The sequence below is a fragment of the Micromonospora sp. LA-10 genome (genome assembly GCF_051853095.1).
GTDB classification, from domain to species: domain Bacteria; phylum Actinomycetota; class Actinomycetes; order Mycobacteriales; family Micromonosporaceae; genus Micromonospora; species Micromonospora echinospora_A.
Genome location: NZ_CP195710.1, coordinates 6,432,842 through 6,488,519, shown reverse-complemented (window position 1 = coordinate 6,488,519; position 55,678 = coordinate 6,432,842). Strand labels below are relative to the sequence as shown.

Genomic DNA, 55,678 nt, shown 5'->3' with positions numbered 1-55,678 from the left:
TCGCCCACGACACCCGCCTGCTGTCCCGGTGGCAGCTCACCATCGACGGCGAGCGGCTCAGCACGCTGTCCATCGACGACATCCAGTACTTCGAGAACCGGTTCTACCTGGTCCCGGGCAGTCAGGACGTCTACGTCAACAGCACGCTCGAGGTGCGCCGCACCCACACGCTGGACACCGGGCTCCAGGAGGAGCTGCTCCTGGTCAACAACGACCGGCGGCCCGTCGACCTGACCGTACGGATCGAAGCGGACGCGGACTTCGCGGACCTCTTCGCGGTCAAGGAGGGCACGACGGACCGCGAGGGGCGGCACTACCGGCGGGTCGACGGCCCGCGACTCGTCCTCGGTTACCAGCGCGAACGCTACCGCCGCGAGACGATCGTGTCCGCGACTGCTCCGGCGGAGGTGGACGAGAACGGCCTGACGCTGCGCGTGCACATCGAACCGCACGGCCGGTGGCAGACCCGGCTGACCGCCGAGCCGGACCTCCCCCTGCCGCGAGGGCTGGAGCGGCTCAGCCTGCCCGGACGGGTCGAGGGCCACGCCCGGAACAAGCCCGCCGAGCTACGCGAGTGGCTGGACCGGGCGCCGCGCCTGGAGACCAGCTGGGGACCGTTGCAGAACACCTACCGGCAGAGCCTCATCGACCTGGCCGCGCTGCGGTTCAGTCCGTTCCTCGCCGGAGCCGGGTGCGTACTGGCCGCCGGGTTGCCGTGGTTCATGTGCCTGTTCGGCCGCGACAGCATCCTCACCAGCCTCCAGGCGCTGCCGTTCGCACCCGAGCTCGCCGCCACCACGCTCACCGTGCTCGCCTTCCGGCAGGGCAGCCGGATCGACGACTTCCGGGAGGAGGAGCCGGGCCGGATCCTGCACGAGATGCGCTACGGCGAGCTGACCGTCTTCGACGAGACACCGCACAGCCCCTACTTCGGCAGCGCGGACGCCACTCCCCTGTTCCTCGTGCTGCTCGACGAGTACGAACGGTGGACCGGCGACGCCGCCCTCGTACGCGCGGTGGAGCAGGAGGCACGGGCGGCCGTCGACTGGATCGACCACTACGCCGACCGGGCCGGCAACGGCTACGTCTCCTACGAGCGGCGCAACCCGGTGAACGGCCTGGAGAACCAGTGCTGGAAGGACTCCTGGGACAGCATCTGCTACCGCGACGGCCGGCTGCCGGGCTTCCCGCGCGCCACCTGCGAACTCCAGGGGTACGCGTACGACGCGAAGGTGCGTACCGCCCGGCTGGCCCGCGAGATCTGGCGCGACCCGGCGTACGCGGACCGCCTGGAGCGGGAGGCCGCCGACCTCAAGCGCCGCTTCAACCACGACTTCTGGATCGACGACGGCGAGTACATGGCGCTGGCGCTGGACGGCGACGGCCGCAAGGTGGACGCCCTGTCGTCGAACATCGGCCACCTGCTGTGGAGCGGCATCGTCGAGGAGCCGAAGGCCGGGGCCCTGGTGCGGCACCTGATGTCACCGGCGATGTTCAGCGGCTGGGGTGTCCGCACGCTGGCCGAGGGCGAGGCCCGCTACAACCCGGTCGGCTACCACGTCGGGACCATCTGGCCGTTCGACAACTCGTTCATCGCCTGGGGGCTGCGGCGCTACGGGTACGCCGAGGAGGCCGCCCGCGTCGCGGCCGGCATCCTGGACGCGGCGGCCTTCTACGACGGCCGGCTGCCGGAGGCGTTCGCCGGGCACGACCGGGCCGAGACCCGCTACCCGATCCGCTATCCGACCGCGTGCAGCCCGCAGGCGTGGTCCGCCGGGGCTCCGCTGCTGCTCCTGCGGACGATGCTCGGCCTCCGGCCGGTCGGCGACGATCTCGTGGCCCGGCCCGCCCTGCCTGCTAGCCTCGACTACGTGGCGTTGCTCGACGTCCCCGGTCGCTGGGGGCGACTGGACGCCTTCGGCAGGAGCACCGCTGCCGGCGGCCTGAGCCGCTACGAGCTGGCGCCGCAGCAGCTCTCCGCACCATGACGGGATCGACATGCAGCGCATCGACTGGGCGCACACCGCGGTCGTGGGCGTCCACTGGCAACACGAGGTCGTCAGCCCGGACGGCGTCTTCGGCCCGTTCTTCGCCGACCAGGTGGCCCGGCACGGCGTGGCGGCGAACGCGGCCCGGGTCGCCGCCGCCGCGCGGGCCGCGGGCGGCCTCGTGGTCTTCACCCGGGTCGCCTACCGGCCCGGCTATCCGGACCTGATCGCCAACACTCCGAGCTTCGCGATGATCGCCGAACGCGGGGCGTTCCTGGAGGGCGACCCGAAGACCCGGATCGTCGACGAGGTCGCCCGGCAGCCGGACGACGTGGTCGTCACCTCCACCCGGCTCGGCGGATTCCTCGGCACCGACCTGGACGTGATCCTGCGTGGCCGGGGCGTGCGGACCGTGGTGTTCACCGGTGTCGCGACGAACCTGGCCGTCGCCGCCACCGCCTACCAGGCGGTCGACTACGGGTACCGCATCGTCACCGTCTCCGACGCGTGCACGGCGGCCACCGACGAGCTGCACGACGCCTACCTGAGCACGCTGGGCCAGCTCGGCGAGGTCGCCGCCACCGGCGAATTCGCCTGACCGGGGGCCGGGCCCGTCAGCGCAGGCCGGCGGCGATCGCGTCGACCAGCAGCGCGCCGAGCGTACGGGCCATCACGGCGCGGGCGGCGTCGACGTCGAGGCCCATCGAGTCGCGCATCATCGACCAGGCCGACCAGGTGCCGGCCACCGTCAGCGCGTCCAGCAACTGCGACCGGTCCGGCCCGGCGTGCGCCAGCTCCGGGGCGAACACCGCCTCGATCTCCTGACGGACCCGGGCGACTGCGGCCTCCCGGTTGCGGCGCAGTTGCGGGGAGAACGGCTCCCGCAGCGCCGACGCGCGGGCCGAGGGCGCCAGCACCTCCAGCAGCCGGGCACGCTGGTCGCAGAACGCGGCGATCCGGGCGGTCAGCGGCAGCTCCGGCGAGACCGGCTGCCAGAGCGCGGCCTGCCGTTCGCCGACGCGCCGCCCGGTCGCGGCGAACAGCGTCTCCATGTCCTTGAAGTTGGTCCAGAGCGTGCGCAGCGACACCCCGGCCCGCTCGGCGATCCGTTCCCCGGTGGGCCGCAGGTCACCGGAGTCGATCAGGGCCAGGTGCGCCTCCACGATCGCGGCCCGGGTCCGCTCGGCCCGCGCCGCCCGCCCGTCCACCCGTTCCGGCGGGTCGGTCTCCAGCTCGATCATGGGTACGGTTTCTCCTGTGCTCGGGTACCGGCGGCCACTCTACGGTCGTGCCGCCGGGCAGCAGGCACCCGGCTGCCCGGCGGCGCGATCGTGGTCAGGCGGTCGGTACGGCGTCCGCCGGCGGGGCGGTCGGCGGGTCGGTGAACTCGGTGACCGCGCCGTCACCGTCGTCGGTGGTGTACGCGGGACCGAAGTACGACTGGGCGCCGTTGCTCACCTTGGTCAGGCGCACGCCGCCGTAGCCGGCGTGCACGCCGTCGGCGTACCGGAAGGGAACCAGGCCGGGCCCGCGGAAGCCGCCCTTGCGCACGGCCTCGACCAGCTTCTCCCGGGTGGGGTCCGGCCCGGCGGCGAGCATCGCCTGGACGAACGTGTACGCCATCGAGTAGCCGTAGATGGCGTTGCCGTCGACCGGGTTGCCGGCGTTGTACTTCTGATGGATCTTGGTGAACTCCTGGATCCACGGGTTCGCGGTGTCGCTCACGTTCGGCAGGTAGTTGTCGGCCACCATGCCCTCGAGGATCACCTTCTTGTCGCCGAGCTGGGCGGCCAGCGTGGTGTAGTCGGCGCCCACGTTGGAGACGACCCACTGCGCCTTGAAGCCCTGCCCGGCGGCCTGGCCCATGGCGAGCGCGGTGAAGCCGGGGATGGTCGCCGAGATGACCACCTGGCAGCCGGCCGCGCGCAGCGCCCCGATCGCCGGGCCGACCTGCTGGTTGGTGGTGGTGTACGTCTGCTTCGCCGCCACCGGGCCGAGGATCTGCTCGACGCCGGCGAGCGAGTCCCGCCCGAAGTCGTCGTTCTGCCCGAAGTGGCAGACCTTCGCGCCGGGGAACTCCCGCTTGACGTAGCTGGCCAGGATCTTGCCCTCGACCGTGTAGTCGGGCTGCCAGCCGAACGTCGTCGGGTACTTGTCCGGCTGGTTCCAGTTGCGGCTGCCGGAGGCGACGAACAGGTCCGGCACCTTCTGCGTCTTGACGAACTCCAGCACGTTCGTGTGCGTCGGCGTGCCGAGGCCGCCGAGCAGCGCGAAGACCTTCTCGTCGAGCACCAGCTTGCGGACCACGTTCTCGGTGTTTGCGGGGTTGTAGCCGTCGTCCATCACCTTGTAGACGATCTTCCGGCCGTGCACGCCGCCCTTGCTGTTGACGTGCTCGAAGTACGCCTTGGTGGCGGCGGAGATCTTCGAGTAGCCGGGCGCGGCCGGTCCGGTGAGTGGTTGGTGTGTGCCGATGACGACTTCGGAGTCGCTGACGCCGGGGACGTTCTCGGCGGCCTGCTTCTCGTCGTCGGCGCAGGCGGGCAACGCGGCCAGCAGGGCCAGGCCGGCGGCGGCCGCGAGAACGCGGCGGGTGGTGGGGCGCATGGTTCTCCATTCCGGTGCGACGGTGCGAACGGTGTGGGTGGAACCGGTGAGGTCAGCGGTCCGGTGACCGGCGGCCGGCGGGCCGGCGGCGGACGGCGGCGCGCAGGCGGGTGGTGAGGGCACGCACGCCGCCCTGGATGCCGCCCGGGGCGGCGAGCATGACGACGATGAGGACCAGGCCGAACACGGCCAGCGCGAGGTTGCCCTCCAGCCGCTGGGCCAGCCCGGCGGGCAGGCTGAGGTTCTCGGTGAGCAGGCCCGGCAGGTCCTGGAGCGCGACCAGCAGCACCGCGCCCCAGACCGCGCCGGCCAGGCTGCCGAGGCCGCCGATGACGATGGCCATGAGCAGGAACAGCGACAGGTCCAGCGGGAACTTGCCGGGCGCGACGGTGGCGGTGAGCATGGCGTACACGCCGCCGCCCAGCCCGGCGCAGGCGGCGCTGACCACGAACGCGAGCACCTGAGTGCGGGCCACCGGGATGCCGGCGAGCCGGGCCGCGATCTCGTCGTCGCGGACCGCCCGCAGCGACCGGCCGAAGCGGCTGCGCACCAGGTTGGCCAGCAGCAGCATGGTGAGCAGGGCGGCGGCCAGCGCGATCCACGCCAGCCAGCGTTCCGGCTGGAAGTAGGCGCCGAGCGCGGCCGGTGGCGTCTGCGCCGGGAACGGCAGCCCCTGTTCGCCGTTGAACACGCCGGTGAAGATCGTGGTGACGGCCGGGACGAGCGTCGCCACCGCCAGCGTGACGCCGGCCAGGTAGGGGCCGCGCAGCCGGGCCGCGGCCAGTCCGACGACGAGTCCGCCGAGCGCGGTCACCGCGACCCCCGCGAGCAGCGACGCGGGCAGCGTCCACCAGCCGGACACGGCCCGCTCGTCCAGGGCCCGCTGGGTGAGCGCCACCGTGTACGCGCCGGTGGCCATCAGCGCGCCGTGCCCGAGCGAGAGCTGGCCGTTGAGCCCGACCAGCACGGTGTGCCCGGCGGTGACGCAGAGGAACGCGCAGACGCGGGCCACCTGGAGGTTCTGGTACGGCGCGAGCTGGTTGGTGACCAGCACGACGAGCGTGCCGGCGAACACGGCCAGCGCCAGGTGGCGCAGCAGCGTGGAGCCGCGCGGCTCGCGTCCGGCCGGCGCGCCGGGGAGCAGGCGGCGCAGCGGGGACGGCGCCGCGGGCGCGATCTTGGCGGGGGTGGTCGTCACACGTGCCTCGCTCTCGCCGCGGAGAAGAGCCCGCCGGGGCGGACCAGCAGGACGGCCAGCAGCAGCACCAGGACGGCCAGCGGTGTGGTGTCCGGTCCCAGGTAGCCGGTGACGTAGGACAGGATCAGCCCGACGAGCAGGCCGCCGACCACCGCGCCGACCGGGCTGTCCAGGCCGCCGACCACGGCGGCGGTGAACGCGATCACGAAGACCAGGTCCATGGCGTGCGAGTGCAGGCCGAGTCCGGTGGGGACGACGAGCATCCCGGCGAGCGCGCCGACCGCGGCGGCGAGCGCCCAGCCGAGCGTGAGCATCCGGCCGACGCTGACGCCGAGCAGCCGGGACACCTCGGGGGCGAACGCGGCGGCCCGCATCCGCAATCCCACCGGGGTACGGGTGAACAGCACCGCGAGCAGCGCCACCACCGTCAACGCCGCGCCGAGCACCCAGAGGTCGTACGGGGACAGCGCGGCGACCCCGCCGATGGTGAGCGCGTCGGTGTCGAACGGCGCCGGGGCGGGACGGTACTCGTTGCCGAAGATCATGCCGAGCACCGCCTGGATGACGAGCACCAGCCCGAGCGCGACGATCACCTGGTTGAGCGGGCCGCCGGGCCCGGCGAACCGCATCAGCACCCGCTCCACCAGCGCGCCCAGCGCCAGCCCGGACAGGATCGCGGCGGCCAGCCCGAGCCAGTACGAGCCGGTGGCGGAGACGACCGCGTAGCCGACGTAGGCGGTGGCCACGGCCATCGCGCCCTGGGCGAAGTTGACCACCCGGGCGGCCCGCCAGATGAGCACCAGCGCGAGCGCGAACGCCGCGTAGACCGCCCCGCCGGCGAGCCCGTCGAAGGTGAGGAACCAGAACCGCTCCATCGGCGACCCCTTCCTAGAATCCGAGGTACGCGTGCCGGAGCTGGTCGTCGTCGCGCAGCCGGGCGGCCGGCGCGGCGGTCACCACGCGCCCGAGCGACATGACGATGCCCTGGTCGGCGACGGAGAGCGCGCTGCGCACGTTCTGCTCGACCAGCAGCACGGTGAGCCCTCGTTCGTCGCGCAGCCGCCGCAGCAGCGCCATGATCTGCGCGGTGACCTTGGGCGCCAGCCCGAGCGACGGCTCGTCGAGCAGCAGCAGCCGGGGCCGGGCGATCAGCGCGCGGCCGATCGCGAGCATCTGCCGTTCGCCGCCGGAGAGCTGGTGTCCGGCGTGGTCGCGGCGGCGGGCCAGCGCCGGGAACAGCTCGTACACCTCGTCCTGCGCGCGCCGGGCGTCGGCCCGGTCGCGCCGCCACAGCCCGCCCAGGCGCAGGTTCTCCGCCACTGTCAGCTCGGTCACCACGCCGCGGCCCTCGGGCACGTGCGCCAGTCCGCGCCGGACCAGGTGTTCCACCCGGACGCCGCGCAGGTCCTCCCCCGCGTACCGGATCCGGCCGCCGGTGGGCCGCAGCAGACCCGAGAGGGTACGCAGCAGCGTGGTCTTCCCGGCGCCGTTGGCGCCGAGCACCGCGGTGACGGTGCCGGCCGGGACGGTGAGCGCGACGTCGCGCAGCACCGGCACCGGGCCGTAGCCGCTGCTGAGCGCCTCCACCTCCAGCACGGCGGTCACGACGCGGTCTCCTCGGCCGGCACGTCGGCGCCCAGGTATGCCTCGGTTACCCGGGGGTCGTCGCGGATGCTCTCCGGCGGCCCGGCGGCGATCACCTTGCCGAAGTCGAGCACCACGAGGTCGTGGCAGACGGACATGACCAGGTCCATGTGGTGCTCGACGAGCAGCACCGCGCAGCCGTCGGCCCGGTCGGGCAGGGCGCGGACCAGGTCGGCCAGTTCGGCCACGTCGTCGGCGCCGAGCCCGCCGGCCGGCTCGTCGAGCAGCAGCAGCCGGGGGCGGGCGATCAGCGCGCGGGCCAGCGCGACCCGCTTGCGTACCGCGTAGGGCAGGGTGCCCGGCGCGGTGTCGGCGTACTTGTCGATGCCCAGCTCGGCGAGCAGGTCCAGGGCCCGGGCGCGCAGCCGCCGCTCGTCGCGGTCGCTGCGCGGCAGGCCGAACAGCGCGGCGGCGAACCCGGCCCGTGCGGTGTGGCTCGCGCCGGCCACCACGTTCTCCAGGACGGTGAGCCCGCCGAACAGGCCGACGCCCTGGAGCGTGCGGGCGATGCCGAGCCGGGTGAGGGCGTGCGGGCGGGGCCGGAACGGCTGACCGTCCAGCGTGAGCGAACCCTCGGTCGGGCGGACGAAGCCGCAGACCACGTTGAACAGCGTGGTCTTGCCGGCGCCGTTGGGCCCGATCACGCCGACGACCCGGCCGGGCGGCACGCGCAGCGAGACGTCGTCGAGGGCGACCAGGCCGCCGAAGCGGACGCCGACGTGGTGCAGCGCCAGTCCCTGGTCGTCGGCGGGGGTGGCCGGTGGGCTCATCGTCACCTCGTGCCGGTCGACGGAGCGCGGGAAAACTAATTACACCGGGAGTGTACTTTTCTCTGCCGCCGCGTCAATGGCCAGACGATCACGGTTCATCTACCGGGTTGACCGGCCTCCAACCTGCACAGTCGGTGCGATCATCCCGGCATCCGGTCGCGGGCGCGCCGCAGGAACGTCTGCTCCGCCGCGTTGCCGGTGCCGGCGATCGCCGCGTCGTACGCGATCCGCGCCTGCGCCGGGCGGTCCAGGCGGCGCAGCAGGTCGGCCCGGATCGCGTGCCACACGTGGTATCCGGTCAGGTCCAGCCGGTCCACTTCGGCCAGCGCGGCCGCCGGTCCGCGTACCTCGGCCAGCGCGACCGCCCGGTTCAGCGCCACCACCGGTCCGGGCGCGACGGCCGCGAGCCGGTCGTAGAGCGCGAGGATCTGCCGCCAGTCGGTGTCGGCGGCGGTGGGCGCGTCGGCGTGCACCGCGCCGATCGCGGCCTGGAGCTGGTACGGGCCGGGCCGGTCCCGCCGCAGACACCGGCGGACCAGATCCTGGCCCTCGGCGATCAGCTCCCGGTCCCACCGGCCACGGTCCTGCTCGGACAGCGACACCGGCGCGCCGTCCGGTCCGGTGCGGGCGTCCCGGCGCGCCTCGGTGAGCAGCATCAGCGCGAGCAGGCCGAGCGCCTCCGGCTCGTCCGGCATCAGCGTGACCAGCAGCCGGCCCAGCCGGATCGCCTCGGCGCCCAGCTCGGCGCGGCCCAGCCGCTCCCCCGCGCTGGCCGTGTGCCCCTCGTTGAAGATCAGATAGACCACCGCAAGCACGCCGCGCAGCCGGTCCGGCAGGTCGGCGTCGCGCGGCACCCGGTACGGGATGCCGGCGTCGCGGATCTTCGCCTTGGCCCGGACCAGGCGCTGCGCCATGGTCGGCTCGGGTACCAGGAAGGCCCGCGCGATCTCGGCGGTGCTCAGGCCGCCGAGCAGGCGCAGCGTCAACGCCACCCGGGCGGGCGCGGCGAGCGCGGGGTGGCAGCAGGTGAAGATCAGGCGCAGGCGGTCGTCGGGCACGGGCCCCTCCTCGGCGGGCGGGTCGGCGGCGTGCAGCAGGGCGGCCTCGGCGTGCCGGGCGGCCCGGGTGGCCTCGCGGCGCAACCTGTCGATCGCCCGGTTCCGGGCGGTGGTGATGATCCAGCCGGCCGGGCTGGGCGGCGGCCCGTCGGCGGCCCAGCGCGTCACCGCGATCGTGAACGCCTCCTGGACCGCCTCCTCGGCGAGGTCGATGTCGCCGAGGAGACGGACCAGGACGGCTACCGCGCGGCCGTACTCGGCCCGGAAGACCCGTTCGACCTCGGTCATCCCTCGCCCTGGAACGGGCGGACCTCGATCGGCAGCGTGGTCGCCAGGGCATACCGGCGGCCCCACTCCAGCGCGGCGTCCAGGTCGGGCGCCCGGATGATGGTGACGCCACCCAGGTACTCCTTGCCCTCGGCGAACGGCCCGTCGGTGACCAGCACCTCGTCACCGGCCGGGCGCAGCACGGTGGCGGTCTGCGGGTCGTGCAGGCCGTTACCGAACACCCAGCACCCGGCCTCCCGCAGGTCCCGGCCGATGGCCTCGACCTCGCGCATCACCCCGGCCAGGAACTCCGGGTCCGGGCGGCCCTCGCCGGCCGGCTGGTACATGCTGATCAGGTACTGCTTCATCGGTGTCTCCTCACCGCCGGGGACGGCCCCGCGCCGCCCTTCACCCTCCACACGAACGGCTGACGCCGGTTTCGACACGCCGGGCCGGGTGAATCCGGCCGGGAGCGGGGTACGCCGTCGCGTGCGCCGCCACCGGGTCGTCGTCGTGGGCGCCGGGTTCTCCGGGCTGGCCTGCGCGCTCGCGCTGGACGCCGCAGGCGCCGAGGTGCGGGTGCTGGAGGCCCGGGACCGGGTGGGCGGCCGGACGCTGAGCCGCCCGTTGCCCGGCGGCGGCTGGCTCGATCTGGGCGCGCAGTGGATCGGCCCGACCCAGGACCGGATGTACGCGCTCGTCGCCGCGTACGGCCTGACCACGTTTCCCTCCCCCGCGCACGGCGCGGCGACGCTGCTGCTCGGCGGACGCCCGGCCACCGGCGAGCCGCCCGGGCTGTCCGCGCTGCTGGGCACGCTCGACGAGATGGCGGCCGGGCTCGATCCGGCCGCGCCGTGGCGGGCCGACGAGGCGGCGCGGTGGGACCGGGTCACGTTCGGCGGCTGGCTCGACGCGAGCGGGGCCGACCCGGTCACCGCCGGGTACGCGGGCCGGATGCTCGCCGGTGGCCTGCTGGCCGCCTCGCCGGACGAGGTCTCGCTGCTGCACATGCTGTTCTACCTGCGCAGCGGCGGCGGCACCCGGTCGCTGCTGCGGATGGCCGGTGGCGCACAGCAGGACCGGATCGCCGGTGGCCCGGCTGCGCTGGCCGGGCGGATGGCCGCCGCGCTGCCGCCGGGAAGCCTGTGCCTGGACGCCCCGGTGGACGGCGTCGCGCAGGACGGCGACGGTGTGCGGGTGCGCTCCGGCGGCGAGACCCACCACGGCGACGCGGTGGTGGTCGCGCTGGCGCCGACGCTGGCCGGGCGCATCCGGTACGACCCGCCGCTGCCGCCGCTGCGCGACGGGCTGACCCAGCGGATGCCGATGGGCGTGGCGCTCAAGGTCCACGCGCTCTACCCGGAGCCGTTCTGGCGCGCCGACGGCCGCTCCGGGGTGTCCAGCACGGACACCTGCCCGATCACCGAGACGGTGGACAACTCGCTGCCGGACGCCCCGGGCGGGATCCTCACCGCGTTCAGCTACGGCGCGCAGGCCCGGGCGCTGCGCCGGCTGCCGCACGACGCGCGCCGGGACGCGCTGCGCGACGCGCTGGCAGCGATCTTCGGCCCGGCCGCCGCACGCCCCGACGACCTCGTCGAGTACGACTGGTCGGCCGACGAGTGGACGCGCGGCTGCTTCTGCGGCGTCCTGCCGCCCGGCGCGTGGTGCGGCTACGGCCCGGAGCTGCGGACGCCGGCCGGGCGGGTGCACTGGGCCGGCACCGAGACCGCGACCCGGTGGAGCGGCTACCTGGAGGGCGCGGTGACCGCCGGCGAGCGCGCCGCCACCGAGGTGCTCGCCCAGCTCGACTGAGCACCCGATCCAGTGAGATTCTTCGATACGCTCTATTGAAAAGTTTCTCCGCCCTGTGCACTAATGACGACAGTTCCTTTCGTCATACTCCCGCCGCCGGAGCGCGGCAACCCCCAGGGAGGACAGATGCACGAATCGATCCGATCGGCGCTGCGCGCGGCCGGAGCCGCACTGCTCGCCACCGTCACCGTCGCCGCCGCGACCCTGTCCGGGGTGGCACCCGCCTCCGCCGCCCCGGCCGGACTGCCCGGCATGGACGTCTCCAGCCACCAGGGCAACGTGAACTGGTCCGGGGCGTGGGCAAACGGCGCCCGGTTCGCCTACGTCAAGGCGACCGAGGGCACGTACTACACCAACCCGTACTTCGCCCAGCAGTACAACGGCTCGTACAACGTCGGGATGATCCGCGGCTCGTACCACTTCGCCCGCCCCGACACCACCAGCGGCGCCACCCAGGCCAACTACTTCGTCGACCACGGCGGCGGCTGGTCCAAGGACGGACGAACGCTGCCCGGCGCGCTGGACATCGAGTACAACCCGTACGGCGCGACCTGCTACGGGCTGAGCCAGGCGTCGATGCGCAGCTGGATCGCCTCGTTCGTCAGCCAGTACTACGCCCGTACCGGCCGGTGGGCCACCATCTACACCACCACCGACTGGTGGAGCACCTGCACCGGCAACACCTCGCAGTTTGCCGCCAACAACCCACTGTGGATCGCCAGGTACTCCAGCAGCGTCGGCACGCTGCCGGCGGGCTGGGGCACGTACTCGTTCTGGCAGTGGTCCTCCTCCGGCGTCTTCCCCGGCGACCAGAACGTGTGGAACGGCTCGCTCGACCGGCTGCGCGTGCTGGCCTGCAACGGACCCTGCTGACCCCGGCCCGGGCGTGGCGGGCGGTGCCGGTCCCGCCACGCCCGGCGTACCGGTCGATCCGGCGCTCCCCTTCCGCGAGGAGGTTGCGATGTCTCTTCCCGTTCCCCGGCGGACCGTGCTGCGCGGCGCGGTCCTGCTCGGCGCCGCCGGCGTCGGCGCGCTGACCCAGATCGGCTCGCGCCCCGACGCGCGGGCCGCCGCCACCCGTGTCGACCAGCCGACCATCGCCAACTGCGCGACCTGGGGCGCCCGCCCGCCCTCGTCGCCGGTGAGCGTGGTGGCCAGCCGGCCCAACAAGATCATCGTGCACCACACGGCGTTCCCGAACACGACCGACTACAGCCTCGCCCAGGCGTACCGCAACTCCCGCGACATCCAGAACCTGCACATGGACAGCAACGGCTGGCTCGACTCCGGGCAGCACTTCACAAACAGCCGCGGCGGCTACCTGACCGAGGGCCGGCACGGCAGCCTCTACGCGCTGCTGCACGGCCAGACCATGGTGCAGGGCGCGCACTGCGTCGGGCAGAACAGCCAGGCCATCGGCATCGAGAACGACGGCATCTACGTGGACGTGCAGCCGCCGCAGGCGCTCTGGAACAGCCTCGTCACGTTCTGCGCGTTCACCTGCCAGCAGTACGGCATCCCGCCCACCGAGATCTACGGACACAAGGACTTCAACAACACGCAGTGCCCGGGGCTGCTGCACGACCGCCTGCCGGAGCTGCGCCGTACCGTCGCCGCTCGTCTCGGCGGCTGACCACGGGGGTACGCGGGACGCCCGGGTGCGACGGGCGTCCCGCGTACGTCAGTGTTAGTGCTAGCTTATATAAGCTGGGCCTGATATATATGGGTCGTGCACGCCTTCGACGTCCTCGGCGACCCGGTCCGCCGCCGGATCCTGGAACTGCTCGCCGACGGTGAGCAGCCCGCCGGGACGCTCGGCGAGACCGTCCGGCGCGAGTTCGGCATCAGCCAGCCCGCCGTCTCGCAGCACCTCAAGGTGCTGCGCGAACACGGCTTCACCACGGTTCGCGCCGACGGCACCCGCCGGCTCTACGCCGTGGATCCCGGCCCGCTGCGCGACATCGACGCGTGGCTGGACGGGTTCCGCCGCTTCTGGACGTCGCCACTGGCAGCGCTCGCCACCGAACTGGCCCGGGGCCGCCGCGAACGGCGGCTGCGCGAGGACGACACCCACGACGAGAGGACCGACCCATGATCGACGTGACCGGACAGATCAGCGCCGTCGAGCGCCGCATCGGCGACCGTACGCTCCCCGCCGGGCAGGCGCGGGTGCTCACCATCGCCCAGACGTACGACGCGCCGGTGGCCGACGTCTTCGACGCCTGCACCAACCCGGAACGGACACCCCGCTGGTTCCTGCCGATCTCCGGCGACCTGAGCCTCGGCGGTCGCTACCAGCTGGAGGGCAACGCCGCCGGCACGGTCGAGCGCTGCGACCCGCCGCACGGCTTCGCCGCCACCTGGGAGTACGGCGACGAGGTGAGCTGGATCGAGGTGCGGCTGCGCGAAGCCGGCCCGGGGCGTACCCGCTTCGAGCTGGAACACGTCGCACACGTCGACGACCAGCGGTGGGCCGAGTACGGCCCCGGCGCTGTCGGCATCGGCTGGGACCTCGCACTGATGGGACTGGCCTCCCACTTCGCGGCCGACGGCACTGGTGTCGACCCGGCCGCCGCGGCCGAGTGGATGGCCTCACCGGACGGGCTCCGCTTCGTCACCGAGTCCGGCAACAGCTGGACGGCGGCGAGCATCGAGGCCGGCACCCCCGCCGAGGAGGCACAGGCCGCGGGCGAGCGCGTGACCGCGTTCTACACCGGCGCCCCCACCCCCTGACCGCCCTCGCCCTCGCCGATCTTGCAGTTCTGGTCCCTGCGATGCCCGTTTCCGCCTGGATTGCGGGGCACCAAAGTGCAAGATCGGCGGGGCTACGGCGACGTGCTGGACAGTTGATGTTCGCCCCGGCGAGCGAGGGTGGCTCGGGATCTCGTGGGCCGGGACGCTGACGTCGGCGGCCTCGCGGTCGACACTGGCCACTTCCCGCGGACCGGCCGTCCTTGTTCCACTGACCGGCCACCCTCGCACACGCTCTGCCGCGATCGCCCACGCTCCGCCGTGATCGCCCCGGTCCGCCTTGATCGGCACGACTCCGCCTTGATCGGCCCGGCACCTCGCCGCAATCGCGTCTCATAGCGCGCCTCGCCGGTCGCCCTGGCGGCTCTCGCCGGGCTCCTTGAGATCTTGGTAGGAAAAGGCCCCTATGAGGGCCTTTTCCTACCAAGATCTCTCTGCATCCCGGGGTGCGGGAGGCGTCTCCCTAGATGCGGGACACCGGCCTCGAACGGGGGCAGGAGGCGGGGTCTGGGCGTGCTGTGTCGACGGGCGACGCGGTGCGCGTGGGCGAGGCGGCCAAGCCAAGTCCTCTCTGCGTCCCGCGATGCGGAAGGCACTTCCCCGATATGGGATGCCGCGCCCAGCACGGGGCCAGGCGGGCTTCGGGCGAGCTACGTCGACGGGCGACGTGCCTGGCGAGGCGGTCAAGGCCGGTGCGCCGAGGGTGCCTGCGGATGGAGTCGGCTAACGGCAGGGTCCACAGTGGTGGAACGCGGCGCAATGTCGCGGAAAAGCGGCGGTCGGATATCGGTGGGGTGGGGCAGACTGCGGGGCATGCCGATCCGTTCCGTCGCCGACCTGACCACCGCCGTCGACGCCGGTCAGACGTTCAAGTACCTGCGCTTCTGGGGGCACCGCCCGCAACGCGACGGCAGCGTCGGCGCGGGTTGCCTGAGCCAGTGGTGGCCGGCCACGTTCACTGTGGACGGCAGGGAGTTCGCGACCGCCGAGCACTGGATGATGTGGCACAAGGCCACGCTCTTCGGCGACCACGTGGTCGCCGAGCGGGTGCTGGCCGCCGGGCATCCGCACCGGGCCAAGGCGCTCGGCCGGCAGGTGCGCGACTTCGACGAGGCGACCTGGACCGCCCGCCGCTACGAGATCGTGGTGGCCGGCAGCGTGGCCAAGTTCGGTCAGCACGAGACGTTGCGGCGGTTCCTGCTCGGCACCGGCGACCGGGTCCTCGTGGAGGCCAGCCCGACGGACCGGATCTGGGGCATCGGCCTGACCGCCGACGATCCGCGCGCCGCCGACCCGGCGACCTGGCGGGGTGACAATCTGCTCGGGTTCGCCCTGATGGAGGCACGCGCCGTGCTCGCCGGTCGAGGGGGTGACGGCTGACCTCCGGTGACGGATGCGGGTAACGTGCTGCGGCGTGACCCCGTACTCGCACTGCTCCTTCTGCGGCGCGGCCTACCCGGCGGGCGCCGGGTGGCCGCGGGTCTGTTCCTCCTGCGGAGAGACGGTGTGGCGCAACCCGCTGCCGGTCGCGGTGGCGGTGCTGCCGGTCCGCACGCCGCAAGGGGTCGGCGTGGTCGTCGTGCGCCGCGACATCGAACCCGCGCGTGGCCTGCTGGCGCTGCCGGGTGGCTTCATCGAGTACGGCGAGGAGTGGTCCGAGGCGCTCGTGCGGGAGCTGCGCGAGGAGACCGGGCTGCTGGCCGAGGCCGGCGAGGCGCGGCTGTTCGCGGTGCACGGCGCTCCGGCGGGCGGCACGATGATGGTCTTCGGGGTGCTGCCCGAGCGGGCGGTCGGTGACCTGCCTCCGTCGGCGCCGACGGAGGAAGCCACCGAGTGGCTGGTGCTCACCGATCCGGTCGAGCTGGCCTTCTCCACGCACACCCGGGTGCTGGCCGACTTTCTCGCCGGGCAACGCCCGCTCTGACCGGGGCGACTCCGGCGGCGCGCGGCGCGGTCAGCCGCGGGCCGGGACCGGCTGGGGTGAGAACGGCACGGCGGCCGGCGCCTCGGTCTCCGGCTCGCCGGCCGGGTGCCGCCACAGCCCGCGCCGCCGCAGGATCGGCAGCACGCCCTCGCCGAACCAGTACGCCTCCTCCAGGTGCGGGTGGCCGGAGAGGATGAACTCGTCCAGGCCGAGCGCGTGGTACTCGGCGATCCGGTCGGCGACCTCGGTGTGGCTGCCGACGAGCGCGGTGCCCGCGCCGCCGCGTACCAGCCCGAATCCGGCCCACAGGTTCGGCGAGACCTCCAGCCCGTCGCGGGAGCCGCCGTGCAGGTCGAGCATCCGCCGCTGCCCCTCGGACTCGCTGCGCCGCAGCCCTTCCTGCACCGCCCGCACGTCGGTCTCGGGGATGCCGTCGAGCAGCTTGCGCGCCTGGGCCCACGCCTCCTCGGCGGTGTCCCGGCTGATCACGTGCAGCCGGATGCCGTAGCGCAGCTCGCGGCCGGCCTCGGCGGCGAGCCCGCGGATCCAGTCCAGCTTGCCGGCCACCTGCGCGGGCGGTTCGCCCCAGGTCAGGTACACGTCGCTGTGGCGTACCGCCACCGGCCCGGCCGCGCCGGACGACCCGCCGAAGTAGACGGGCGGCACCGGGTCGGGCACGCGGGCGAGCCGGGCGCCCTGGACCCGCACGTGGGCGCCGTCGTGGTCGACCGTCTCGCCGCGCCACAAGGCCCGCACCACGTGCAGGAACTCGTCGGTACGCGCGTAGCGGGCGTCCTTGTCCAGGAAGTCGCCGTACGCCCGTTGCTCGGCGGACTCGCCGCCGGTGACCACGTTGAGCAGCAGCCGCCCGCCGGACAGGCGCTGGAACGTGGCGGCCATCTGCGCGGCGAGGGTGGGTGAGAGCAGGCCGGGGCGGAACGCGACGAGGAACTTCAGCCGCTCGGTGACCTCGGTGAGCATGGCGGTGGTCAGCCAGGCGTCCTCGCACCAGGCGCCGGTGGGGGTGAGCGCGCCGGCGAAGCCGAGCTGTTCGGCGGTGCGGGCGATCTGCCCCAGGTACGCCACACTCGCCGGTCGCGCGCCGCCGGCGGTGCCGACCGGCACGCCGTGTCCGCCGCCCACGATGTCCCGGCTGTCGCCGTAGGTCGGCAGGAACCAGTGGAAGGTGAGCGACATGGGGGCCTCCGGTGCGCGTCGGACGGGTCGTCTCCTGAGTGGTGGGACGTCCACGCCGACACACTACCCATAAAACCTATCGGGTTGGTAGGTTGCTGTCGCCCGTCGATGGCCGGGCCCATCCCCTCCCCGAGGAGTCGCCATGCGTACCCCCAGATCGCGCCGCCGCCCGGTGGCCGCGCTGCTCACCACCCTCGCGCTGCTCGCCGCGACGGCGCTGACGGCCTGCGGTGGCGAGGCGGCCGACGCCAGCGGCGGCAGCGACGGCCCACTGCGGATCGGCTACCAGCGCTTCGGCGGGCTCAGCCTGGTCAAGGCGCGCGGCGACGCGAAGAACGTCACCTGGTCGCTGTTCGAGAGCGGACCGGCGCTGACCGAGGCGCTGAAGGCCGGCTCGATCGACATCGGCCAGGTCGGCGAGGCGCCGCCCGTGTTCGCCGCCGCCGGGAAGATCCCGTTCTCCGTGGTCGGCACCTCCCAGCCGATCCCGCAGGGCGAGGCGGTTCTGGTCAAGGCGGGCAGCCCGTATCGTGGATTCGCCGACCTACGCGGGCGCACCGTCGCGCTGAACAAGGGCTCCAACGTGCACTGGCTGCTGGTGAAGCTGCTGGAGGCGAACCGGATGACGCTCGCTGACATCAAGGTGAAGTACCTCAAGCCCGCCGAGGGGCGGCCCGCGTTCGACAACGGACAGGTCGACGCCTGGATCATCTGGGATCCCTACTTCGCGCTGGCCGAGCAGCCCGGCGTACGCGTGCTCGCCGACGCCACCGGCCTGGCCGGCAACCGCGAGTACGTGCTGGCCGCGCCGGACGCGGCGAAGAACCGCACCGACGACGTGCGGGCGTTCCTGGACACGTACCGGCAGACCACCGACTGGGGCATCGCCCACCCGAGCGAGCGGGCCGCCGTCCTCGCCCCGGAGCTGAACATCCCGCTCGACGTGACCACCCGGGCGCTGGCCCGCAGCGCCAAGCCGCTCGCCCCGGTCACCCCGGAGATCGGCGCGGAGTTGCAGGCCATCGCGGACAGCTTCGTGGAGCTGAAGCTCGTGCCCGGACCGGTCGACATCGCCGGGCGGGTGGACGGCCGGTTCAACGAGGCGTTCCAGTGAGCGGTCCGGCGCTGGCCGAGGCCGCCGCGCCTGTCGTACCCGATCGAGCGACGCCGCGGCGGTCGCGGACCCGGACCGCCCGGCGGTGGCGGCGCGCGGTGAGCCCGGTCGTGCTGGTGCTCGGCTGGGAGGTCGCCGCGCGGACCGGGCTGCTCGCCCCCGAGAAGCTGCCCGCGCCCAGCGCGGTGCTGGCCACCGGGTGGCGGCTGGCGCGCGACGGCACGCTCGGCGTGCACCTGCTCGACTCGCTCACCCGCGCCGCGCTCGGCCTGCTCATCGGCGGCGGCCTGGCACTGGTGCTCGGCGCGGCGGCGGGGCTGCTGCGCCTCGGCGACGACCTGGTCGACCCGCCGGTGCAGATGGCCCGGATGCTGCCGCACCTGGGCCTGGTCCCGCTGCTGATCATCTGGGTGGGCATCGGCGAGTCGCTGAAGGTCACGCTGGTCGCGCTCGGCGCGTTCTTCCCGATCTACTTCAACACGTACGCCGGCATCCGCGACATCGACGAGCGGCTGGTGGAGGCGGCGCGCACCTGCGGCCTCGGCGCGGCGGCCCGGCTGCGGCACGTGGTGCTGCCCGGCGCTCTGCCGGCGCTGTTCCTCGGGCTGCGGCTGGCCATCGGCGCGGCCTGGCTGAGCCTGGTCGTCGGTGAGCAGGTGAACGCGCAGACCGGCGTCGGGTTCCTGATGATGGAGGCGCGCGAGTTCAGCCAGACCGACGTGGTGGTGCTCGGCCTGCTCATCTACGCGCTGCTGGGGCTCGCCTCCGACCTGCTCATCCGGTACGCGGAGAGGAGGACGCTGGCGTGGCGACGCGGACTGCGCGCGACCTGACCGGGCCGGTGCTCACCGCACGGGCGGTGACCCGGTCCTTCGGCCCGGCGGTGGTGCTGGCCGGGGTGGACCTGACCATCGGCGCCGGAGAGACGGTGGCGCTGCTCGGCGGCAGCGGCTCCGGCAAGAGCACGCTGCTGCGCGTGCTCGCCGGGCTCGACGGCGGCGCGGGCGGCGAGCACGCGGTGCACGGCACCGCCGCCGTGGTGTTCCAGGAACACCGGCTGCTGCCGTGGAAGCGGGTGGCCGACAACGTGGCGCTCGGCCTGACCGGGCCGGACGTGGGCGGGCGGGTCGGCCGCGCGCTGGCCGAGGTGGGGCTCGCCGACCGGGGCCGGGCCTGGCCGGCGGAGCTGTCCGGCGGGCAGGCGCAGCGGGTCGCGGTGGCCCGCGCGCTGGTCCGCGAACCGGACCTGCTGCTGCTGGACGAGCCGTTCGGCGCACTCGACGCGCTGACCCGGCTGCGCATGCAGGGGCTGCTGCGGCGGCTGCGCGCCCAGCACGGCTTCGCCGCGCTGCTGGTCACCCACGACGTGGAGGAGGCGCTGCTGCTGGCCGACCGCGTCCTGCTCCTCGACGACGGCGTGATCGCCGAGGAGGTGCCGGTACGCCTCGGCCCGTCCCCGAGCCCCGACGACCCGGCCCTCGGCGCGCTGCGCCGCCACCTGCTCGACCGCCTCGGCGTACCCGCCGGCTGACCGCGAGGGAGACCTGATGACCCGCTGGACGCCCGACCCGACCTTCTACCCCTCCCCCGCACTCGCCGCGACCGCGCCGGCCGAGAAACTCGCCTACGTCGCCGCGTTCGACCGCGCCGGGCAGCGGCCCGACGCCATCGCGGTGCTCGACACCGACCCGGACTCCGGCTCGTACGGCCGGGTCGTCGGCTGGACCGAACTGCCGAACACCGGCGACGAGCTGCACCACTTCGGCTGGAACGCGTGCAGCAGCGCGCTCTGCCCGACCGCGCCGCACCCGCACGTGGAACGCCGCTACCTGATCGTGCCGGGCCTGCGCTCGTCCCGGATCCACGTGCTGGACACCAAGACCGACCCGCGCCGCCCCGAGCTGGTGAAGGTGATCGAGGCGGAGGAACTCGGCAAGCGCGCCGGGTACTCCCGCCCGCACACCGTGCACTGCGGGCCGGACGGCATCTACGTATCCGCCCTCGGCGGCGCGGACGGGCAGGAGGGACCCGGCGGCATCGCCGTGCTCGACCACACCACGTTCGAGGTACGCGGCGCGTGGGAGGCCGACCGGGGGCCGCAGTTCCTGGCGTACGACTTCTGGTGGCACTACACCCAGGACGTGCTGGTCACCAGCGAGTGGGGCACGCCGTCGATGATCGAGGACGGCATCGTCGGGGAACTGCTGCTGGGCCGCGGGTACGGGCACGCGATCCACTTCTGGGACCTGGCGAAGCGCCGGCACGTGCAGCGCGTCGACCTCGGCGACCAGTACCAGATGCCGCTGGAGCTGCGCCCCGCACACGACCCGACGAAGTCGTACGGCTTCGTCGGCGTGGTGATCAGCGTCGAGGACCTGTCCGCCTCGATCTGGCTGTGGCACCGCGACGGCGACGCCTGGGCGGTGACCAAGGTGATCGACATCCCGGCCGAACCGGCCGACCCGGCCGACCTGCCGGACCTGCTCAAGCCGTTCGGGGCGGTGCCGCCGCTGGTCACCGACATCGACCTGTCGGTGGACGACCGGTTCCTGCACGTCTCCTGCTGGGGCACCGGCGAACTGATCCGCTACGACGTCAGCGACCCGTTCCACCCGGTACGCGTCGGCTCGGTGCGCCTGGGTGGCATCGTCAACCGCACCCCGCACCCGGCGTTCCCGGACGAGCCGCTGGCCGGCGGGCCGCAGATGGTGGAGATCAGCCGGGACGGCCGCCGCGTCTACGTCAGCAACTCGCTCTACGGCGCCTGGGACGACCAGTTCTACCCCGACGGGGTGGGTGCCTGGGTGGCGAAGCTCGACGTCGACCCGGAGCATGGGGGCCTGGTGCCGGACCCGCGGTTCTTCCCGCGCGGGGAGGAGTTCCGCGGCCTGCGCGTGCACCAGACCCGGTTGCAGGGCGGCGACGCCTCGTCCGACTCGTACTGCTTCCCGTGACCGGCGCGACCTGGGCGGCGCTGGGCGGCCTCGGCGCGTTCCACGGGCTGAACCCGGCGATGGGGTGGCTGTTCGCGGTGGCCCGGGGCCTCCAGGAGCGCCGCCGGGCCGCGCTGCTGGCGGCGCTGCCGCCGATCGCCGCCGGTCACCTGGCGTCGGTGGCGGTGGTCGCCGCCCTGGTCAGTGCGACCCGGTCGGTGACGGCGAGCACCCTGGTCGCGGTGGCCGGCGGCGTGCTGCTGGTCGGGTTCGGGCTGTGGCGGCTGCTGTCCGACCGGCACTTCCGGTGGGCCGGGATGCGGCTGTCGGCGGCGCAGCTCGCCGCCTGGTCGTTCCTGATGTCGGCGGCGCACGGCGCGGGCCTGATGCTGCTGCCGGTGCTGCTCGCCGAACCGGCGGCCGGCGGAGGCCCGCACGCCGGGCACCTCGCCGCCGCGCCGGCCGGCGCGCTGACCGGCCTGCTCGCCGCCGCCGTGCACACCGCCGCCATGCTCGCCGTCGCGCTGGCCGTGGCCCTGCTGGTGTACGAGGTGCTCGGCGTCGGTGTGCTGCGCCGGGCCTGGTTCAACGTCGACCGGCTCTGGGCCGGTGTGCTCGTGGCGGCCGGGGTGGTGACGCTGCTCGCTGCGGCGTGAGTCGCCACCACCTGCGACGGATCGATGAAAAGTCCTACTGATTGAATAGGAAAGGCAGCGTCGCCCACCCTGGAGGTCAGTCGTGAGTCAGTCCCCGTCCTCAGCCGAAGCCGCCCACGACGCCGACCGGAGCCGGCAGTGGCTCGCCGGGCAGGCGCACGGGCCGGGCGTCGACCGCGACCGGCTGCTGGAGGTGGGCGCGGCGATGGGCGCGGTGACCGCCGCCGCCGCGGAGCGCGAGCCGGTCGCGGTGGCGTCCGCGCCGGTCGGCGTCGACCCCGGCGCGCCGATCGTCAAGCCGCTGCCGCCGGAGCTGCTGCGCCCGCTGGACACCAACGCCGAGATGCGCTGGCCGTCGATGGCCGGCCAGGGGTACGTGGTCCCGACCGACCGCTTCTTCGTCCGCAACCACACGGTCACCCCGCACCTGGACGCGGCCACCTGGCGGCTGCGCCTGTTCGGCGACGGCCTGCGCGGCGCGCCCACCCGCGACAACCCGGTCGAGTTCGACCTCGACGAGCTGCGCCGGCTGCCCGCCGAGGAGCACGCGGCGCTGCTGGAGTGCGCCGGAAACGGACGGCGCTACTTCGCCGAGCAGCAGGACGAGCCCGCCCCGGGCGTGGCGTGGGGACTGGGCAGCGTCGGCGTGGCCCGCTGGCGGGGCGTGCGGCTCGGCACGGTGCTGCGCCTGGCCGGACTGCGCGACGACGCGGTCGACGTGATGCCCGAGGGCCTCGACCCGGACTACGTCTCCGGCGGGGTCAACCTCGGCCGGGTACGCCGCCCGATGCCGGTCGCCAAGGCGCTCGACGACGTGCTGCTGGCGTACGAGATGAACGGCGAGCCGCTGCCCCCCGACCACGGCTACCCGGTGCGAGTCGTGGTGCCCGGCTGGGTCGGCATCTCCTCGATCAAGTGGGTGGGCGCGATCGAGGTCTCCACCACCCCGCTGTTCTCGCCGTGGAACACGCAGTTCTACCGGATGTTCGGCCCCGGCCACCCCGCCGACGGCACCGCGCTCACCGCCCAGCCGGTACGCAGCGCGTTCGAGCTGCCCTGGGACGTCCGGCTGCCGGCCGGCGAGGAGGTGCTGCTCACCGGCCGCTCCTGGTCCGGCAACGGCCCGATCGCGCACGTCGAGGTGGACACCGGTGACGGATGGCGCCCGGCCGACCTGGTCGACGCCGACCGGGGCGGCGCCTGGCAGCGCTGGACCGTCAGCTGGCGTCCCCCAGCTGCGGGCCGGCACGTCCTGCGCGCCCGAGCCACCGACTGCACCGGCGCCGTCCAGCCCGACCGGGCCGCCGTCAACGACCTCGCGTACCTCTTCGACGCCGTGGTGGCCCACCCGGTCACCGCCTGCTGACCGCCGCTCAGGCGGTGCCGAGGTAGGCCGGCGGCACGGTGTCGGTGAGCCACACCCCGTTCGCCGAACGGTAGAACAGGTGACCGGCCTCAGCCATCGCCGCCGCGTCCACGGTCAGCACCACCACCGCGCCGCCCCGGCGCGCGCCGACCCGCCGGGCCGTCGCCACGTCCTGTGACAGGTGTACGTGGTGGCGCCCGCCCCGGCGCAGCCCCTGCGCCCGGATCGCGTCCAGCACGGCCTCGCCGGTGCCGTGGAACAGCCGGGGCGGCGGCGCGGCCGGGGTCAGGCCGAGGTCGACCGGAACCGAGTGCCCCTGGTTGGCGCGGATCCGGTCGGCCCCGTCCGGGCCGGTTTCGATCGCGAAGCGCTGCTTGTCGTTGCCCGCGACCACGGCGTCCAGTTGGGCGCGGCTGATCCCCAGCCCGGCGAGCACGTCGGCGACCGGCACCCAGCCGGCCCGGTCGAGCCGCAGCCCGTACGCGTCGGGCCGGTGCCGCAGCGCCAGCGACAGCCGCTTGCTCACCCGAACAAGATCGCGATGTTCCACCCGCCCAGTGTGATTCCGCCCCCGCCCCCTGTCGACGCAGTTCCCCACCCGCGTCCCCTCGCCCGCCCTGCCTCCCCGCCCCGCCCCGCCCCGCCCCGCCCCGCCTCGCCTCGTCGATCTTGCGGTTTCGGCCCCTCGGCTGCCCGGTTCACGCGCTTTGCCGGGGCTGGCACCCCATGATCGACGAGCTAGCGAGCTGAGGGCGGGGAGGAGGGCGGGCAGGAAGCGCGTGGCCCCGGAGAGGGACGGAAGTGCGGGGAGGGGCAAGGGGTCAGGCGGCGGCCCGCTCTGGGAGGGGGCGGCGGCGGTGGGACGGGTCGGTCAGCGTGGGCGGGGACCAGGCGCCGTCGGGCTGGTAGAGGTTCGTGCCGGGCGGGACGATCTCGTCGATGCGGTCCAGCACCGCGTCGTCGAGCGTCAACTCCGCCCCGGCGAACAGCGCGTCCAACTGGTCCATCGTGCGCGGGCCGATGATGGTCGACGTGACAGCCGGGTGCACGGCCGTGAACGCCACGGCGAGCTGCGGCAGCGTGCAGCCCGCCTCGTCGGCGAGTGCGACCAGTTCCTCGACGGCGGCGTACTTGGCGGCGTTGCCCGGCAGCGCCGGGTCGAACCGGGCCGGGGTGAGCGCCGGGCGGCCGGCGCCGAGGTCGACGGGCCGGCCCTGCCGGTAGCGGCCGGACAGGAACCCGGAGGCCAGCGGACTCCACACCAGCACGCCCATCCGGTAGCGGCGGCAGACCGGCAGCACCGACGTCTCGATGCCGCGCGCCAGGATCGAGTACGGCGGCTGCTCGGTGCGGAAGCGGCCCAGCGCACGGCGCTCGGCGACGTGGTGCGCCTCCACGATCTCCTCGGCCGGGAAGGTCGAGCAGCCGAACGCGCGGATCTTCCCGGCCCGGACGAGGTCGGTGAGCGCGCCGAGCGTCTCCTCGACGTCTGTGGTGTGGTCGGGGCGGTGCACCTGGTAGAGGTCGATCCAGTCGGTGCCGAGCCGGCGCAGGCTGTCCTCCACGGCCCGGACGATCCAGCGTCGCGAGTTGCCGCCCCGGTTGGGCCCCTCCCCCATCGGGAAGTGCACCTTCGTGGCGAGCACCACGTCGTCGCGCCGGCCGCGCAGGGCCTTGCCGACGATCTCCTCGGACTCGCCGGCCGAGTACATGTCGGCGGTGTCCACGAAGTTGATCCCGCGGTCGAGTGCCGCGTGGACGATCCGGGCGCAGTCGTCGTGGTCGGGGTTGCCGACCGCGCCGAACATCATGGTGCCGAGGCAGTGGACGCTGACCTCGATGCCGGTGCCGCCGAGGACGCGATAGCGCATGTGAACTCCCTGGTTCGCACCGCGCCGGCCGGGGTGGCGCGCGGTCCGGTCACGGTAGGAGTTCGAGTGCGCTGGAGGTCAACCGTCGGCGGAGGACTCCGCGCTACCGGCGAGGTAACCGGCCGCCTGCAACTCGAACAGCTCCCGGTAGAGCCCGCCCTCGGCCATCAACGTGTCGTGGTCGCCTGACTGCACGAGCCGGCCATGGTCCATCACGAAGATCCGGTCGGCGTGCCGGACGTTCGCCAGCCGGTGCGTGATCAGCACGACGGCCCGGTCCGGGTGCCGCCGCAGGTGCTGGAAGAGGGCGTGCTCGGCACGCGCGTCCAGCGCGGCGGACGGCTCGTCGCAGATCAGCAGCCGGGCGTCGCGGTAGAGGCCGCGCGCGGCCACCAGCCGCTGCCACTGACCGCCGGACAGGTCCTGGCCGTTCTTGAACTGCCGGTCCAGCAGCGTGTCGTACCCGAAGGGCAGCTCGTTGATCATGTCGTGCGCGGCGGCGTCCCGGGCGGCGGTCTCCACGCTGGGTCCGGGCCCGTCGGCGCGGTCGTGGCGGCCGACCCGGATGTTCTGCCGGGCGGTGAACGGGAACTTCCACCAGTCCTGGCTCATCACCGCGACCTGGGCGGCGGTCTGCCGTGGGTCCAGCTCGGCGGCGTCCACGCCGTCCCAGCGGATGGTGCCGCCGGTGGGACGGTAGAGACCGGCGATCAGCTTCGCCAGCGTCGTCTTGCCGGAGCCGTTCTCCCCCACCAGCGCGATCACCTCGCCGCGCCGCACGGTCAGGCTGACGTCGTCGACCGCTGCGGTGTCGGTGTCCGGGTAGCGCAGGCTGACCTTCTCGACGTCGATCCGGGTGAACCCGTCGACCGGCAGGTGACCGCCGGCCGGGATCCGCCGGGTGGCCCGGTCGAGGAAGTCGCGGTAGTCCTGGTAGTAGAGGGCGTCCTCGTAGAGCGAGTTGGTGGCGAAGACCGCCGTGCGCAGGCTCGTACGCGCGGACTGGAGCGCGAGCAGCGCGGTGGCCGCCGCGGCCAGCGCCACCACGCCGCCCAGCAGCAGCCCGCCCGTTACCGCGTAGACCGCGAACGCGGCCACGCCGGTCACCGACAGGCCGAGCCCCCGGGTGACGGTCTGCGAGCGGGCCAGCCGGAGCTGGGCCTGTGTCTCCACGGTCATCATCCGGTGGTACTCGGCGAGCAGGAAATCCCGCATCTGGTAGGCACGGATCTCGGCGGCGGTGTGCCGGTCGGCCATCAACCGGGCCAGCATGAACATCCGGCGGCGACGGGTGATCCAGGCCAGCAACGCCAGATACTGCCGACGCGCCAGCTTGACCGCGGTGACGGCCTCGGGCACGGCGGCGAGCAGCAGGCACGGCAGCAGCACGGGCTGGATGACGGTGACCGCGGCGGCGGTGGCCAGCACACCGACGACACCGGTCACGAGGTTCACTGTGTGGTCCACGATCGACGCGGCCTCGGCCATGCCCCGATCCCGGGCACGGTCCATCTCCTCGGCGAACCCGGCGTCGTCGAACGCGGCGAGCTCCACGGCGGTGGTCGCCTCGAAGAGCCGGAGTTCCACCTGGTAGTTGATCTGCGGGATGAGCCGGGCCTGCGCCCAGCCGGCGGCGACCGTCAGCGCTCCCCGGGCCGTCACGGCGGCGGCCGCGAGCAGCAGCGCGGGCAGAGCCGCGCGGATCCGGTCCGGTGTGGGCCCGGCGGCGAAGAGCTGCCGGAGTACGCCGGTGGTGGCGAGCAGGCCGAAGGTGGTGAGCAGCCCGGCGACCACGTTGAGCCCGATCGAGGCGAGCGTGTCCCGGCGGCTGGTCGCCCAGGCCAGGCCGATGGCCTCGCGGACGAGGGCCGGCAGCCGGCGCGCCACGGACCAGAAGCTGGTGTGGGCGAACTCGGTGGCGCGGTTCATCCAGTGCCCGTCCGCCAACTCCGGCAGCGGCGAGTCGTCGCCCGCCGCGTCCCCGGCCGGGGCGGGTTCGTCCGGCGAGTTCTCGTCCGAGGGGCGCCGAGGACCGAAAACCGCTGCCATACGCGCCTCCTCCGCTACACCGACGACTCCGGAGCCTACTTTCTGCAATCGAAAGATGTCATTGCGTGACCGGCGTGTCGTACAGATGTCCCAACGGCGTGTCCACGCGGGCGGCGGCCCGGAAAGAACCCGCCCGCACGGTGGTCGCCGCCGGGTCGCGTCGCGCGCGACCGGTCCGGGTGGCAGGCTTGTGGGGTTCGCCGGCGCAGGCCGGCCGACCGCCCGTCGTGAAGGAGACGATCGACCCGATGGCTGTGGACATCACCACCACGGACGAATGGCAGGCGCTGCGCAAGCACGCCGAGGCGATGCGCGGCACGCACCTGCGTGACCTGTTCGCCGCCGACGGACAGCGGGGTGAGCGGCTCACCGGTGAGGTCGCCGACCTGCACGTGGACTACAGCAAGAACCTGGTCACCGACGAGACGATCGCACTGCTCGGCGCGCTTGCCGAGCGGGTCGGGCTGGCCGACCGCATCGCGGCCATGTTCGCCGGTCGGCACATCAACGTCACCGAGGACCGGGCCGTGCTGCACACCGCGCTGCGCCTACCCGCGGACGCCTCGCTCACCGTGGACGGCCAGGACGTGGTCGCCGACGTGCACGCCGTGCTGGACCGCATGTCGGCGTTCGCGCAGCGGGTGCGCTCCGGCTCGTGGCGCGGCCACACCGGCGAGCGGATCACCACTGTGGTGAACATCGGCATCGGCGGGTCGGACCTCGGGCCGGTGATGGCGTACGAGGCGCTGAAGGCGTACCGGGACGCGGGCATCAGCTGCCGGTTCGTGTCGAACATCGACCCGACCGACATCCACGACAAGACCGCCGACCTGGACCCGGCGAGCACGCTGTTCGTCGTGGTCTCCAAGACGTTCTCCACCCAGGAGACGCTCGCCAACGCCGACCAGGCGCGGCGCTGGCTGCTCGCCGGGCTGGACGCGGACGACGACGCGGTGGCCCGGCACTTCGTCGCGGTCAGCACCAACGAGCAGCGGGTCCGGGACTTCGGCATCGACCCGGAGAACATGTTCGGCTTCTGGGACTGGGTGGGCGGACGCTACTCGCTGCCGTCGGCGGTCGGCCTGTCGGTGATGCTGGCGATCGGGCCGGATCGGTTCCGGGAGATGCTGGCCGGCTACCACGCTGTCGACGAGCACTTCCGGTCCGCCCCGGTGGAACGCAACGTGCCGGCGCTGCTCGGCCTGCTCAACGTCTGGTACACCGATTTCCTCGGCGCGGAGACCCACGCGGTGCTGCCCTACGCGCAGTACCTGCACCGGTTCCCCGCCTACCTCCAGCAGCTCACCATGGAGAGCAACGGCAAGTCGGTACGCGTCGACGGCTCGCCGGTGACGTACCCGACCGGGGAGATCTTCTGGGGTGAGCCGGGCACCAACGGCCAGCACGCCTTCTACCAGCTCATCCACCAGGGCACCCGGCTGATCCCGGCGGACTTCATCGCGTTCAGCCGGCCCAACCACGACCTGGGCGACATGCACGACCTGTTCATGTCGAACTTCTTCGCCCAGACCGCCGCGCTGGCGTTCGGGCGGACCCGGGAGCAGGTGGAGGCCGAGGGCACCGCGCCCGAGGTGGTGGCGCACCGGGTGATGGCGGGCAACCACCCGACCACGTCGATCCTGGCGCCGAAGCTCACCCCGTCGACGCTGGGCCAGCTGATCGCGCTCTACGAGCACATCGTGTTCACCGAGGCCGCGGTCTGGGACATCAACGCCTTCGACCAGTGGGGTGTGGAGCTGGGCAAGGTGATGGCCAACCAGCTCGCGCCGAAGCTCACCGGGCCGGACCCGGACCTGGCCGACGTGGACACCTCGACCGCCGAGCTGATCCGCCGCTACCGGGCCGAGCGCGGCCGGAGCTGACCGCGTACCCCGTGGCGTCCCGCGCGCAACCGGCCGGGACGCCACGGGTCAGCGGCGCAGCAGGTCGGCGTGCGCGGCGCGCAGCCGGATCAGCGCCGGGTCGCCGGCCGGGGCGCGGCGGTCCAGCTCGGCCCACGCCTCGGCCAGTGCGTCGGCGAGCACCCGCAGCTCGGCGGCGTGCCGCCGGCCGGACTGCTGGTGCAGCTCCTCCAGGCGGCGGGCCCAGCCGGCGCTGATCGTGGCGACCCGGTCGGCGTCGGCACGCGCCTGGGCCCCGGTGCGGGCGGCCGGCGCGGGCACGATCGCCGCGATCGGGCGGGGATCGCCGTCGCGGGTGACGAGGGTGACGGTGTCGGTCAGCTCGGCCAGGGAGACGAGCTGGGTGAGCCGGGTGCGGACCTCGCGCAGCGGCAGGGCGCGCGGCTGCGGGGACCGGTCGGCCAGTGCGGGGACAGCCATGGACACATGTTCACGTCCGGGTACGACAGTTTCGGCGGTCAGGCGGTCCATTCCGGCGCCAGCACCGACCAGACCTCCATGTCGGCGCGGCCCTCCGGCGTCGCGGCGGCCCCGCGCAGGACGCCGTCGCGGCTCATCCCGAGCCGCCGGGCGACGGCGATGCTGCGGTCGTTGCCGGCCTTCGTGATCCACTCGACCCGGTGGATGCCGCGCTCCCGTACCGCCCAGTCGATGATCACGCGCGCGGCGCGGGTGACCAGGCCCTGCCCCTCGGCGCCGGGTTCCAGCCAGCAGCCCGCCTCGCACACCCCGCGCGCGGTGCTCAGCGACACGAACAGCACGCCGCCGACGAGCGTGCCGCGCTGCCAGATGCCCCAGAGGCCGCCGTCGTCGCGGGCCCACCGGTCGGCGTACGCCTGGAGGACCTTGCGGGCCGACTCGGCGTCGGTGGCGACGAAGGACGCGCCGACCCACGGTGAGATGTGGTCGCGGCAGCGGTCGAGGTTGGCCAGGAACTCGTCGGCGTGCCAGGGCGACAGTGGACGCAGCTCGGCGTCGTCGGTGAGGGCGTGGGCGAACATCCGAGGAAGCTAGCAGGACCGTCGCGCTTTTGTCGGTCGGTCCCTCTACGGTCTGCGCCGTGAACGCCGTTCAAACGTACCGATACCTCCAGCCGTCCGCGCTGCGCACCGCCGGTCTCGATCTGCAGACCTGCGGCGGCCCGGCGGCCAACCCGCGCTTCTTCGCCGGGTTCCTCACCGCCCCGGCCGCGGCGGCGGCCGGGCTGCTCGCCGTCGCCGAGGTGGCCCGCACCCGCTACCACCAGCCGGTCAACCCGGCCAGCCTCGATCCGGTGGTGACCGGCAGCCGGGGCCGCCTGCGGTTCGAGTCGTTCTCCGGTTGCTGCGGGGTGTACGCGCGGATGGACGTGCTGCCGGCCGGGCTGGACGGCGAGATCAGCGGCCACGGCACCACGAACGTGGACGTGAACCCGCCGCTGCGGGAGGCGCTGGCCCGGGTGGGCGGCATCGAGCCGCTGCACGTGGCGGTCGGCCCGGACGACCTGACCGTCTCCACCATGGACGGCTCGGTGGTCGAGCGGAAGGTGCCGCTGCCCGGCCGCTGGCTGCGCGGCTTCGCCGAGGTGCACGTGCTCACCGCCGGCTTCGAGCCGCGCGCCGAGATCCCCGCGGCGGAGGCGGCGGCGTTCCTGCGCCGGCTGCCCGCCGCGAACGACCGCAGCGTGCTGTGGGCGGTACCCGCCGGGCGTACGCTGCGGCTGACCTCCCGCCCGGCGCCGGGCGCGGTCTGCCTGGCCGGCGCGGGCCGGCTGGCGGCGTTGCGCGGCGTGCTGCGCCACGCCCGCACGCTGCGGGTGTACGGCCCGGCGGTGCGCGCCGGTTCGCCGGCCGTGCCGAGCACGTGGGAGCTGGACACCGGGGCGCTGCGGGTGTCGCTGACGCTGTCCCCCGAGCCGTACCGGGGGTTCTCCGGTGAGGGCGCGGCGCTGGCGGCGCTCGCCGGTGACGACGTGGTGGACGACGCGGAACTGGTGGGCGCGCTGCTGAACTGGGATCCGACGATCGACGTGGCCGCGCTGGCCGACGCCGCCGCGCTGCCCGACGAGCGGGTGCGCGCCGCGCTCGCCCAGCTGGGCACCGCCGGGCGGGTCGGGTACGACGTGGCGGACGGGGCGTACTTCCACCGGGTGATGCCCTACGACGCGGGCCGCGCGGAGCGGGACAACCCGCGGCTGCTCGGCGCGCGGGCGCTGGTCGAGCGCGGCGCGGTCGAGCACGACGGCGAGGACGCGACGGTACGCACCGGCGCCGAGACCTACCGGGTACGCCGCCACCCGGACGGCGCGTACTCCTGCACGTGCCGCTGGTGGGCGCGGCACCGCGGGCAGCGGGGGCCGTGTCGGCACGCGCTGGCCGTGTCGATGGTCGCGGCGCCGGTGGAGGCGCTGTCGTGACCGGCTTCGTCGAGGCGGTGGTGAGCGGCAGGAGGTCGGAGGTCCGGTCCGCCCTGGCCGGGCTGGACGAGCCGGCCCGGCGGGCGCTCGGCGACGAGTTGCTCGCCGACGTGCGCCGCAGGCGGGACGCCTGGTGGTGGCAGGGCGAGGCGGCGACGCTGGCGATGGCCGCGGTGGGGACGCTGAGCACGCCGACGAAGGTGGCCGCGCTGCTCGGCCGCCGCTCGGTCTGGCTGAACGGCGTCGACGCGGCGCCGGTGGTCGACGTGGCCCGGGATCGCGGGGTGACCTGGCTGGCCGACGTGGCGTACAAGCTGGCCGACCGTCTCCCCCGGGACCGGATGATGGCGGGCTGGCAGTTCGTCGCCGGTCTCCTGCTGGCGGAGAAGGCGCCGCCGCCGACCGGGGACGACTTCGTGCGTGGCTGGGCCGCCGCGCAGGGCTGGCCGGATCCGCGCGGGACGCGCCCGCCGACCGTGGACCGGCTGCGCGCGGACCCGTTCCTGGACGCGCTGCTGCCGCGCCTGTTCGAGGTGGACGGCGTGGGCACCGAGCTGGCCCGCGGCGACGGCGCGGGCACGGACGCGAATGCGCTGCCCCGGGCGCTGGCGGCGCTGGCGGCGGAGGGCCGGCTCGACCGGGCGGTGCTGCTCAACGGTGTGCTCGGCCGGCTGCTGCGCGGCGACCGGCCGGGCGCGCTGCGCCCGTTCCTGGCCCTGCACGACCTGCTCGCGCCGACCCCGGACGAGGTGGCGGTGCGGTCGAGCGCCTATCTGCGGCTGCTCGCCGACGGGCCGGGGCCGGTGGCCCTCGCGGCGCTGCGGACGCTGCGGGAGGCCGGTGACGCCGCCGAGCCGGAGGCGCTGTGGGACGCCGCCCGCACGGTGCTGGCCCGGCCGGAGAAGGCGCTGGTCCGGGCGCAGTTGACCTGGCTCGACCGGCTGGCCCGGCAGCACCCGGAGCAGGCGGCGGAGATCGGCGCGGTGCTCGCCGTGGCGGCCGACCACCCCGACGCCGGCCTGCGGGAGCGCGCGCTGGCGCTGGCGGCGCGGCACGGTCACCGGCCGGTGGCTGTCGCCACGGTGGCGGAGGCCCGCGACGACCTCCCGCCGCCACTGCCGGCAGCGGTCGCGCCGCCTCCGATCGACGACGTGGACGAACTGGCGGAGGAGGTCGCGGCGGCCCTGCGCGGGCAGTGGCCGACAGCGGTTCTCGAACGGGTCGTGGACGGCCTGGTGCGGTTGGGCACCCGCGAGCGCGACCGGGTCGCGGCGGCGCTGGGCCCGGTGCTGCGCCGGGCGGGGGTGGTCGATCACCACACGGTCCTCGGCCGGTTCCTCCCCTCGGCGCAGGTAAACGGGTTGCTGCTGGCCGCCGCCGGAATCGGGGAGGCCACGCGCCGCCGGGACTACTGGGCGTCGGTGCTGGCGACGTCCCGGTCCGCCGAGGCGGCGTCCGGGCGTCCCGCACCGATGTGGCTCTACCGCTTGCGACTGGCCGAGGCCGGGCAGCGACTGGACGGGCATGACGATCCCGGGCTGTTGTCCGCGCCCACCTCGGCCACCGGGGCGATCGAACCGCAGGTGCTCTACGAGCGGCTGGCCGCGCTCGGCGAGCGGCCGTACTGGCAGTGGGACTGCGCGCAGGCGTTCCTGCGCCTGCCGGCCGTGGTCGACGAGCCGCTGGCGGCACGCGCGGAGGCGCTCGGCACGACCGTCGGGTCCGAACTGGCGGCCTGGTTGCGCGGCGAGATCCTGCCGGTGCCGGCGCAGGAGGTGGTGACGGTGGGCCGGCGGGACCGGTCCCGTGGACGCGACTGGGTCTACGAGTTCCTGCCGGAACGACGCCGGCTGGTCACGCTCACCCCGTCGGTCGACGTGGGCGACCCGTTCGGCCTGATCACCCTGACGCCCCCGGCGATCGGCGCCCGGATGTTCGGCACCGGCGACCTGTGGCCGGCCGTGCTGCCCGGACACCGGGGCGTGGTCGCCGCCCAAGTGCTCCCCGAACTGGCCATGGCCGCACAGGAGGATCTCGGCGGACGAGGGCCGGTCCTGCTGGCGCTCGCCGAGTGCACGGGCGCGGGCGGGCCGGCGCTGGACCTGGCCGTGGCGTACGGGCTGTGTGCCCGGCACGAGGCGGACCGGGTCGCCGCGCTCGACGCGCTGCTGCTCCTGGCCGCCGCCGGTGACCTGGACGCACCTGGAGTCGGCGGGCACCTGGGCGAGATCGGAGCGCAGGGGCAGGTGATCCTCACCCGGGCCGTCACGCCGCTGCGGGACGCGCTGGCGGCGGGCGCCCGGCTGAGCGTCTGGCGGCTGCTCGCCGCCGCGTTGCCGCCGCTGCTGGCCGAGCCGAAGCCACCCCGGGGCACGCCGGACCTGCTCGCGCTGGCGGCGGAGGCGGCGACCGCGACGGGCGTGCGGATCGAGGTGCCCGGGCTGGCCGACGTGGTGGCCCGGGGCGGCAGCAGCCGGCTGGTCGCCGAGGCCCGCCGGCTCACCGCCGCCCTGGCCGCCTGAATCAGCCGCCGCCGTCGCGGGGCAGGTAGGCGCGCAGCGCGTCGAACTGCGCCACGGTCAGGTAGGACGGGTTCGCCGCCTGCGGCTGCCGGAGCACCTCGGCTCCGGCCAGCCGTGGGTCGGCGCGCAGCACCTCGCGGCGTACCCGCAGTGGCTCGTCCAGGATCGTCAGGTCCAGCGGCGCGGTCCACGCCTCGCCCGGCGCGCCTGGCTGCGGCGGGGCGGCGATCCGTCCGACGCCCCAGACGCCGTACGGCGCCCGGCCCCGGCTGCCGCTGGCCCAGAACACCACCGGCTGGCCGGCGCGCATCAGGCGTACCCGGTAGCCGGGGCGGACGCACCAGCCGGTGACGCGCGGGTCGGCGGCGAAGCGGGCCGCCAGGTCCACCGCGTCCGCGTTGCCCTTGATCAACCAGGCGCCGAGGTCGTCGACTGTCACCCGCCGGTCGCTCATCCGCCCATTCTGCGGTCCGCCCGGGCATGGCGCCGGACGACGACGGCGGGGCGGGCCGGAGCAGTCAGATGATCAGGTGGGTCCAGTAGGTGAGCCACACCGCGAACAACGCGCCCTGCAGCAGCGCCAGCGCGGCGGTCAGCCAGCCGTCGAGGCCGGGCCGGCGCGCCCAGCGGGCCAGCACGAACGCGACCGGGAACGCGGCGAGCAGGTAGCGCAGCAGGCTCTTGTACACCGGCGGTCCCATCGACAGCGGCACCAGCACCACGACGAGCGCGTAGACCAGGTATGGCCAGTCGGCCCGGCGGCGCAGCCCGACGACCGCCACCACCAGCGTCGCCACCGCGATCCAGACGCGCAGCGCGTCGGCCGAGTTGCCGCCGGTCAGCGCGGACACCGCCGTCGCGACCGGGTTCTGCAACCGGATGCCCCAGCCGGTCTCCTGCGCGTGCTGGTAGGCGAACCAGTCACCGCTCTGCCAGCGACAGAACGCCATGAACGTCAGCCAGCCCGCCGGGACCAGCACCAGCGGCCAGCCCTGCCGCAGCAGGCGCGGCCACGCGCGGGGGCCGGCCCGCCAGCCGTGCTCGCGCAGCAGCACCAGCGCCAGCGGCACCACCACGAGGAAGCCGACCGATCGGCTCATCGCCAGGAAGTATCCGACCACGCCGACGACCAGCCAGCGGCTCCGCTCGGCGTACCAGAAGGCGGCCAGCGCGAGGCAGACGAACAGCGACTCGGTGAGCGCCGCCTGGAACAGGAACGCCGTCGGCAGGAGCAGCAGGTACCGGACCGCTCGCCGGCCGTCGGCCGGTCCCGCGCCGCCGAGCAGCCGGCCCCCCAGCCGGTACGCGAAGTAGAGCTGGAACACCAGCGCCACGTTGCTCACGAGCAGCAGAGCCGAGGCGGTGTGCCCGCCGAGCAGCGGCGCGAGCGGCCGGGCCAGGAACGGATAGAGCAGCGGGAACCCGAAGTCGGGCCACGGCCGGTCCAGTGGCAGCCGGGCCAGGTGCTCGTAGAGGAACGAGTCCCAGGCGAACCAGAGCGAGAACCAGCGGTGCGACGAGATCGCGTCCTGCTGCTCCCGCATCCCGATCTCGTCGGGCGGCGGCGCGCCGGGCACCCCGTCCCAGGCGGCCAGCACCAGCACGCCGAGCAGGCTGAGCACGAGCTTCGAGCCGACGAAGACGGCGAACACGAATCCCCAGGGCTCGGGCAGCCGGCGGACGACCGGAGCCCTGCGCGACCACCATCCGGTACGCCCGGAGCGCCCCCCGTCGGCAGGGCCGGCCGTGCGTTCGGGTTCGGCCGCGCGTGTGGGTTCGACCGCGCGTTCGGGTTCGGCCGCGCGTTCGGGCTCGGCCGCGCGTTCGGGTTCGACCGCGCCGCCGGGATCGACCCGCCGCTCCTCCGCCATCGCGCTCCCAACGCTCGGCCCCTGGCCGACGTGCCCGGCCGGAAACCCGGCCCGCTTTCCCCATCCGGCCCCGCCCACACCCGTCCGGCCCGGCCACGACCCCGTCGATCATGAGGTTAGCGGCGACAAATCGGACCCCGAACGCCGTCAACTTCATGATCGACGGGGCGACCGGGGACGGGGCGGCCGGGCGGGGCGAGGGCCGGGGCGGGCGGTGAGAGGGGTGAGTGGTCGGCGGATTCGTGCGGGCGCGCAGGTGAGGACGGCGGCAGGGCGGGTATGCGCGAGGCCGCATCGGCAGGCTGACGGCGGGGGGCGCGGACGGCATGGGTGACGGCGACGGAACCGTGATCATCGGGGCGGGACCGGCCGGGTTGACCGCCGCGTACGAACTGCTGCGCCACGGCGAGCCGGTCCGGGTCTACGAGGCCGACGACGTGGTGGGCGGGATCAGCCGGACCGTGGAGCGCGACGGCTGGCGCTTCGACATCGGCGGGCACCGCTTCTTCACCAAGGTGTCCCGGGTCGAGGACTTCTGGCACGAGATCCTGCCGGACGACGACTTCCTGCTCCGGCCGCGGATGAGCCGGATCTACTACCGCGGGGCGCTGTTCGACTATCCACTCAGCGCCGGCAACGCGCTGCGCAACCTCGGCCTGCTGGAGGCGGCGCGCTGCCTGGCCTCGTACGGCCGGGCCCGGCTGCGCCCGCCGAAGGACCAGTCGCACTTCGAGGGGTGGGTGTCGGCGCGGTTCGGGTGGCGGCTCTACTCGATCTTCTTCAAGACGTACACGGAGAAGGTCTGGGGGATGCCGGCGGACCAGTTGCAGGCCGACTGGGCCGCCCAGCGGATCAAGAACCTGTCGCTGGCGACCGCGATGCGCAACGCGCTGCTGCCCCGGCGCGACCGCACGGACGTGACCAGCCTGATCGAGGAGTTCCAGTACCCGAAGCACGGCCCCGGGATGATGTGGGAACGCTGCGCCGAGGAGGTCGCCCGGCGTGGCGGCACGGTACGCACCGGCGCCTGGGTGACCGAGGTACGGCGGGACCCGGCGGCCCGGCGGGCGACAGCGGTGACGCTGGTCGACGCGGACGGCGAGCGGACCGAGCCGGCCGACCATGTGATCTCCTCGATGCCGATCTCCGCGCTGGTGCGGGCGATGCGCCCGGAGGCGCCGCCCGAGGTGCGGGCGGCCGCCGACGACCTGCGGTACCGGGACTTCCTGACCGTCGCGCTCGTGGTGCCGGCGGAGTTCTCGTTCCCGGACAACTGGATCTACGTGCACGACCCGGCGGCCCGGGTGGGCCGGATCCAGAACTTCGGCTCCTGGTCGCCGTACCTGGTCAAGGACGGGCGGACCTGCCTGGGGCTGGAGTACTTCGTGTTCGAGGACGACGAGATGTGGCGGACGCCGGACGCCGACCTGGTCGCGTTCGCCACCGCCGAGCTGGAGCGGCTGGGCCTGGTCAAGCCCGGCTGCGTGGAGGCCGGCTACGTGGTGCGGATGCCGAAGGCGTACCCGGTCTACGACGAGCGGTACCAGCGCAACGTCGACGTGATCCGGGGCTGGCTGGCCGCGAACGTGCCGAACGTGCACCCGGTCGGGCGCAACGGCATGCACCGGTACAACAACGCCGACCACTCGATGCTCACCGCGATGCTGACCGCGGAGAACATCGCGCACGGCGCGGAGCACGACGTCTGGACCGTCAACGTGGAACAGGACTACCACGAGCAGCGCGGCCCATCGCGGCACGGCACCGGCCGGGACGCGCCGGTCGTCCCGGCCCGGCGGTAAGGCGCTGCGCGTGAGGGTGGTCATAACCGCTGGACGACCGCCACGGCGGTGCTGATAGCCTTCTGGCCAGGTCATGAGCGCCAGCGCGAAGCCCCGGCTCGCTGGCCGGCAACCCTCCTCCGCGGTGGGGTGCCCCGGGTGAAGACCAGGCACCGGCAGCCGCCGGTGCAAGCGTGGCCTGGCACCCAGGTCAGCACCAGACCAGGGAGACCGATGTCCGTACCACCTTCCACCCCCTCCGGTGACGTCGCCGCGTATCCGGCCCGCTTCGCGCTGGTCAAGCGCCGCCACGTCGACCTGATGCGGGTGTGCAGCGACGCCTGTCGCCTCGCGCGCTGAGCGAGCGCCACCCCTCTTCCCGATCCACCTTCTCCGGCCCGGCTGTCTGTCCGGCGGGCCGGCGTCGACGCGCATCCCGCGCGTCCATCCACTCTGGAGAGACATCGTGCGTTTCCGTACCGTCCTGACCCGTGCTGTCGCCGTCGGCGCGGCGGCCCTGCTCGCCGTCACCGCGCTCACCGCCTGCGGCGGCGACGACACCGACGCGGCCGACAACCCGTACGGCCTGCTGCAGCCCGGCGTGATCCGCGCCGGCACGCTCACCGACGCCCCGCCGAACGTCTTCCTCAAGGACGGGAAGTTCACCGGCTTCGACAACGAGCTGCTGCGGGCCGTGGCCGCCAAGATCGACCTGAAGGTGGAGTTCGTCGGCACCGACTTCTCCGCGCTGCTCTCCCAGGTCAACAGCGGCAAGTTCGACGTGGGCAGCTCCTCGATCACGATCACCGAGGCCCGGAAGAAGACGGTGGACTTCGGCAACGGCTACGACTTCGGCTACTTCGGCCTGGACGTGCCGGCCGGCTCCGCGCTCACCGGCTTCGACCAGCTCGCCGGCAAGCGCGTGGTGGTGGTGCAGGGCACCGTGCAGGACGACTACGCGACCAAGCAGAACCTCGACCCGGTGCGCGTGCCCGACTACAACAGCGCGATCAACCAGCTCAAGGCCGGCACCGCTGACGCCTGGATCGCTCCGGCGGAGATCGGCGACAAGTCCGCCGCGGACAGCAACGGCAAGATCAAGGTCGCGGCGAAGCAGCTCAGCCCCACCCCGACCGCGTTCGCCGTGGCGAAGGGCAACGACAAGCTGCGCGAGGCGCTGAACAAGGGCCTGGACGAGGTGATCGCCGACGGCACCTGGACCCGCCTGCAGGCCGAGTACTACCCGGGGCGGCCGATCCCGGCCGACTTCAAGCCCGGCAGTGGGTCGGTGGCGGCGCCGGCGCCGTCGGCCGCCTCCTGAACCGGTAACCGAGCACGAGCAGGGCGGACGGAGCGGACATGGACCCACTGAGCACCCTCTGGGAGACGTTCTTCGACTGGGAGTCGATGCGCGAGGCGCTGCCGGAGATGCTGACCGTCGGACTGCCCAACACGCTCACCCTGGCGGTCTCCGCCGCCCTGCTCGGCTCGGTGCTGGGCATGCTGCTGGCCGTCGCCGGCATCTCGCGTACCCGATGGTTGCGGTGGCCGGCACGGGTCTACACCGACGTGTTCCGCGGCCTGCCGGCCGCGGCGACCATCCTGCTCATCGGCGTGGGCCTGGCGCCGCTGGGCATGCAGGTCTGGGGTCCGAACCCCTATCCGCTGGGCGTGCTGGCGCTGTCCCTGATCGCCTCCGCCTACCTGGGTGAGATCTTTCGGGCCGGCATCCTGAGCGTGGAGGCCGCCCAGTTGGAGGGCGCGCGGGCGCTCGGCTTCTCCTGGGGCGAGGCGATGCGCCTGGTGATCATCCCGCAGGGCGTACGCCGGGTGCTGCCCGCCTGGGTCAACCAGCTCATCTCGCTGATCAAGGACTCCAGCCTGGTCTACTTCCTCGGCCTGCTGGCAAGCCAGCGGGAGTTGTTCCGGATCGGGCAGGACTACGCGGCGAACACCGGTAACCAGTCCGCGCTGCTGCTGGCCGGGCTGTTCTACCTGACGCTGACCGTGCCGCTGACCCACGCGGTCAACTGGCTGGACCGGCGGCTGCGGCAGGGCCGCCCGGCCGCCCCGCCCGAGCCCGAGCCCGACGCCGAGCCGGTCGACCTCACCCCGTCCGGAAAGGACCCGCGATGACCACCACCACCTCGGTCAGCCTGGCCGTCCGCGACGTGCATCTGGCCTTCGGCGCGCACCGGGTGCTGCGCGGCGCGGACCTGGACGTGGCGCGCGGCGGCGCCGCCTGCGTCATCGGCCCGTCCGGTTCCGGCAAGTCGACGCTGCTGCGCACGATCAACCGGCTGATCGAGCCGGACCGGGGCGACGTGCTGCTGGACGGCCGCAGCGTGCTGCGCGACGACCCGGACGCGCTGCGCCAGCGTGTCGGCATGGTGTTCCAGCAGTTCAATCTCTTCCCGCACCTGAGCGTGCTGCGCAACGTCACGCTGGCGCTGCGCAAGCTGAAGAAGCTCGGCGAGGACGAGGCGGTGGCGCTCGCCCGCGCCCAGCTCGACCTGGTCGGCCTGGCCGGCAAGGCCGACGCGCGGCCGGCGCAGCTCTCCGGCGGCCAGCAGCAGCGCGTGGCGATCGCGCGGGCGCTGGCGCTGCGCCCGCAGGTGATGCTCTTCGACGAGGCCACCAGCGCGCTGGACCCGGAGCTGGTCAAGGGCGTGCTCGCGGTGATGGCCGACCTGGCCGCGGCCGGCATGACGATGGTGGTGGTGACGCACGAGATGGGGTTCGCGCGCAGCGTCGCCGACACGGTGGCGTTCATGGACGCCGGCGTGGTGCTGGAGTCCGGCCCGCCGGAGGCGGTGTTCGAGGCGCCGGAGCACCCGCGGCTGCGGCGCTTCCTGTCCCAGGTGCTGTGAGCAGGCCGGTCAGCCCTTCACCGCGCCGATCAGCACGCCCTTGACGAAGTGCCGCTGGATGAACGGGTAGACCGCGACGATCGGCGCGACGGTCAGCACCACCACCGCCATCTTGACCGCCTCGGTCGGCGGCATGGTCACCCCGCTGCTGCCGCCGGAGGTGTGCGGGGCCTGCCCGGCCAGCAGGTAGCTCTGGAGCACCCGCTGGATCGGGTACATGTCGTTGCGGTCGATGAACAGCAACGCGTCGAACCAGACGTTCCAGTAGCTGACCGCGTAGAACAGGCCGACCACGGCGATCACCGCGCGGGACAGCGGCAGCACGATGCGCGCGAGCGTACGGAAGTCGCTCGCGCCGTCGATGCGGGCGCTGTCCAGCAGCTCCGACGGGATGCCCTGGAAGAACCCGCGCACCACGACCAGGTTGAACACGCTGATCGCCGGCGGCAGCACCAGCGCCCAGATGGTGTCCTTCAGGCCCAGGCCGGTGACCACCAGGTAGCGCGGCACCAGCGGCGGGTAGACCAGGAACGGGATCAGGAAGTACGCGAGCAGCCAGCGGTGCCCGAGCGAGCCGGGGCGGGACAGCCCGTACGCGGCCAGCACGGTGACCGTCAGCGCGATGGCGGTGCCGAAGACGGTGACGAGCGTGCTGATCCACAGCGCCCGGGTGACGGCGCCACCGGCGAAGATGGTCTCGTACGCCGAGGTGTCGATGCCGCGGGGCACGACCACCAGGCCACCGGCCCGCGCGATGGTCTCCCGCGAGGACAGGCTGGTCACCAGGATCACCCAGAGCGGGAACAGCACGCCCGCCACCATCAGGGTGAGCGCGACGGCCTTCAACCCCTGACCGAGGCGGGTGGGCGGTTCCTGCCACACCGGCCGGTGCTGTCGGTCGCCGGCGACCCGGCGGATGAGCGTGGTCATGACTTCGAGTAGATCCCTCGTTCGCCGAGCATGTGCGCCACGCGGTTGGCGGCCAGGATCAGCACCAGCCCGATGACGGCCTTGAAGAGTCCGGCCGCGGCGCCGTACCCGTAGTTCCCGGTGGCGATGGAGAAGTGGTAGACGAAGGTGTCGAGCACCTCGGCGGCCTGCCGGCCGACGGCGTCGCGTTGCAGCAGGAACTGCTCGAAGCCGACCGAGAGCGCGTCGCCCAGTCGCAGGATGAGCAGCAGCACGATCACCGGGCGCAGGCCGGGCAGCGTGATGTGCCACAGCCGCCGCCACCGGCCGGCGCCGTCCGCGGCGGCGGCCTCGTAGAGGTTCTGGTCGATTGTGGACAGCGCGGCCAGGAAGACGATGGTGCCCCAGCCGACGTCCTTCCACACCGCCTCGACGGTGACCAGCACGATGAACGTGTCCGGGTTGGTCATCACGTTCCACGGCTGCATGCCGGCTTCGCGCATGGTCTGGGCGAGGAGCCCCGCGCCGCCGAGCATCGCCACGAAGAACGTGACCACCAGGACCCAGCTGAAGAAGTGCGGCAGGTAGACGATGGTCTGGATGAGCCCGCGCAGCCGGCTGGACAGCAGGTTGTGCAGCGCGATGGCCAGCAGGATCGGCAGCGGGAAGAAGAAGACGAGCTGGAACGCGGTGATCGCCAGCGTGTTGCGGAACGCGTCCCAGAACGCCGGGTCGTCGAACAGCAGCTGGAACTGGCCGAAGCCGATCCAGTCGCTGTGCGCGAACGCCTGCCACGGGTTGTCGCCCAGGTAGGGGTTGTAGTCCTGGAACGCGATGACGTTGCCGGCGATCGGCAGGTAGCTGAAGATCAGCAGGATGAGGAAACCGGGCGCCACCATGGCGAGCAGCTGCCAGTCGCGGCGCAGCCGGGTGCGCAGCGGCACCCGGCGGCGCGGCGGGCGACGGCGCGGCGGGCGGCCCGGCGGGGCCGGGGCGTCCGGCCGGGCCCGCTCGGGCCCGGCCAGGACGGCCGGCTCGCTCACCGGCCCTCCTTGGACAGCGAGTCGGCGAGCAGCTTGCGGGCCTCCTCGCCGCCGCTCGCCTTCCACTCCCCGACGATGGCATCCACGTCGCTCATCGGCCGGCGGCCGCGCAGCACGTCGGTGAACTTGTCCTCGGTGGGCACCTGGTTGGCCTTGTAGGCGGCGGGCATCTCCAGCTTCACCCCGGCCCAGGGGTTGGGCTGCATGTGCTTGACCATCTCGTTGGAGTAGGCGAGCACGTCCGGCACGAAGCGCGGGGTGTCCGGGAACGGCCCGATGGTGGGGTTGCGGCCGCTGATGAAGAAGTACTGGTTGGCGATCTCCTTGAACGCCAGGTCGGTCTTGACCGGCCCGTTCGGCGACGGGTTGTGGTGCTTGCCCGCGACGCCGAAGTCCCGCAGCTGCGCCTCCTGGCTGCCCAGCGGCGCGGAGCACCAGTTGATGATCCGCAGCAGCTCCTGGACCCGGTCCTTGCCGAGGCCCTTCTTGACGAACGTGTAGGAGATCGGCTCGTCGTCGCCCCAGACCAGCGGGTCGCCGCCGGTGGCGGAGAAGATCGGCACCGGCTGGATGTTCAGCTTGGGGTTGGTCTTCTGGTGCTCGGCCTGGGCACCCTGCCAGAAGCCGACGCCGTCCTGGAGGAACACGATCGCGCCGTTCTTGGCGAACAGCTGCTTGGCGTCCGCGCCCTTGCTGGCCACGATGTCCGGGTGGACCAGGCCGTCGGCGTAGATCTTGGCCGTCACCTCCAGCGCGCGGCGGAACTCCTCGGTCTCGTACTTGAACTCGGGGGTGCCGTCGGACTTGACCCGCCATCCGCCCTTGTGGCCCGGCACCTTGTGGAACATCTGGATCATGGCGAAGACGTCGTTGAACGCCCACACCTTGCGCGCCGGGTCGGTGACCTGCTTGGCCGCGGCGAGCAGGTCGTCCAAGTTCGCCGGCACGGCCAGGCCGCGCGCGTCGAGGATGTCCTTGCGGGTGAACAGCGCCCACGGGAACGGTCCGTCGGTGGGGTTGGGCACGGACATGAGCCGCTCGTTCCAGACCGCGCGCCGCCAGGCCCCGGTGGGGAAGCTCGCCAGCATCGGGTACGCGGCGGCGGCGTCGCCGCTGAGGTGGTCGGTCAGGTCCTCGAAGAGCACCTTGATGGCCTCGGCGAAGCGCGGGATCTTCTCCACCTCCCACCCCGGTACGCACAGCAGGTCCGGCACGTCGCGCGCGCCGAGCATCGCGTTGAGCTTGTCGGCGTACGTGTTGCCGTCCTGGATGGTGAAGTTGACCGGCGTACCCAGCTCGGCGTTCACGGCCTGGAGGTAGGCGCTCTGTGCCACCCCGGGCGGGGCCGGGCCCCAGGCCGGGGTCATCGCGGTGACCTGCTTGCCGCTGGTGCCGGGCTTGTCGGTGATGGCGTCGACGAGGCTCGCCGGGTAGCGGGTGTAGCCGTCGGGCACCGGGCGGGTGCCCACGATGTCGGGCTTGACGCCGCCCGGCAGGTCCTTGCGGGTGGGCAGCACGCCGGAGACGGCGTCGAGGTTCTGGGCGGCGCCGGAGCCGGCCGGCTTCTCGGAGCAGCCGGCGAGCAGCGGGCCGGCGGTGGTGGCGGCCACGCCGAGGCCGACCAGGCCGAGGAAGCGACGGCGGGAAGAGCCCGGGTCGGGGTGGTGCGCGGTCATCGGTCCCCCTTCGGGAAGGGATGCGCAGTGGATTAGTTCGTATGGATGGTCAACAAACTAATCACGACCGTGAGCTTGCACAAGGGTGGACCGGGCGGGACGACGGGTCAGGCCGGGCAGCGGTCGGACAGCGCGTAGCGGGTGAGGACCACGTCACCGATCTGGCGCACCTCGACCACCCGGGCACGACGGCCCGGATGCCACGGGAAGCGGCCGTCCCCGACGAAGCGCGGCGCCCGCCCGTCCCCCACGAAGAACGGGGCGACCACCAGGTGCAGCTCGTCGGCCAGGCCGGCGGTGAGGAACTGGCGGTGCATCGAGCCGCCGCCCTCCACCATCAGGCGTGTCACCCCGCGCCCGGCCAGGTCGGCCACCATCGCCTCCGGGGTGGCCGGATCGCCCGCGTCGACCACCGTGGACACCGCGCCGACCTGCTCACGGGCCTTGTCCACCACGCCGCTCGGGCAGTAGACCAGCTTGAGCCCGTCACCCATGGTGAAGAACCGCGCCCCCGGATCGAGGTCGCCACTGCCGGTGACAGTCACCTTCACCGGCGACGAGGGCAGGCCGCGCGCCACCCGCTCGGCGCGCCGCCGCTCGCTGCGCACCAGCAGACGGGGATCGTCGCGGCGCACGGTGGCCGCGCCCACCAGGATCGCGTCGCACCCGGCCCGGGTCGCGTCGACCCGGTCCAGGTCGTCGTCGTTGGACAGCAGCAGCCGGTCGGTGGTCGCGTCGTCGATGTAGCCGTCGATCGACATCGCGCAGCTGAGCAGCACGTACGGGCGGGTGGTCACGGCACGAACGGCAGGTCGAGGGCGTGGTCGGCGCGGGTCACCTTGGCCGCCAGGTAACCGGCGTTCGCCGGCGACAGGTGCACGCCCGTGGACACCCGGTCGGCCACCGTCACGCCCAGCCGTTCGAGCTGGGCCGCCTTGTCCGGGTTGTTGCTGAGCAGGGCCACCCGGTCCACGCCCAGCGCGGCGAGCATCTGCGCGGCCACCGTGTAGTCGCGCTCGTCCGCGCCGCGCCCGAGCGCCAGGTTCGCCTCGTACGTGTCGAGGCCGTCGTCCTGCAGGGCGTACGCGTCGAGCTTGGCGTACAGGCCGATGCCCCGCCCCTCCTGCCGCAGGTAGAGCAGGTAGCCGCCGGCCTCGGCGATCCGCTCGACCGCCTCGCGCAACTGCGGCCCGCAGTCGCAGCGCTGGCTGCCGAACACGTCCCCGGTGAGGCACTCGCTGTGCGGGCGGACCAGCGGCGGGTCGGCGTCGACGTGCTCACCGAGCCCGAACGCCAGGTGCTCGCGTCCGTCGACGAGACCGTGGAAGGTGTGCACGCGCGCGGTCGTCACGTATCCGTCGGGGAACCGTAGCGGGACCGTCACGCGGGTCCGGACCGTCGCGGTGGGCAGGGTTTCGTCCATGGTTCTCCTGTCGTCCGGTCACCGGGCGGGCCCGGCGACGCACACCTCGCTCCCCCACCGTAGGCGGGATCACCGACAGTTGCCGGGCTCCCGCCGGGGCAGCCGCCGCGCCAGCAGCACCGCGGCGCCGGGCAGGCTGGCCACCAGCACCAGCGCGCCGTACACCGTGCCGGTCGCCACACCCTGCGCGGCGGTCAGCCCGGCCGAGGCGAACGCCCACGCGGCGACCCCCTCGCGCGGGCCGAACCCGCCCACGTTGAGCGGCACCGCCATGGCGAGCAGGGCGAGCAGCGTCAACGGCAGCAGCCGGGACAGCGGGGCGTCCGTCCCGGCGGTGCGGGCGGCCACCACGAACGTGGCCAGGTGGCCGGCGAACACCACTGTCGAGGCGATCAGCACACCGGCCCAGGTCCGGCGGCCCAGCACGCCGGAGCGCACGTCGGCGACCACGGTTCGGGCGGCCCGCGCCCAGCGGGACGCCCCGGAGCGGGGCACCGCGCGGGCGGCGAGCACCAGCGCCAGCGCCACCACGGCCAGGCCCGCTGCCAGCCACGGCAGGTACCGGCGCACCGGCGACGGGAACGCGGCGAGCAGCGCCACCGCGATGACCACCTGCACCACCTGCCCGGCGGTGCGCTCCCAGACCACCGCCCGTACGCCCCGGGCCACGTCCCCGGCGTCGCGGCCGTGCCGTACCGCCCGGTGCACGTCGCCGAGCACGCCACCGGGCAGTGTGGAGTTGAGGAAGATCGCCCGGTAGCAGTGCGCCACAGCGGCGCGCATCGGCAGCCGTACGCCCAGCCCACCGGCCACCAGCGACCAGCGCCAGGCGCAGCAGACGGTGGTGACCACGCCGATGCCGAGCGCGGCGGCCAGTGCCGGCGCGTCGATCAGGCGCAGCCCGGCCAGGAACGGACCGGTGCCCACTGACGCGACGAGCACGGCCAGCACGGCGAGCCCGAGCAGCGGACGTACCCAGGCCCCGCGGAACCAGGCTCGGCCCGCCCGGACCCGACGGGGCCGGGACGGCGCGGACGTGACGGCGGGTACGGGCCCGGCTACGGCGACGTGTGACAAACGGTCCTCCCTTGTTCCCACCGGTTGTCACGCGCCGGCGGCCGGTACGGTTCAGCCGGCGAGCAGGTCGGCGTGGTGCAGCACCACGTCAAGCCGTCCGGCGGCGGCTTCGGCGAGCCGCCACTTCTGATACGTCCCGGCGGGCCCGGACAGATGCGGTTGTTCCTCGACGGCCGCTGCGACCCAGCCGGTGAGCCATTCGGCGGCCAGCTCCGCCTGCTCCGGACCGAGCCGCCACGGGGTGGATCGCACCTGCGTCTCGACATCGTGGCGGGAGAACGCGGCCACGGCGGCGGCCACGGCGTCCGGTCCGAGCAGGGCCCGGCCGTCGACGGTGCGGCGCTGGTGGGCGTTGAACGCGGCGGTCAGCTCGGCGTCGAGCGGGTCCGGCGGGGTGAACTCGGTCCGCCCGGTCACGGTGAGCGCGAACAGCGTCGGGTGCCCGGCGCAGGCCGCCGCCATCCGCTCGACCTCCTCGGCGGTGAGCATGTCCAGCAGCGCCGACGCGGTGACCAGGTGCGCGTCGGCCAGGTCGGCGGCGGTCAGCCGGGTGATGTCCGAGTCGAGCGCGGTCACGGTGACCTCGGCCCCGTCGGCGGCGGTGAGTCGCGCCGAGCGGGCCAGCGCCAGCAGGTCCGCATCGCGTTCGTGCAGCACCCAGCGTTGCGGGCCGGGCAGGCGGGGCGCCAGCCAGCGGGCCATCGAGCCGGTGCCGCTGCCCAGGTCGTGCACGACGAGCGGCCGGCCGGCGGGCAGCCGGTCGCGGACCGCGTCGGCCAGCTCGGCGCTGCGGGCCGCCGCGTCGGCGGGCTCACGCAGCCGCAGCCAGTCCGCGAAGCCGGGCGGGAGTGAGGTGGTCATGCCGGTGTCGTCTCCTTCAGCGCCGTCGCCAGCCGGTCCACGGTGACCGGCCAGCCGGTGAGGGTGTCCCGCCGCTGCCGGGCGGCACGGCGCAGCCGGTCCCGCAGGCCGGGATCGGTGAGCCAGCGGCGCAGCGCCGCGGCGGTCGCGCCCGGGTCGTCCGGCGGCACGAGCAGGCCGGGCCGCTCGCCGCCGGGGGCGTGCCCGAGCGTGGCCGGCAGGCCGCCGGTGTCGCTGGCCAGCACCGGTACGCCCCGGGCCAGCGCCTCGGTGACCACCATGCCGTACGTCTCCCGCCGCGAGGGCTGGACCAGCAGATCGGCGGCGGCGTATGTGGCGGCCAGGTCGGGCCCGGTACGCGGGCCGGTGAGCCGGACCCGGCCACCCAGGCCGGTGGCGGCGAGCCGCCCGCGCAGCCGGTCGGCGAACGCCGGGTCCCGGTCCAGCGGTCCCACCCAGTCGCAGCTCCAGTTCAGGTCCGCCACCTCGGCGAGCGCGGCGGCGAGCACGTCGTGGCCCTTGACCGGGGTGACTGCGGCGACGCAGAGCAGCCGCCCCCCGCCGGGCGTGCCCGCGGCGACCGGCGCCGGGTCGACGCCGGGTGGGGCGACTGTCACCCGGTGCGGGGCCAGCGCGTACCGGTCGAGCAGGCGGCGCCGGGTCCACTCGCTGGTGGCGACCACGGCGGTGGCCGCCGCCAGCGACCGTGCCTCGGTCTCGCCCTCGATCGGCAGGTGCACCAGGACGACCAGGCGCAGCCGCGCGGCGTGCGGGGCGAGCACGTCCGGCACTGTGGAGGCGACCAGGCCGTCGAGCAGTACCGTCGCGCCGTCGGGCAGCCCGCCGAGCAGGCCGGCCAGGTCGGCGTGCTCCCGTGGCCCGGGGTGCGGCCAGCCGCCGGGCACCCGGTGTTCCCGGACCGTCCAGCCCCGTTCGGCCAGGCCACGGCAGACGTGACGGTCGTAGGCGTTGCCGCCGCTGGGGTCCGCCGGGTCGTCGATGTCACCCGGCAGCACCACGTGGACGACTGTCATCCGGTCAGAGCGACCGCTCGTAGCTCGCCCACGCGATGTGTGACTCGTGCAGGGTGACGGTGATCCCGGTCAGACCGCGCGCCCCCTCCCCCAGCCGGCCGGCCGCCACCGCGTCGGCGAGGCGGTCGGCCACCGTGCGGGCCAGCACCTCGGTGGTGGTGTTCACGCCGGTGAAGGCGGACTCGTCGTCGAGATTGCGGTAGTTCAGCTCACCGAGCACGGCCTTGAGCTGCTCGGTGGCCAGCCCGATGTCGACCACGATCCCGTCGTCGTCCAGCTCCGGGCGACGGAACGTGGCGTCGACGACGAACGTCGCGCCGTGCAGCCGCTGGGCCGGGCCGAAGACCTCGCCGCGGAAGCTGTGGGCGACCATGATGTGGTCCCGGACTGTCACGCTGAACACGTTCACTCCTCGCCGTAGGTGATGAGATGACACAGCGCCGGAAGACGGCCCGAGGCGAGCCGGTCCAGCACGTCGGGCAGGTCGTCGAAGCGGGACCGGCCGGTGATCAGGGCGTCGAACGCCGGGTCGGCGAGCAGGTCCAGGGCGAGCGCGAGCCGGTCGGCGTAGCTGCGGTCGGCGCGGCGGGGCGACACCGTGCCGACCTGGCTGCTGCGGATGCCCAGCCGTCGCGAGTGGAACGCGCCGCCGAGCGCGAGCGTGACGGGCCGGTCGCCGTACCAGCTCAGCTCCAGCACGGTGCCCTCGGGACGCAGCAGTTCCAGGCCGCGTTGCAGCCCGTCGGCGGTGGCGCTGGCGTGCACCACCAGGTCGCGCTCGCCGGCCGCGTCGGCGGGTGCGGCGAAGTCGGCGCCGAGCGCGGCGGCCACCTCGGCGCGGGCCGGGTCGGCGTCGACCAGTTCGACCCGGACGCCCGGGAAGCGGGCCAGCAGCGCGGTGACCGCGCAGCCGACCATCCCGCCGCCGATCACCGTGACCCGGTCGCCGACCAGCGGCGCGGCGTCCCAGAGCGCGTTCACCGCGGTCTCCACCGTGCCGGCCAGCACCGCACGTTCGGCCGGCACGCCGTCCGGCACGACTGTCACGGCGTCGGCCGGGACCACGTACGCGCTCTGGTGCGGGTACAGGCAGAAGACGGTACGGCCGAGCAGCCGCTCGTCGCCCGCCTCGACAGTGCCGACGTTGAGGTAGCCGTACTTGACCGGGGCGGGGAAGTCGCCCTCCTGGAACGGCGCGCGCATCGCGGCGTGCTGGTCGGCCGGGACACGGCCGGTGAACACGAGCGTCTCGGTGCCCCGGCTGACGCCGGAGAAGCGGGTACGCACGAGCACCTCACCCGGGCCGGGCGGGGCGAGGCGGACCGGCCGGATCTCACCCTCACCGGGGGCGCGGAGCCAGAACGCGTGGGCGTCGACCGTCACGAACTCTCCTCTTCCCCGCATTCCGACCGAGTTGTCGATCATAAACACGGAAGCGGGGCGTCCACGGTTCGAACCGCCCGCGACGTGATCTCAGGCGGCGCGCCGGCGCTCCTCCTCCGTACGCCAGGTCGCGGGCTCGTCGTGCTCGGCGTCGAGGTCCCCGGCCAGGCGCATGGCGCGGTGGGCGGCGGTCAGCGCGTCGCACGGCGCGGGCCGCCCGTCGCACAGCAGGCTCTCGCACCGGCCCGAGTCGTCGGGCTGGTGGGCGGCGGCCACGTCGTAGGCGGCACGCCACAGCAACGGGTCGGTGACGCCCCGTGGCAGGGCGGCGTCCTGACTGGACCTGATCCGCATCGTCTCGGGCACCGTGTTCCCCTTTGCGTCGTCGCTACCGTCCCAGTGACCGGTAGAGCGCACGTCAAACCTCTCACCTGCGCACATGTCCTGGCCAGCGGTGTTCGTCACGCCGGATAGGCGCGCGTCTCGGCTGCCTTGACCGCCGCCCAGACCGGCCGACCGGGGATCAGCCCGAGGTGCGCCGCGGCGGCAGGCGTGACGTCGGCGGCCACCTCCACCGGCCCGGCGAGCTGCACGCGCAGGTTGTCACCGTGTCGTTGCACTCCGGTCACCGTGGCCGCCCACACGTTGCGCGGGCTGCCCTCGGGCCGGGCCGGGTGCAGCGCGACGGCGGCCGGCGGGTACGCGACGAACGCGTCACCGTGGACGGTGTCGGCGGTGGTGAGCGTCAGCTCACCGACGGTGACCGCGCGCCCGTCGGCGCGGCCCCGGTGCAGGTTCAGCCCGACCAGCCGGGCCACGTAGTCGGTGCGCGGCCGGGCCGTGACGGTGGCCGCGTCGCCTTCCTGCACCACCCGGCCGTCTTCCACGATGACCAGCCGGTCGGCGAGCACCAGGGCGTCGAGGGGATCGTGGGTGACCAGCAGCGTCGCGCCGGGGTGCGCGCCGAGGTGTCGCTGGAGTTCGGCGCGGGTGTCCAGCCGGGTCCGCGCGTCGAGTGCGGCCAGGGGCTCGTCGAGCAGCAGCAGGGCCGGCTCGACGGCGAGCGCGCGGGCCAGCGCGACGCGCTGCGCCTGCCCGCCGGAGAGCTGCCGGGGCCGGCGCCGGGCCTGGTCGCCGAGGCCGACGCGGTCCAGCCACGCCTGGGCGTGGGCGCGGGCGGCGCGTTTGTCGGCGCCCCGGCGGCGCGGCCCGAACGCCACGTTGTCCAGCGCGCTCAGGTGCGGGAACAGCAGATAGTCCTGGAACACGACGCCGACCGGCCGCCGTTCCGGTGGCGTCCACACCCGCCGGTCCGGCCGGTCCAGGTCGGCGCCGTCGAGCGTGACGTGCCCGGCGGTGAGCGGGTGCAGCCCGGCGAGCACCCGCAGCGCGGTCGTCTTGCCGGCGCCGTTGGGGCCGAGCAGCGCCACCACCTCGCCGGCGGCGATGCGCAGCCGCACGTCCAGGGCGAACCCGTCCCGCTCCGCGACCAGGTGCGCGTCCAGCAGCAAGCTCATGTGTGGCCGACCCATTTGTCGCGCATCGCGGCGAGGATGACCACGGAGACGGTGAGCAGGATCAGACTCAGCACGATCGCGGCCTGCAGGTCGGTCTCCAGCGCCAGGTAGACCGCGAGCGGCATGGTCTGGGTGCGGCCGGGATAGTTGCCGGCGAACGTGATGGTGGCGCCGAACTCGCCGAGCGCGCGGGCCCAGCAGAGCACCGCCCCGGCTGCCACGCCCGGGGCGACGAGCGGCAGCGTGACCCGGGTGAACGTGGTGAACCGCCCGGCGCCGAGCGTGGCGGCGGCCTCCTCGTACCGGGGGTCGGCGCCGCGCAGCGCGCCCTCGACGGCGATGACCAGGAACGGCATGGCCACGAACGCCTCGGCCAGCACCACCCCGGCGGTGGTGAACGGCAGCGTCACCCCGAACGTCTCGTCCAGCCACGACCCGATCAGCCCGCGCCGGCCGAAGACCAGCAGCAGCGCCACGCCGCCGACCACCGGCGGCAGCACCAGCGGCACCGTGACCAGTGCCCGGACCAGCCGCCGGCCGGGGAACTCGACGCGGGCCAGCAGCCACGCCAGGGGTACGCCGAGCGCGACGCAGAGCAGCGTGGCGACGGTGGCGGTCTCCAGCGACAGCCGCAGCGCGGTGAGCACACCCGGTTCGGTCAGCCGCCGGGGCAGTGTGGTCCAGGGCGCCCGCAGCAGCAGGCCGGCCAGCGGCAGGACGAGGAACGCCAGGCCCAGCCCGGCGGGCACGAGCAGGGCGACCGGCACCCGCTGCCGGCGTACCGTGCGGCTCATGCGCCGGGCGGGGCCTGGAACCCGGCGGCGGTGAGCACGGCGAGCCCGGCGTCGGAGCGGACGAAGTCGACGAACGCGCGGGCGCCGGCCGGGTTGCCGGCGGCGCGCAGCACCACGATCGGGTAGTCGTTCACCGCGCGCGCGGACTCGGGGAACTCGACGGCGTCGAGCCCGGGGGCGGCGCGGACGTCGGTGCGGTAGACCAGCGCGGCGTCGACCTCGCCGAGACGCAGCTTGGCCAGCGCGCCCTTGACGTCCTGTTCGAGCGTGGCGGGGGTGAGCCGCACGCCGGCGGCGTCCAGCGCGGTGCGCGCGGCGGCGCCGCAGGGCACCTGCTCGGCGCAGAGCGCCACCTTGACGCCGGGGCGGGCGAGGTCGGCCAGGCCGCCGACCCGGGCCGGGTTGCCACGGGGTACGGCGACGACGAGCTGGTTGCGGACCAGCACCGTCGGCTCGCCGGCGGCGTCACCGGCGTCGGTGACGGTCTTCATGGTGGCCGGGGAGGCGGCGGCGAACACGTCGGCGGGCGCGCCCTGGCTGATCTGGGTGGCGAGCCCGGAGCTGCCGCCGAAGTTGAACGTGACGGTGCGGCCGGGGTGGGCGGCCTCGTAGTCCTTGCCGAGTTTGGTGAACGACTCGGTGAGCGAGGCGGCGGCGAACACCGTCACCGGGCCGGCGCCGTCGGGCCCGGCCGGGGTGTCCGCGTCGCCGCAGCCGGTCAGGCCGAGCGCCGCCACCAGCGCGCCGGCGAGGGCGGCGCGCATCCACCGTACGGTCACGGGCTGGTCCTTCCCCTGGGGGTGGCTCGCTCGACCACGACGGTGGTCGACTTGATCACGGCGACGGCGACGGAGCCGACCTGGAGGTCGAGGTCGTCGACGGCCTCGCGGCTCATCAGCGACACCACCCGGAACGGCCCGGCCTGGATGTCCACCTGGGCCATCACGGTGTCCTTGACCACTGCGGTGACGATGCCGCGCAGCCGGTTGCGGGCCGAGGACAGCTCGGGGTGGCCGGGGGCGCGGACGAACGCGGCGACGTCGGCGCCGTCGAGCACCCGGTGGCCGTGCTCGTCGCGGGTGGCCGGCAGTTTGCCGGCGTCGATCCAGCGGCGGACCGTGTCCGCGCTGACCCCGAGCAGTTCGGCGGCCTCGCCGATCCGGAACACCGTCACCGGCTCACCCTAGCGGTGTGCAGGTGCGAGCGGGAAGGGGCATATCCGCTCGCACCCGCGAGCCCTTCGGCGGCTGCGACCCTGGAACTGCGGATCAGTCGGCCGGCGCGATCCGCACCCGGCGCAGCAGTTGGGCGTTGAGCGCCACCACGATGGTCGAGGCGGACATCAGCACCGCGCCCAGCGCCGGGCTGAGCGCGATCCCGGCCCACGCGAGGACACCGGCGGCGAGCGGGATAGCGACCACGTTATAGCCGGCCGCCCAGGCCAGGTTCTGCCGCATCTTCCGGTACGAGGCGCGGGACAGCCGGATCACGCCGCCGACGCCGCGCGGGTCGGAGCCGGCCAGCACCACCCCGGCGGACTCGATCGCCACGTCGGTGCCCGCGCCGATGGCCAGCCCGACGTCGGCGCGCGCGAGCGCCGGGGCGTCGTTCACGCCGTCGCCGACCATCGCCACTGTGAGCCCGCGATCGCGCAGCTCGGCCACCGCCTTGTCCTTGTCGGCGGGGAGCACCTCGGCGAAGACCTCGTCGACGCCGGGCCGGAACCCGAGGTCGGCGGCGACCGCCTCGGCGACCGGGCGGGCATCCCCGGTGATCATCACGATCTTGCGTACGCCGAGCTCGCGCAGCTCGGCCACGGCGGCCCGCGCCTCCGGGCGGACCTGGTCCTCCAGCGCGAACGCGGCTGTCACCTCCGGCGGGCCGCCCTCCGGCAGCCGGACCAGGTGCAGCACGGCGGCGCCCCGGCCCGACCATTCCTCGGCCGCGCGGCGCAGGTCGTCCGGCACCGGGGCGTCCAGTTCGCGCAGCAGGGCCGGGCCGCCGACCGCCCAGTCCACGCCGTCCACGGTGGCCCGCACGCCCCGGCCGGTCAGCGCCCGGAAGCCACGCGCGGCGGGACGGGCGCCTCGGGCGTCGGCGGCGGCGACCAGCGCCCGGGCCAGCGGGTGTTCGCTGTCGGCCTCCACCGCGCCGGCCAGGGCCAGGGCGGCGCCGGAGTCCAGCCCGCCGGTGGTGGCCACGCCGGTCACCGTGTGCCGGCCGGTGGTGAGCGTGCCGGTCTTGTCGAACAGGACGGTGTCGACGGTGCGCATCCGCTCCAGCGCCAGCCGGTCCTTGACCAGGATGCCGGCGCGGGCCGACAGCGCTGTGGACAGCGCCACCACCAGCGGAATGGCCAGTCCGAGCGCGTGCGGGCAGGCGATCACCAGCACGGTGACGGTGCGTACCACCGCCTGGTCGGGGTCGCCGAGCAGCGCCCAGACCGCGAACGTCGCCAGGCCGGCGAACGCCGCCAGGTAGAACAGCAGCGCGGCGAACCGGTCGGCGAGCACCTGCGCGCGCCCGCCGGAGGCCTGCGCCTGCGCGACGAGCCGCCCGATGCCGGCCAGCGCGGTGTCCGCGCCGACCGCCTCGACGCGTACCCGAAGGGTGGAGTCGGTGGCGACGGTGCCGGCGACCACCCGGTCCCCGGCGGCGCGGGGCACCGGCCGTGACTCGCCGGTGATCATCGACTCGTCCAGTTCGGCGGCGCCCTCGACGATCCGCCCGTCGGCCGGCACCCGCCCGCCGGGGCGCACCAGCACCAGGTCGTCCACCCGCAGCTCGGCGACCGGCACCCGCTGCGGACGCCCGGCGTCGTCGAGGCGTTCGGCGTCGTCGGGCAGCAGCGCCGCGAGCGCGCCGAGCGCGCCCCGCGCCTGCCCGACCGCCCGCATCTCCTGCCAGTGGCCGAGCAGCATGATGGTGACCAGCGCGGCCAGCTCCCACCAGAAGTCCAGGTCGAACAGGCCGAGGCTGGTGGCGGCCGAGGCGAGGTAGGCGACCACTATCGCCATCGAGATCAGCAGCATCATGCCGGGGGTACGCTCGCGCAGCTCCCGCAGCCCGCCGGTGAGGAACGGCCAGCCGCCGTAGGCGAAAACCACGGTGCCGAGCACCGGCCCGACCCAGCTCACGCCGGGAAAGTCCAGGGAGTAGCCGAACCAGTCCATCACCATGTGACTCGTGGCGACGAGCGGCACGGTCAGGGCCAGGCTCAGCCAGAACCGGCGGCGGAACTGCTCCGGGTCGTGCCCGGCGTGCGCGCCGTGGCCGCCGCCGTGATCGGTGCCGTGGCCGCCGTGGTGACCGGGTGAGTGTTCCATCGGGCGTCACCTCCGCCGACCACAATACCCCCTGGGGGTAATGTCGCGGCGGGTGATCAGCGCTGC

56 protein-coding genes and 1 riboswitch (2 of these 57 cut by a window edge) are annotated in these 55,678 nt (G+C 74.0%); of the genes, 23 read left to right on the top strand and 33 right to left on the bottom strand.

The window, feature by feature from the left end:
• Together ACSDG8_RS30025 and ACSDG8_RS30020 are read left to right on the top strand one after the other, a co-directional pair.
• Positions 1-1,988 carry the 3' portion of an amylo-alpha-1,6-glucosidase gene (locus ACSDG8_RS30025; RefSeq protein WP_210895210.1) on the top strand. 100 nt of this gene lie to the left of the window's left edge, so the window shows 1,988 of its 2,088 coding nt (coding positions 101-2,088); the start codon falls outside the window, past its left edge; it ends in the stop codon at positions 1,986-1,988.
• Between the two features lie 10 nt (positions 1,989-1,998).
• Complete coding sequence (locus ACSDG8_RS30020; protein ID WP_210895211.1) at positions 1,999-2,586, top strand: cysteine hydrolase family protein; 588 nt, start codon at positions 1,999-2,001, stop codon at positions 2,584-2,586.
• Positions 2,587-2,602: 16 nt separating this feature from the next.
• Here the strand turns inward: ACSDG8_RS30020 and ACSDG8_RS30015 are convergent, their stop codons facing one another.
• The 8 genes from ACSDG8_RS30015 to ACSDG8_RS29980 form a co-directional block, all read right to left on the bottom strand.
• Positions 2,603-3,229, bottom strand: a complete 627-nt coding sequence (locus ACSDG8_RS30015) for a TetR/AcrR family transcriptional regulator (RefSeq protein ID WP_210895212.1) — start codon at positions 3,227-3,229, stop codon at positions 2,603-2,605.
• A gap of 94 nt (positions 3,230-3,323) precedes the next feature.
• On the bottom strand, positions 3,324-4,595 hold the full coding sequence (locus ACSDG8_RS30010) for an ABC transporter substrate-binding protein (protein WP_210895213.1): 1,272 nt from the start codon (positions 4,593-4,595) through the stop codon (positions 3,324-3,326).
• A gap of 52 nt (positions 4,596-4,647) precedes the next feature.
• Entirely contained in the window at positions 4,648-5,793 is a 1,146-nt protein-coding gene (locus ACSDG8_RS30005) for a branched-chain amino acid ABC transporter permease (RefSeq protein ID WP_210895214.1), read from the bottom strand.
• On the bottom strand, positions 5,790-6,668 hold the full coding sequence (locus ACSDG8_RS30000; protein WP_116506340.1) for a branched-chain amino acid ABC transporter permease: 879 nt from the start codon (positions 6,666-6,668) through the stop codon (positions 5,790-5,792). The genes ACSDG8_RS30005 and ACSDG8_RS30000 overlap by 4 nt, the downstream gene beginning before the upstream one ends.
• A gap of 13 nt (positions 6,669-6,681) precedes the next feature.
• The gene (locus ACSDG8_RS29995; RefSeq protein ID WP_210895215.1) at positions 6,682-7,398 is read right to left on the bottom strand and encodes an ABC transporter ATP-binding protein; all 717 of its coding nucleotides are present in this window, start codon (positions 7,396-7,398) and stop codon (positions 6,682-6,684) included.
• Positions 7,395-8,207 (bottom strand): ABC transporter ATP-binding protein, encoded by an 813-nt coding sequence (locus ACSDG8_RS29990; RefSeq protein WP_210895216.1) that lies wholly within the window; start codon positions 8,205-8,207, stop codon positions 7,395-7,397. Before ACSDG8_RS29990 ends, ACSDG8_RS29995 begins: the two co-directional genes overlap by 4 nt.
• 140 nt (positions 8,208-8,347) lie before the next feature.
• The gene (locus ACSDG8_RS29985) at positions 8,348-9,553 is read right to left on the bottom strand and encodes an RNA polymerase sigma factor (RefSeq protein ID WP_210895217.1); all 1,206 of its coding nucleotides are present in this window, start codon (positions 9,551-9,553) and stop codon (positions 8,348-8,350) included.
• Entirely contained in the window at positions 9,550-9,900 is a 351-nt protein-coding gene (locus tag ACSDG8_RS29980; protein ID WP_030499279.1) for a YciI family protein, read from the bottom strand. Before ACSDG8_RS29980 ends, ACSDG8_RS29985 begins: the two co-directional genes overlap by 4 nt.
• 88 nt (positions 9,901-9,988) lie before the next feature.
• Between ACSDG8_RS29980 and ACSDG8_RS29975 the strand changes: the two genes are divergently transcribed.
• From ACSDG8_RS29975 to ACSDG8_RS29945, 7 genes are all read left to right on the top strand, one after another.
• Entirely contained in the window at positions 9,989-11,347 is a 1,359-nt protein-coding gene (locus ACSDG8_RS29975) for a flavin monoamine oxidase family protein (protein WP_307856241.1), read from the top strand.
• 126 nt (positions 11,348-11,473) lie between these two features.
• Positions 11,474-12,220 (top strand): lysozyme, encoded by a 747-nt coding sequence (locus tag ACSDG8_RS29970; RefSeq protein ID WP_210943036.1) that lies wholly within the window; start codon positions 11,474-11,476, stop codon positions 12,218-12,220.
• Positions 12,221-12,308: 88 nt separating this feature from the next.
• On the top strand, positions 12,309-12,980 hold the full coding sequence (locus tag ACSDG8_RS29965; protein WP_210895219.1) for a peptidoglycan recognition protein family protein: 672 nt from the start codon (positions 12,309-12,311) through the stop codon (positions 12,978-12,980).
• Positions 12,981-13,076: 96 nt separating this feature from the next.
• On the top strand, positions 13,077-13,442 hold the full coding sequence (locus ACSDG8_RS29960; protein ID WP_210895220.1) for an ArsR/SmtB family transcription factor: 366 nt from the start codon (positions 13,077-13,079) through the stop codon (positions 13,440-13,442).
• Entirely contained in the window at positions 13,439-14,080 is a 642-nt protein-coding gene (locus ACSDG8_RS29955; protein WP_210895221.1) for an SRPBCC family protein, read from the top strand. The genes ACSDG8_RS29960 and ACSDG8_RS29955 overlap by 4 nt, the downstream gene beginning before the upstream one ends.
• Before the next feature lie 831 nt (positions 14,081-14,911).
• Positions 14,912-15,478 (top strand): NADAR family protein, encoded by a 567-nt coding sequence (locus ACSDG8_RS29950; protein ID WP_439427470.1) that lies wholly within the window; start codon positions 14,912-14,914, stop codon positions 15,476-15,478.
• A gap of 34 nt (positions 15,479-15,512) precedes the next feature.
• Positions 15,513-16,022: an NUDIX domain-containing protein gene (locus ACSDG8_RS29945; RefSeq protein WP_210895223.1), complete on the top strand. Its 510-nt coding sequence runs from the start codon at positions 15,513-15,515 to the stop codon at positions 16,020-16,022.
• A 30-nt stretch (positions 16,023-16,052) separates the two neighbouring features.
• Here the strand turns inward: ACSDG8_RS29945 and ACSDG8_RS29940 are convergent, their stop codons facing one another.
• A complete protein-coding gene (locus ACSDG8_RS29940; RefSeq protein WP_210895224.1) occupies positions 16,053-17,219 on the bottom strand; it encodes an LLM class flavin-dependent oxidoreductase in 1,167 nt (388 codons plus the stop codon).
• Positions 17,220-17,361: 142 nt separating this feature from the next.
• Between ACSDG8_RS29940 and ACSDG8_RS29935 the strand changes: the two genes are divergently transcribed.
• The 6 genes from ACSDG8_RS29935 to ACSDG8_RS29910 all read left to right on the top strand — a co-directional run bounded on the left by ACSDG8_RS29935 (position 17,362) and on the right by ACSDG8_RS29910 (position 23,288).
• Entirely contained in the window at positions 17,362-18,333 is a 972-nt protein-coding gene (locus tag ACSDG8_RS29935; protein WP_210895225.1) for a sulfonate ABC transporter substrate-binding protein, read from the top strand.
• Positions 18,330-19,166 carry an ABC transporter permease gene (locus tag ACSDG8_RS29930; protein WP_210895226.1) on the top strand — a complete coding sequence of 279 codons (837 nt, stop codon included), beginning with the start codon at positions 18,330-18,332 and terminating at the stop codon, positions 19,164-19,166. Before ACSDG8_RS29935 ends, ACSDG8_RS29930 begins: the two co-directional genes overlap by 4 nt.
• Positions 19,139-19,864: an ABC transporter ATP-binding protein gene (locus tag ACSDG8_RS29925; protein WP_210895227.1), complete on the top strand. Its 726-nt coding sequence runs from the start codon at positions 19,139-19,141 to the stop codon at positions 19,862-19,864. The genes ACSDG8_RS29930 and ACSDG8_RS29925 overlap by 28 nt, the downstream gene beginning before the upstream one ends.
• 16 nt (positions 19,865-19,880) lie before the next feature.
• Positions 19,881-21,287: a selenium-binding family protein gene (locus ACSDG8_RS29920; RefSeq protein WP_210895228.1), complete on the top strand. Its 1,407-nt coding sequence runs from the start codon at positions 19,881-19,883 to the stop codon at positions 21,285-21,287.
• Positions 21,284-21,922: a hypothetical protein gene (locus tag ACSDG8_RS29915; RefSeq protein WP_210895229.1), complete on the top strand. Its 639-nt coding sequence runs from the start codon at positions 21,284-21,286 to the stop codon at positions 21,920-21,922. The genes ACSDG8_RS29920 and ACSDG8_RS29915 overlap by 4 nt, the downstream gene beginning before the upstream one ends.
• An 82-nt stretch (positions 21,923-22,004) precedes the next feature.
• Positions 22,005-23,288, top strand: a complete 1,284-nt coding sequence (locus ACSDG8_RS29910; protein ID WP_439427469.1) for a sulfite oxidase — start codon at positions 22,005-22,007, stop codon at positions 23,286-23,288.
• A gap of 7 nt (positions 23,289-23,295) precedes the next feature.
• Here the strand turns inward: ACSDG8_RS29910 and ACSDG8_RS29905 are convergent, their stop codons facing one another.
• The 3 genes from ACSDG8_RS29905 to ACSDG8_RS29895 all read right to left on the bottom strand — a co-directional run bounded on the left by ACSDG8_RS29905 (position 23,296) and on the right by ACSDG8_RS29895 (position 27,208).
• Positions 23,296-23,838, bottom strand: coding sequence for an RNA 2'-phosphotransferase (locus ACSDG8_RS29905; RefSeq protein ID WP_210895231.1), 543 nt, complete (start codon positions 23,836-23,838; stop codon positions 23,296-23,298).
• A gap of 271 nt (positions 23,839-24,109) precedes the next feature.
• Entirely contained in the window at positions 24,110-25,159 is a 1,050-nt protein-coding gene (locus ACSDG8_RS29900; protein ID WP_210895232.1) for an aldo/keto reductase, read from the bottom strand.
• Positions 25,160-25,237: 78 nt separating this feature from the next.
• Entirely contained in the window at positions 25,238-27,208 is a 1,971-nt protein-coding gene (locus tag ACSDG8_RS29895) for an ABC transporter ATP-binding protein (RefSeq protein WP_210895233.1), read from the bottom strand.
• Between the two features lie 248 nt (positions 27,209-27,456).
• On the opposite strand from ACSDG8_RS29895, the gene pgi reads away from it, so the two are divergent.
• Positions 27,457-29,091, top strand: a complete 1,635-nt coding sequence (pgi, locus tag ACSDG8_RS29890; RefSeq protein WP_210895234.1) for a glucose-6-phosphate isomerase — start codon at positions 27,457-27,459, stop codon at positions 29,089-29,091.
• Between the two features lie 48 nt (positions 29,092-29,139).
• Here pgi and ACSDG8_RS29885 read toward each other — a convergent pair whose 3' ends face one another.
• Together ACSDG8_RS29885 and ACSDG8_RS29880 are read right to left on the bottom strand one after the other, a co-directional pair.
• Entirely contained in the window at positions 29,140-29,550 is a 411-nt protein-coding gene (locus tag ACSDG8_RS29885; RefSeq protein WP_210895235.1) for a type II toxin-antitoxin system Phd/YefM family antitoxin, read from the bottom strand.
• A gap of 38 nt (positions 29,551-29,588) precedes the next feature.
• Positions 29,589-30,131 carry a GNAT family N-acetyltransferase gene (locus tag ACSDG8_RS29880; RefSeq protein WP_174534894.1) on the bottom strand — a complete coding sequence of 181 codons (543 nt, stop codon included), beginning with the start codon at positions 30,129-30,131 and terminating at the stop codon, positions 29,589-29,591.
• Positions 30,132-30,190: 59 nt separating this feature from the next.
• Here ACSDG8_RS29880 and ACSDG8_RS29875 point away from each other — a divergent pair, with 59 nt between their 5' ends.
• Together ACSDG8_RS29875 and ACSDG8_RS29870 are read left to right on the top strand one after the other, a co-directional pair.
• A complete protein-coding gene (locus ACSDG8_RS29875; protein ID WP_210895236.1) occupies positions 30,191-31,525 on the top strand; it encodes an SWIM zinc finger family protein in 1,335 nt (444 codons plus the stop codon).
• Entirely contained in the window at positions 31,522-34,047 is a 2,526-nt protein-coding gene (locus ACSDG8_RS29870) for a DUF6493 family protein (RefSeq protein ID WP_210895237.1), read from the top strand. Before ACSDG8_RS29875 ends, ACSDG8_RS29870 begins: the two co-directional genes overlap by 4 nt.
• Before the next feature lies 1 nt (position 34,048).
• Here the strand turns inward: ACSDG8_RS29870 and ACSDG8_RS29865 are convergent, their stop codons facing one another.
• Together ACSDG8_RS29865 and ACSDG8_RS29860 are read right to left on the bottom strand one after the other, a co-directional pair.
• Entirely contained in the window at positions 34,049-34,501 is a 453-nt protein-coding gene (locus ACSDG8_RS29865) for a hypothetical protein (protein WP_210895238.1), read from the bottom strand.
• 64 nt (positions 34,502-34,565) lie between these two features.
• A complete protein-coding gene (locus ACSDG8_RS29860; protein ID WP_247678698.1) occupies positions 34,566-35,918 on the bottom strand; it encodes a hypothetical protein in 1,353 nt (450 codons plus the stop codon).
• A gap of 326 nt (positions 35,919-36,244) precedes the next feature.
• Here ACSDG8_RS29860 and ACSDG8_RS29855 point away from each other — a divergent pair, with 326 nt between their 5' ends.
• From ACSDG8_RS29855 to ACSDG8_RS29835, 5 genes are all read left to right on the top strand, one after another.
• A complete protein-coding gene (locus ACSDG8_RS29855) occupies positions 36,245-37,720 on the top strand; it encodes an NAD(P)/FAD-dependent oxidoreductase (RefSeq protein ID WP_210895239.1) in 1,476 nt (491 codons plus the stop codon).
• A 69-nt stretch (positions 37,721-37,789) separates the two neighbouring features.
• Positions 37,790-37,900: riboswitch (SAM riboswitch) on the top strand.
• A gap of 33 nt (positions 37,901-37,933) precedes the next feature.
• On the top strand, positions 37,934-38,059 hold the full coding sequence (locus ACSDG8_RS29850; RefSeq protein ID WP_255358569.1) for a hypothetical protein: 126 nt from the start codon (positions 37,934-37,936) through the stop codon (positions 38,057-38,059).
• A 106-nt stretch (positions 38,060-38,165) separates the two neighbouring features.
• The gene (locus ACSDG8_RS29845; protein WP_210895240.1) at positions 38,166-39,020 is read left to right on the top strand and encodes an ABC transporter substrate-binding protein; all 855 of its coding nucleotides are present in this window, start codon (positions 38,166-38,168) and stop codon (positions 39,018-39,020) included.
• A 38-nt stretch (positions 39,021-39,058) separates the two neighbouring features.
• Positions 39,059-39,835 (top strand): amino acid ABC transporter permease, encoded by a 777-nt coding sequence (locus ACSDG8_RS29840; protein ID WP_210895241.1) that lies wholly within the window; start codon positions 39,059-39,061, stop codon positions 39,833-39,835.
• On the top strand, positions 39,832-40,569 hold the full coding sequence (locus ACSDG8_RS29835) for an amino acid ABC transporter ATP-binding protein (protein ID WP_210895242.1): 738 nt from the start codon (positions 39,832-39,834) through the stop codon (positions 40,567-40,569). The genes ACSDG8_RS29840 and ACSDG8_RS29835 overlap by 4 nt, the downstream gene beginning before the upstream one ends.
• Before the next feature lie 9 nt (positions 40,570-40,578).
• Here the strand turns inward: ACSDG8_RS29835 and ACSDG8_RS29830 are convergent, their stop codons facing one another.
• The 17 genes from ACSDG8_RS29830 to ACSDG8_RS29750 form a co-directional block, all read right to left on the bottom strand.
• Positions 40,579-41,499, bottom strand: coding sequence for a carbohydrate ABC transporter permease (locus ACSDG8_RS29830; protein WP_210895243.1), 921 nt, complete (start codon positions 41,497-41,499; stop codon positions 40,579-40,581).
• Positions 41,496-42,521 (bottom strand): ABC transporter permease, encoded by a 1,026-nt coding sequence (locus tag ACSDG8_RS29825; protein WP_210895244.1) that lies wholly within the window; start codon positions 42,519-42,521, stop codon positions 41,496-41,498. Before ACSDG8_RS29825 ends, ACSDG8_RS29830 begins: the two co-directional genes overlap by 4 nt.
• The gene (locus ACSDG8_RS29820; protein ID WP_210895245.1) at positions 42,518-44,197 is read right to left on the bottom strand and encodes an extracellular solute-binding protein; all 1,680 of its coding nucleotides are present in this window, start codon (positions 44,195-44,197) and stop codon (positions 42,518-42,520) included. The genes ACSDG8_RS29825 and ACSDG8_RS29820 overlap by 4 nt, the downstream gene beginning before the upstream one ends.
• Positions 44,198-44,304: 107 nt before the next feature.
• On the bottom strand, positions 44,305-44,994 hold the full coding sequence (locus tag ACSDG8_RS29815; protein WP_210895246.1) for a RibD family protein: 690 nt from the start codon (positions 44,992-44,994) through the stop codon (positions 44,305-44,307).
• Complete coding sequence (locus tag ACSDG8_RS29810; protein WP_210895247.1) at positions 44,991-45,620, bottom strand: GTP cyclohydrolase II; 630 nt, start codon at positions 45,618-45,620, stop codon at positions 44,991-44,993. The genes ACSDG8_RS29815 and ACSDG8_RS29810 overlap by 4 nt, the downstream gene beginning before the upstream one ends.
• 69 nt (positions 45,621-45,689) lie before the next feature.
• Positions 45,690-46,586 (bottom strand): lysylphosphatidylglycerol synthase transmembrane domain-containing protein, encoded by an 897-nt coding sequence (locus tag ACSDG8_RS29805; protein WP_247678732.1) that lies wholly within the window; start codon positions 46,584-46,586, stop codon positions 45,690-45,692.
• Positions 46,587-46,748: 162 nt separating this feature from the next.
• A complete protein-coding gene (locus ACSDG8_RS29800; RefSeq protein ID WP_439427468.1) occupies positions 46,749-47,558 on the bottom strand; it encodes an SAM-dependent methyltransferase in 810 nt (269 codons plus the stop codon).
• Positions 47,555-48,592, bottom strand: a complete 1,038-nt coding sequence (locus tag ACSDG8_RS29795; protein WP_439427467.1) for a glycosyltransferase family 4 protein — start codon at positions 48,590-48,592, stop codon at positions 47,555-47,557. Before ACSDG8_RS29795 ends, ACSDG8_RS29800 begins: the two co-directional genes overlap by 4 nt.
• Positions 48,593-48,596: 4 nt before the next feature.
• Positions 48,597-48,995 (bottom strand): 6-pyruvoyl trahydropterin synthase family protein, encoded by a 399-nt coding sequence (locus ACSDG8_RS29790; protein WP_030499242.1) that lies wholly within the window; start codon positions 48,993-48,995, stop codon positions 48,597-48,599.
• Positions 48,996-48,997: 2 nt separating this feature from the next.
• Positions 48,998-50,017 (bottom strand): zinc-dependent alcohol dehydrogenase, encoded by a 1,020-nt coding sequence (locus ACSDG8_RS29785; protein ID WP_439428081.1) that lies wholly within the window; start codon positions 50,015-50,017, stop codon positions 48,998-49,000.
• A 48-nt stretch (positions 50,018-50,065) separates the two neighbouring features.
• Complete coding sequence (locus ACSDG8_RS29780; RefSeq protein ID WP_210895252.1) at positions 50,066-50,341, bottom strand: hypothetical protein; 276 nt, start codon at positions 50,339-50,341, stop codon at positions 50,066-50,068.
• Between the two features lie 95 nt (positions 50,342-50,436).
• Positions 50,437-51,492, bottom strand: a complete 1,056-nt coding sequence (locus tag ACSDG8_RS29775; protein WP_374223548.1) for an ABC transporter ATP-binding protein — start codon at positions 51,490-51,492, stop codon at positions 50,437-50,439.
• Positions 51,489-52,286, bottom strand: a complete 798-nt coding sequence (locus ACSDG8_RS29770) for an ABC transporter permease (protein WP_210895254.1) — start codon at positions 52,284-52,286, stop codon at positions 51,489-51,491. Before ACSDG8_RS29770 ends, ACSDG8_RS29775 begins: the two co-directional genes overlap by 4 nt.
• Positions 52,283-53,050, bottom strand: a complete 768-nt coding sequence (gene modA, locus ACSDG8_RS29765; protein WP_210895323.1) for a molybdate ABC transporter substrate-binding protein — start codon at positions 53,048-53,050, stop codon at positions 52,283-52,285. The genes ACSDG8_RS29770 and modA overlap by 4 nt, the downstream gene beginning before the upstream one ends.
• A gap of 11 nt (positions 53,051-53,061) precedes the next feature.
• Positions 53,062-53,460 (bottom strand): TOBE domain-containing protein, encoded by a 399-nt coding sequence (locus tag ACSDG8_RS29760; protein WP_210895255.1) that lies wholly within the window; start codon positions 53,458-53,460, stop codon positions 53,062-53,064.
• 94 nt (positions 53,461-53,554) lie between these two features.
• A complete protein-coding gene (locus ACSDG8_RS29755) occupies positions 53,555-55,612 on the bottom strand; it encodes a heavy metal translocating P-type ATPase (RefSeq protein WP_439427466.1) in 2,058 nt (685 codons plus the stop codon).
• Positions 55,613-55,668: 56 nt separating this feature from the next.
• Positions 55,669-55,678, bottom strand: partial view of a DUF1622 domain-containing protein gene (locus ACSDG8_RS29750; protein WP_013286772.1) — the 3' portion only. Its footprint extends 374 nt past the window's final position; the window shows 10 of its 384 coding nt (coding positions 375-384); its start codon lies beyond the right edge, outside the window; the stop codon is at positions 55,669-55,671.

Coding starts and splice junctions, on each gene's coding strand:
- ACSDG8_RS29980 (WP_030499279.1), bottom strand. CDS start 9,900: ATGAAGCAGTACCTGATCAGCATGTACCAGCCGGCCGGCGAGGGCCGC.
- ACSDG8_RS29895 (WP_210895233.1), bottom strand. CDS start 27,208: ATGGCAGCGGTTTTCGGTCCTCGGCGCCCCTCGGACGAGAACTCGCCG.
- ACSDG8_RS29820 (WP_210895245.1), bottom strand. CDS start 44,197: ATGACCGCGCACCACCCCGACCCGGGCTCTTCCCGCCGTCGCTTCCTC.
- ACSDG8_RS29990 (WP_210895216.1), bottom strand. CDS start 8,207: ATGAGCCCACCGGCCACCCCCGCCGACGACCAGGGACTGGCGCTGCAC.
- ACSDG8_RS30015 (WP_210895212.1), bottom strand. CDS start 3,229: ATGATCGAGCTGGAGACCGACCCGCCGGAACGGGTGGACGGGCGGGCG.
- ACSDG8_RS29850 (WP_255358569.1), top strand. CDS start 37,934: ATGTCCGTACCACCTTCCACCCCCTCCGGTGACGTCGCCGCGTATCCG.
- ACSDG8_RS29940 (WP_210895224.1), bottom strand. CDS start 17,219: ATGTCGCTCACCTTCCACTGGTTCCTGCCGACCTACGGCGACAGCCGG.
- ACSDG8_RS29840 (WP_210895241.1), top strand. CDS start 39,059: ATGGACCCACTGAGCACCCTCTGGGAGACGTTCTTCGACTGGGAGTCG.
- ACSDG8_RS29855 (WP_210895239.1), top strand. CDS start 36,245: ATGGGTGACGGCGACGGAACCGTGATCATCGGGGCGGGACCGGCCGGG.
- ACSDG8_RS29800 (WP_439427468.1), bottom strand. CDS start 47,558: ATGACCACCTCACTCCCGCCCGGCTTCGCGGACTGGCTGCGGCTGCGT.
- ACSDG8_RS29935 (WP_210895225.1), top strand. CDS start 17,362: ATGCGTACCCCCAGATCGCGCCGCCGCCCGGTGGCCGCGCTGCTCACC.
- ACSDG8_RS29755 (WP_439427466.1), bottom strand. CDS start 55,612: ATGGAACACTCACCCGGTCACCACGGCGGCCACGGCACCGATCACGGC.
- ACSDG8_RS29970 (WP_210943036.1), top strand. CDS start 11,474: ATGCACGAATCGATCCGATCGGCGCTGCGCGCGGCCGGAGCCGCACTG.
- ACSDG8_RS29770 (WP_210895254.1), bottom strand. CDS start 52,286: ATGAGCCGCACGGTACGCCGGCAGCGGGTGCCGGTCGCCCTGCTCGTG.
- ACSDG8_RS29795 (WP_439427467.1), bottom strand. CDS start 48,592: ATGACAGTCGTCCACGTGGTGCTGCCGGGTGACATCGACGACCCGGCG.
- ACSDG8_RS30000 (WP_116506340.1), bottom strand. CDS start 6,668: ATGGAGCGGTTCTGGTTCCTCACCTTCGACGGGCTCGCCGGCGGGGCG.
- ACSDG8_RS29920 (WP_210895228.1), top strand. CDS start 19,881: ATGACCCGCTGGACGCCCGACCCGACCTTCTACCCCTCCCCCGCACTC.
- ACSDG8_RS29885 (WP_210895235.1), bottom strand. CDS start 29,550: ATGGCTGTCCCCGCACTGGCCGACCGGTCCCCGCAGCCGCGCGCCCTG.
- modA (WP_210895323.1), bottom strand. CDS start 53,050: ATGCGCGCCGCCCTCGCCGGCGCGCTGGTGGCGGCGCTCGGCCTGACC.
- ACSDG8_RS29865 (WP_210895238.1), bottom strand. CDS start 34,501: ATGAGCGACCGGCGGGTGACAGTCGACGACCTCGGCGCCTGGTTGATC.
- ACSDG8_RS30010 (WP_210895213.1), bottom strand. CDS start 4,595: ATGCGCCCCACCACCCGCCGCGTTCTCGCGGCCGCCGCCGGCCTGGCC.
- ACSDG8_RS29965 (WP_210895219.1), top strand. CDS start 12,309: ATGTCTCTTCCCGTTCCCCGGCGGACCGTGCTGCGCGGCGCGGTCCTG.
- pgi (WP_210895234.1), top strand. CDS start 27,457: ATGGCTGTGGACATCACCACCACGGACGAATGGCAGGCGCTGCGCAAG.
- ACSDG8_RS29835 (WP_210895242.1), top strand. CDS start 39,832: ATGACCACCACCACCTCGGTCAGCCTGGCCGTCCGCGACGTGCATCTG.
- ACSDG8_RS29900 (WP_210895232.1), bottom strand. CDS start 25,159: ATGCGCTATCGCGTCCTCGGCGGCACCGGCATCGAGGTCAGCGTCCAC.
- ACSDG8_RS30020 (WP_210895211.1), top strand. CDS start 1,999: ATGCAGCGCATCGACTGGGCGCACACCGCGGTCGTGGGCGTCCACTGG.
- ACSDG8_RS29985 (WP_210895217.1), bottom strand. CDS start 9,553: ATGACCGAGGTCGAACGGGTCTTCCGGGCCGAGTACGGCCGCGCGGTA.
- ACSDG8_RS29860 (WP_247678698.1), bottom strand. CDS start 35,918: ATGGCGGAGGAGCGGCGGGTCGATCCCGGCGGCGCGGTCGAACCCGAA.
- ACSDG8_RS29880 (WP_174534894.1), bottom strand. CDS start 30,131: ATGTTCGCCCACGCCCTCACCGACGACGCCGAGCTGCGTCCACTGTCG.
- ACSDG8_RS29775 (WP_374223548.1), bottom strand. CDS start 51,492: ATGAGCTTGCTGCTGGACGCGCACCTGGTCGCGGAGCGGGACGGGTTC.
- ACSDG8_RS29785 (WP_439428081.1), bottom strand. CDS start 50,017: ATGATCGACAACTCGGTCGGAATGCGGGGAAGAGGAGAGTTCGTGACG.
- ACSDG8_RS29830 (WP_210895243.1), bottom strand. CDS start 41,499: ATGACCACGCTCATCCGCCGGGTCGCCGGCGACCGACAGCACCGGCCG.
- ACSDG8_RS29955 (WP_210895221.1), top strand. CDS start 13,439: ATGATCGACGTGACCGGACAGATCAGCGCCGTCGAGCGCCGCATCGGC.
- ACSDG8_RS29810 (WP_210895247.1), bottom strand. CDS start 45,620: ATGGACGAAACCCTGCCCACCGCGACGGTCCGGACCCGCGTGACGGTC.
- ACSDG8_RS29950 (WP_439427470.1), top strand. CDS start 14,912: ATGCCGATCCGTTCCGTCGCCGACCTGACCACCGCCGTCGACGCCGGT.